The sequence below is a fragment of the Streptomyces globisporus C-1027 genome (genome assembly GCF_000261345.2).
Taxonomy (GTDB): domain Bacteria; phylum Actinomycetota; class Actinomycetes; order Streptomycetales; family Streptomycetaceae; genus Streptomyces; species Streptomyces pakalii.
Map to the genome: position 1 here is coordinate 7019191 of NZ_CP013738.1, position 57671 is coordinate 7076861.

Annotated in this window: 44 protein-coding genes, 1 tRNA gene and 1 pseudogene (2 of these 46 only partly in view); 22 read left to right on the top strand and 24 right to left on the bottom strand. The window is 71.8% G+C overall.

Going from position 1 to position 57671, the window contains the following annotated elements:
- Window positions 1–415 carry the 3' portion of a GNAT family N-acetyltransferase gene (locus WQO_RS30990; RefSeq protein ID WP_010057953.1) on the top strand. The gene continues 92 nt to the left of window position 1, outside the view, so 415 of the gene's 507 nt are visible here — the last part of the coding sequence; its start codon lies beyond the left edge, outside the window; the stop codon is at window positions 413–415.
- A gap of 147 nt (window positions 416–562) precedes the next feature.
- Complete coding sequence (locus tag WQO_RS30995; RefSeq protein WP_010057952.1) at window positions 563–2629, top strand: phosphocholine-specific phospholipase C; 2067 nt, start codon at window positions 563–565, stop codon at window positions 2627–2629.
- A gap of 81 nt (window positions 2630–2710) precedes the next feature.
- Here the strand turns inward: WQO_RS30995 and WQO_RS31000 are convergent, their stop codons facing one another.
- The 3 genes from WQO_RS31000 to WQO_RS31010 form a co-directional block, all read right to left on the bottom strand.
- Window positions 2711–3622, bottom strand: coding sequence for a DUF2510 domain-containing protein (locus tag WQO_RS31000; RefSeq protein ID WP_079055668.1), 912 nt, complete (start codon window positions 3620–3622; stop codon window positions 2711–2713).
- 121 nt (window positions 3623–3743) lie between these two features.
- A complete protein-coding gene (locus tag WQO_RS31005; protein ID WP_032747879.1) occupies window positions 3744–4436 on the bottom strand; it encodes a response regulator in 693 nt (230 codons plus the stop codon).
- 2 nt (window positions 4437–4438) lie between these two features.
- Complete coding sequence (locus WQO_RS31010) at window positions 4439–5401, bottom strand: HAMP domain-containing sensor histidine kinase (protein ID WP_010057949.1); 963 nt, start codon at window positions 5399–5401, stop codon at window positions 4439–4441.
- Window positions 5402–5734: 333 nt separating this feature from the next.
- On the opposite strand from WQO_RS31010, the gene WQO_RS31015 reads away from it, so the two are divergent.
- The 5 genes from WQO_RS31015 to WQO_RS31035 all read left to right on the top strand — a co-directional run bounded on the left by WQO_RS31015 (window position 5735) and on the right by WQO_RS31035 (window position 10038).
- Window positions 5735–6022, top strand: a complete 288-nt coding sequence (locus tag WQO_RS31015) for a DUF3040 domain-containing protein (protein ID WP_058954161.1) — start codon at window positions 5735–5737, stop codon at window positions 6020–6022.
- Between the two features lie 122 nt (window positions 6023–6144).
- Window positions 6145–6885 (top strand): FadR/GntR family transcriptional regulator, encoded by a 741-nt coding sequence (locus tag WQO_RS31020; RefSeq protein WP_010057946.1) that lies wholly within the window; start codon window positions 6145–6147, stop codon window positions 6883–6885.
- A 179-nt stretch (window positions 6886–7064) separates the two neighbouring features.
- Complete coding sequence (locus WQO_RS31025; protein WP_010057944.1) at window positions 7065–7832, top strand: (Fe-S)-binding protein; 768 nt, start codon at window positions 7065–7067, stop codon at window positions 7830–7832.
- Entirely contained in the window at window positions 7829–9409 is a 1581-nt protein-coding gene (locus WQO_RS31030; protein ID WP_010057943.1) for a lactate utilization protein B, read from the top strand. The genes WQO_RS31025 and WQO_RS31030 overlap by 4 nt, the downstream gene beginning before the upstream one ends.
- Window positions 9406–10038, top strand: a complete 633-nt coding sequence (locus tag WQO_RS31035) for a LutC/YkgG family protein (RefSeq protein WP_010057942.1) — start codon at window positions 9406–9408, stop codon at window positions 10036–10038. Before WQO_RS31030 ends, WQO_RS31035 begins: the two co-directional genes overlap by 4 nt.
- A gap of 14 nt (window positions 10039–10052) precedes the next feature.
- On the opposite strand, the gene WQO_RS31040 is transcribed toward WQO_RS31035, so the two are convergent.
- The 3 genes from WQO_RS31040 to WQO_RS31050 form a co-directional block, all read right to left on the bottom strand.
- Window positions 10053–12005, bottom strand: coding sequence for a DUF2264 domain-containing protein (locus WQO_RS31040; RefSeq protein WP_058954162.1), 1953 nt, complete (start codon window positions 12003–12005; stop codon window positions 10053–10055).
- A gap of 106 nt (window positions 12006–12111) precedes the next feature.
- Window positions 12112–12558 carry a hypothetical protein gene (locus WQO_RS31045; protein ID WP_010056868.1) on the bottom strand — a complete coding sequence of 149 codons (447 nt, stop codon included), beginning with the start codon at window positions 12556–12558 and terminating at the stop codon, window positions 12112–12114.
- 86 nt (window positions 12559–12644) lie between these two features.
- Window positions 12645–13124, bottom strand: a complete 480-nt coding sequence (locus WQO_RS31050; RefSeq protein WP_010056870.1) for a DUF309 domain-containing protein — start codon at window positions 13122–13124, stop codon at window positions 12645–12647.
- A gap of 110 nt (window positions 13125–13234) precedes the next feature.
- On the opposite strand from WQO_RS31050, the pseudogene WQO_RS31055 reads away from it, so the two are divergent.
- Window positions 13235–15885: pseudogene (locus WQO_RS31055) on the top strand (ATP-binding protein).
- 50 nt (window positions 15886–15935) lie between these two features.
- Window positions 15936–16009: transfer RNA gene (locus WQO_RS31060), tRNA-Pro, on the top strand.
- 176 nt (window positions 16010–16185) lie between these two features.
- Here WQO_RS31060 and WQO_RS31065 read toward each other — a convergent pair.
- Window positions 16186–16938: an SDR family NAD(P)-dependent oxidoreductase gene (locus WQO_RS31065; RefSeq protein WP_010056860.1), complete on the bottom strand. Its 753-nt coding sequence runs from the start codon at window positions 16936–16938 to the stop codon at window positions 16186–16188.
- A gap of 133 nt (window positions 16939–17071) precedes the next feature.
- Here WQO_RS31065 and WQO_RS31070 point away from each other — a divergent pair, with 133 nt between their 5' ends.
- Entirely contained in the window at window positions 17072–17701 is a 630-nt protein-coding gene (locus WQO_RS31070) for a TetR/AcrR family transcriptional regulator (protein ID WP_010056859.1), read from the top strand.
- An 88-nt stretch (window positions 17702–17789) separates the two neighbouring features.
- Here WQO_RS31070 and allB read toward each other — a convergent pair whose 3' ends face one another.
- From allB to WQO_RS31115, 9 genes are all read right to left on the bottom strand, one after another.
- Window positions 17790–19127 (bottom strand): allantoinase AllB, encoded by a 1338-nt coding sequence (allB, locus tag WQO_RS31075; RefSeq protein WP_058954163.1) that lies wholly within the window; start codon window positions 19125–19127, stop codon window positions 17790–17792.
- Window positions 19128–19189: 62 nt separating this feature from the next.
- The gene (locus WQO_RS31080) at window positions 19190–19915 is read right to left on the bottom strand and encodes an aspartate/glutamate racemase family protein (RefSeq protein ID WP_010064682.1); all 726 of its coding nucleotides are present in this window, start codon (window positions 19913–19915) and stop codon (window positions 19190–19192) included.
- 23 nt (window positions 19916–19938) lie between these two features.
- Window positions 19939–21420: an NCS1 family nucleobase:cation symporter-1 gene (locus WQO_RS31085; protein WP_029182766.1), complete on the bottom strand. Its 1482-nt coding sequence runs from the start codon at window positions 21418–21420 to the stop codon at window positions 19939–19941.
- A 347-nt stretch (window positions 21421–21767) separates the two neighbouring features.
- Entirely contained in the window at window positions 21768–22172 is a 405-nt protein-coding gene (locus WQO_RS31090; protein WP_010064680.1) for an SHOCT domain-containing protein, read from the bottom strand.
- Window positions 22173–22207: 35 nt separating this feature from the next.
- The gene (locus WQO_RS31095; protein WP_010064679.1) at window positions 22208–22717 is read right to left on the bottom strand and encodes a nucleotide triphosphate diphosphatase NUDT15; all 510 of its coding nucleotides are present in this window, start codon (window positions 22715–22717) and stop codon (window positions 22208–22210) included.
- Between the two features lie 103 nt (window positions 22718–22820).
- Entirely contained in the window at window positions 22821–23720 is a 900-nt protein-coding gene (locus WQO_RS31100) for an NAD(+)/NADH kinase (RefSeq protein ID WP_010064678.1), read from the bottom strand.
- Complete coding sequence (locus WQO_RS31105) at window positions 23717–24730, bottom strand: SPFH domain-containing protein (RefSeq protein ID WP_010064677.1); 1014 nt, start codon at window positions 24728–24730, stop codon at window positions 23717–23719. Before WQO_RS31105 ends, WQO_RS31100 begins: the two co-directional genes overlap by 4 nt.
- A gap of 68 nt (window positions 24731–24798) precedes the next feature.
- The gene (locus WQO_RS31110) at window positions 24799–25587 is read right to left on the bottom strand and encodes an SDR family oxidoreductase (RefSeq protein ID WP_010064676.1); all 789 of its coding nucleotides are present in this window, start codon (window positions 25585–25587) and stop codon (window positions 24799–24801) included.
- Window positions 25588–25777: 190 nt separating this feature from the next.
- Complete coding sequence (locus WQO_RS31115; RefSeq protein ID WP_010064675.1) at window positions 25778–26407, bottom strand: TetR/AcrR family transcriptional regulator; 630 nt, start codon at window positions 26405–26407, stop codon at window positions 25778–25780.
- Between the two features lie 162 nt (window positions 26408–26569).
- On the opposite strand from WQO_RS31115, the gene WQO_RS31120 reads away from it, so the two are divergent.
- Both WQO_RS31120 and WQO_RS31125 read left to right on the top strand, forming a co-directional pair.
- Window positions 26570–27466 (top strand): phosphatase PAP2 family protein, encoded by an 897-nt coding sequence (locus WQO_RS31120; protein WP_010064673.1) that lies wholly within the window; start codon window positions 26570–26572, stop codon window positions 27464–27466.
- Complete coding sequence (locus WQO_RS31125) at window positions 27463–28425, top strand: DMT family protein (RefSeq protein WP_010064672.1); 963 nt, start codon at window positions 27463–27465, stop codon at window positions 28423–28425. The genes WQO_RS31120 and WQO_RS31125 overlap by 4 nt, the downstream gene beginning before the upstream one ends.
- 113 nt (window positions 28426–28538) lie before the next feature.
- On the opposite strand, the gene WQO_RS31130 is transcribed toward WQO_RS31125, so the two are convergent.
- Window positions 28539–29072 carry a PadR family transcriptional regulator gene (locus WQO_RS31130; RefSeq protein ID WP_010064671.1) on the bottom strand — a complete coding sequence of 178 codons (534 nt, stop codon included), beginning with the start codon at window positions 29070–29072 and terminating at the stop codon, window positions 28539–28541.
- Between the two features lie 57 nt (window positions 29073–29129).
- On the bottom strand, window positions 29130–31145 hold the full coding sequence (locus tag WQO_RS31135) for an NADPH-dependent 2,4-dienoyl-CoA reductase (protein ID WP_010064670.1): 2016 nt from the start codon (window positions 31143–31145) through the stop codon (window positions 29130–29132).
- A gap of 214 nt (window positions 31146–31359) precedes the next feature.
- On the opposite strand from WQO_RS31135, the gene WQO_RS31140 reads away from it, so the two are divergent.
- Both WQO_RS31140 and WQO_RS37295 read left to right on the top strand, forming a co-directional pair.
- Window positions 31360–31890, top strand: coding sequence for a DoxX family protein (locus tag WQO_RS31140; RefSeq protein ID WP_010064669.1), 531 nt, complete (start codon window positions 31360–31362; stop codon window positions 31888–31890).
- Window positions 31887–32513, top strand: coding sequence for a DUF7144 family membrane protein (locus WQO_RS37295; RefSeq protein ID WP_193407247.1), 627 nt, complete (start codon window positions 31887–31889; stop codon window positions 32511–32513). Before WQO_RS31140 ends, WQO_RS37295 begins: the two co-directional genes overlap by 4 nt.
- Before the next feature lie 9 nt (window positions 32514–32522).
- Here the strand turns inward: WQO_RS37295 and WQO_RS31150 are convergent, their stop codons facing one another.
- From WQO_RS31150 to WQO_RS31160, 3 genes are all read right to left on the bottom strand, one after another.
- A complete protein-coding gene (locus WQO_RS31150) occupies window positions 32523–34610 on the bottom strand; it encodes an MMPL family transporter (protein ID WP_010064667.1) in 2088 nt (695 codons plus the stop codon).
- A 137-nt stretch (window positions 34611–34747) separates the two neighbouring features.
- A complete protein-coding gene (locus WQO_RS31155; protein WP_010064665.1) occupies window positions 34748–35248 on the bottom strand; it encodes a MarR family winged helix-turn-helix transcriptional regulator in 501 nt (166 codons plus the stop codon).
- 44 nt (window positions 35249–35292) lie between these two features.
- Window positions 35293–35871 (bottom strand): fasciclin domain-containing protein, encoded by a 579-nt coding sequence (locus WQO_RS31160; protein ID WP_010064664.1) that lies wholly within the window; start codon window positions 35869–35871, stop codon window positions 35293–35295.
- A gap of 321 nt (window positions 35872–36192) precedes the next feature.
- Between WQO_RS31160 and WQO_RS31165 the strand changes: the two genes are divergently transcribed.
- Entirely contained in the window at window positions 36193–36969 is a 777-nt protein-coding gene (locus tag WQO_RS31165; RefSeq protein WP_010064663.1) for a DUF1206 domain-containing protein, read from the top strand.
- On the opposite strand, the gene WQO_RS31170 is transcribed toward WQO_RS31165, so the two are convergent.
- Window positions 36954–37496, bottom strand: a complete 543-nt coding sequence (locus WQO_RS31170) for a DUF4383 domain-containing protein (protein WP_010064662.1) — start codon at window positions 37494–37496, stop codon at window positions 36954–36956. The two genes, WQO_RS31165 and WQO_RS31170, sit on opposite strands and share 16 nt — an antisense overlap.
- A gap of 112 nt (window positions 37497–37608) precedes the next feature.
- Between WQO_RS31170 and WQO_RS31175 the strand changes: the two genes are divergently transcribed.
- Window positions 37609–38622: a MerR family transcriptional regulator gene (locus tag WQO_RS31175; protein ID WP_010064661.1), complete on the top strand. Its 1014-nt coding sequence runs from the start codon at window positions 37609–37611 to the stop codon at window positions 38620–38622.
- Between the two features lie 21 nt (window positions 38623–38643).
- Here WQO_RS31175 and WQO_RS31180 read toward each other — a convergent pair whose 3' ends face one another.
- Window positions 38644–39855 (bottom strand): cysteine desulfurase-like protein, encoded by a 1212-nt coding sequence (locus tag WQO_RS31180; RefSeq protein ID WP_010064660.1) that lies wholly within the window; start codon window positions 39853–39855, stop codon window positions 38644–38646.
- Between the two features lie 564 nt (window positions 39856–40419).
- On the opposite strand from WQO_RS31180, the gene WQO_RS31185 reads away from it, so the two are divergent.
- The 6 genes from WQO_RS31185 to WQO_RS31210 are packed head-to-tail and all read left to right on the top strand — an operon-like array spanning window position 40420 to window position 56515.
- Window positions 40420–41361, top strand: coding sequence for a sterol desaturase family protein (locus WQO_RS31185; protein ID WP_029182765.1), 942 nt, complete (start codon window positions 40420–40422; stop codon window positions 41359–41361).
- 58 nt (window positions 41362–41419) lie between these two features.
- Entirely contained in the window at window positions 41420–50815 is a 9396-nt protein-coding gene (locus tag WQO_RS31190) for a non-ribosomal peptide synthetase/type I polyketide synthase (RefSeq protein ID WP_058954164.1), read from the top strand.
- Window positions 50805–52514 (top strand): phytoene desaturase family protein, encoded by a 1710-nt coding sequence (locus WQO_RS31195; protein ID WP_010064655.1) that lies wholly within the window; start codon window positions 50805–50807, stop codon window positions 52512–52514. The genes WQO_RS31190 and WQO_RS31195 overlap by 11 nt, the downstream gene beginning before the upstream one ends.
- Window positions 52511–54232 carry a phytoene desaturase family protein gene (locus tag WQO_RS31200; protein WP_010064654.1) on the top strand — a complete coding sequence of 574 codons (1722 nt, stop codon included), beginning with the start codon at window positions 52511–52513 and terminating at the stop codon, window positions 54230–54232. The genes WQO_RS31195 and WQO_RS31200 overlap by 4 nt, the downstream gene beginning before the upstream one ends.
- Entirely contained in the window at window positions 54229–55284 is a 1056-nt protein-coding gene (locus WQO_RS31205) for an MDR family NADP-dependent oxidoreductase (protein ID WP_058954165.1), read from the top strand. Before WQO_RS31200 ends, WQO_RS31205 begins: the two co-directional genes overlap by 4 nt.
- Window positions 55285–55324: 40 nt before the next feature.
- Complete coding sequence (locus WQO_RS31210) at window positions 55325–56515, top strand: cytochrome P450 (protein WP_010064652.1); 1191 nt, start codon at window positions 55325–55327, stop codon at window positions 56513–56515.
- A 58-nt stretch (window positions 56516–56573) separates the two neighbouring features.
- Here WQO_RS31210 and manD read toward each other — a convergent pair whose 3' ends face one another.
- Window positions 56574–57671 carry the 3' portion of a D-mannonate dehydratase ManD gene (gene manD, locus WQO_RS31215; RefSeq protein WP_010064651.1) on the bottom strand. 117 nt of this gene lie beyond the right edge of the window, so 1098 of the gene's 1215 nt are visible here — the last part of the coding sequence; its start codon lies beyond the right edge, outside the window — the gene reads right to left on this strand; the stop codon is at window positions 56574–56576.

The following is a 57671-nucleotide window of genomic DNA, read 5'->3' on the forward strand; positions in this document are numbered from 1 at the left end:
TGACCTCCTCGCCGAACGCGGCAACGGGAAGCCCCCGGTGGAGCGCATCCGGACGTCCATCGCGGAGTTCCTCGCCACGACGGAGACCACCGGGATCGCCCTGCTGCCCGTTCAGCGCCGCGAGGAGGGCGACTTCATCGGCTACTGCGGGCTGATCATCGGCCGCACCACCCTGGAGGAGCCCGAGATCGCGTACGAGCTGTTCCGGCATGCGCACGGGCGCGGTTACGCCACCGAGGCGGCCGGTGCCGTACTCCAAGCCGCCGCGGCGACCGGGCGCACACGGCTCTGGTCGACCGTCGGCACCTGGAACACCCCGTCGCTCCGGGTCCTGGAGAAGCTCGGATTCCAGCGGGATCACGTCTCCACGGAGGAGAACGGCGAAGTGGCCTGGCTCACACGCTCGTTGCCGTGAGGTGACGTCGCACGCGCTGGGCGTACCGCCGGCGTTAACCGATGCGTCACGGCCTCTTCCGTTCTGTTCGATTCTCTTGGAACATCCTGTTCGCTTCTGTTCCCCACGCTTCCATCCGTTCCCCACACTCCAAGAGGCCCCTCACTCATGGCAGATATGAATCGGCGCCGCTTCTTCCAGATAGCCGGTGCGACGGCGGGATTCGCCGCCCTGTCGGGCAGCATCGACCGCGCCGCCGCCATCCCCGCCCACCGTGCCTCCGGGACGATCAAGGATGTCGAGCACATCGTCGTCCTGATGCAGGAGAACCGTTCCTTCGACCACTACTTCGGCGCGCTGAAAGGCGTCCGGGGGTTCGGGGACCCGCGGCCCGTGACGCTGCCGAGCGGGAAGTCCGTCTGGCACCAGGCCGATGCGGCGGGCAAGGAGACCCTGCCGTTCCACCCCACCGCCGACGACCTGGGGATGCAGTTCCTCCAGGGCCTCAACCACGACTGGGCGGGCGGCCACCAGGCGTACAACGACGGGCGTTACGACCGGTGGATCCCGGCCAAGACACCCACGACGATGGCCTACCTGACCCGGGACGACATCCCCTTCCACTACGCGCTCGCCGACCGCTTCACCGTCTGCGACGCCTACCACTGCTCGTTCATCGGGGCCACCGACCCCAACCGCTACTACCTCTGGTCCGGTCACACCGGCAACGACGGCACCGGCGGCGGGCCCGTCCTCGGCAACGAGGAGAAGGGCTACGGCTGGACCACGTACCCCGAGCGGCTGGAGGAGGCCGGGATCTCCTGGAGGATCTACCAGGACATCGGCGACGGACTGGACGGCCCCGGCGGCTGGGGCTGGATCGACGACGCCTACCGCGGCAACTACGGCGACAACTCGCTGCTGTACTTCGACAAGTACCGCAACGCCCAGCCCGGCAACCCGCTCTACGACAAGGCGCGTACCGGTACGAACGTGGCCGCAGGTGACGACTACTTCGACGGGATCGCCGCCGACGTCAAGAACGGGAAGCTGCCCCAGATCTCCTGGGTCGCCGCCCCGGAGGCCTTCACCGAGCACTCCAACTTCCCGTCGAACTACGGCGCCTGGTACATCGCCCGCCTCCTGGACGCGCTGACGTCCGACCCCGAGGTGTGGAGCCGTACCGCCCTGTTCATCACCTACGACGAGAACGACGGCTTCTTCGACCACGTCGTACCACCCTACCCGCCGACCTCCGCGAACCAGGGCCTGTCCACGGCCGACACCTCCACCGAGGTGTACGCGGGCGGCTCCTCGTACGGCCCCGGCGTCTACGGGCTCGGGCCGCGCGTCCCGATGCTGGTCGTCTCGCCCTGGAGCACCGGCGGTTACGTCTGCTCCGAGACCTTCGACCACACCTCGGTGCTCCGCTTCATGGAGCAGCGCTTCGGGGTACGCGAGCCGAACATCTCACCGTGGCGGCGTGCTGTCTGCGGCGATCTGACCTCCGCCTTCGACTTCGCGTCCACGGAGCCCGCCCCCGGCGACCTGCCGGACACCGACGCCTATGAGCCGCCGGACCGCGAACGGCACCCGGACTACCGGCCCACCCCGCCCGCCGTCGGCTCGATGCCGAAGCAGGAGCCGGGCAGCCGCCCCACCCGGCCGCTTCCGTACGCCCCGTACGTCGACGGGGCCGTCGACACGGGCACCGGAAAGATCGCGCTCACCTTCAGCCCGGGGACGGCGGCCGGCGCGCAGTTCTACGTCACCTCCGGCAACCGCACCGACGCCCCGTGGACGTACACCGCCGAGGCGGGCAGGACGATCGCGGACGCCTGGAACTCCGCGTACTCCGGCGGCACCCACGACCTCACCGTCCACGGTCCGGGCGGCTTTCTGCGTACGTTCAGGAGCCCGGGTTCGACCGCCGGTCCCGAGGCCACCGCCCGGCACAACGACGGGAGCGGCAACCTCGACCTGACCCTCACCAACCCCGGCGACACCGAGGTCCGGCTCACGCTCGCCAACGCCGCCGCCTACGGGGGAGCGGAGCAGACGGTCACCGTCCGGCCAGGCGCCACGGTGTCGCGCACGATCGACCTGCGAGCCGGCAAGCGCTGGTACGACGTGTCCGTCACGGCCGAGGGCGACCCCGTCTTCCTGCGCCGCTTCGCCGGTCATGTCGAGACGGGGGCCGCCGGGGTCAGCGACCCCGCCACGGTCACCGGCTGAGGACGGGAACGGCGGGGCCCGGACCGCTCCCGGTCCGGGCCCCGCCGTTGTCCGTTCCGTGCGGGTGACGCGGTGTCCGGGTCAGACCTCGCCGCCGGTGCCGCCTTCGCCGACGGACGCGGCCTTGATCCCGCCCGTGATCTCGTCCAGGACGGACAGCTTCGGCGCGTCCTTGTTGATGTCGAACCCGGACCGGACCACGACGAGCATGTTCTTGGAGACGGGGGAGGGGAACACCAGCGATTCCACGTAACCGTCGTCGCCCTTCTCCGTCACCACCTTCCAGCGCACGACGTACCCCTTGCCGCCCGCCACGGTGACGGCCTCGGACTTCAGCTCCTCGTGCGAGGTGATCTTCCCGTAGCTCTTGCCGCCGTAGGACTCCGTGGCGTTGACGGTGATGTCCTTCTTCGCCGCCTCCTCCGGGTTCCCCTCGGTGAGCTTCATGGCGGCCGCCGGGGCGGAGAACACGCCGCCGCGCACGCAGGTCTCGGCGGTGTCGCCGGGGCACGCGTGCTCACCCGTCGTCAGTCCGGCACCGACCGCCCCGGATGTTCCCTTCCACCCCTTGGGCACGGGCATGCTGATCCCGGCGGCCAGGTCCGTGGCGAAGCCCGGCTCGGTCGGCGGGAGCTGTTCCTCCGGGCTCTGGCCTTCGCCGTTCCCTCCGTCGTCCCCCTCGCCGCCCTGGCCGCCGTCCTTGTCGCCGCCGTCCGGCGCGCCGGGCAGTTCGGGGGCGGCGGACGGCGAGGATGCGGCGGTGTCCGGCCGGCCGCCGCCACGGTCCTCGCCCAGCAGATACACGCCGCCCCCGATGGCGGCTAGCACCACCACGCCGACCGTCACGCCGACGCCGAGGCGGATCCCGCGGCGGCGTGCCGCACCGGGCGACGCGCGGACATGGCCGGTCCACTGTGCTCCGTCCCACCAGCGTTCCTGAGCGGGGCCTTTGCCTGAGTGCCCGGGGTCTGGATGCCAGCCGGGCGGGGTCATCTGGGTCACGGGGGCACCTTATGCGGATCGGGTGAGAATCACATGAACCGACCGCGCGTGCTCGCCCGGGGCCCCCTGTGCGCGCACCCGTACGAGTGCCGCACGCCCGCCCGGCGGCCCGTCAGGGCTCGATCAGTCCGGCCCTGATCGCGTAGCGGGTGAGCTCCAGACGGTCCCTGAGGCCGAGCTTCTGGAGCAGATTGGCGCGGTGCCGCTCCACCGTCTTGACGCTGATGACGAGCAGCTCGGCGATCTCCTTCGAGGAGTGGCCCTCGGCGACCAGCTTGAGGATCTCCTCCTCGCGCTCCGTGATGGCCCGCGCCGGCAGGTCCTCGCCGTCCTTCGCCCGGTCGAGGAAGTTGCGGATGAGCGCGGTGACCGCGCCCGGGTAGAGGAACGGCTCGTCGCGCATCGCCGCCCGGCAGGCCTCCACCAGGTCCCGGTCCGCGACCGACTTGAGGACGTACCCGGCGGCCCCCGCCTTCAACGCCTCGAAGAAATACTGCTCGTTGTCGTACATCGTGAGCATCAGGATGCGCAGGCCCGGCATGACCCGGGAGAGTTCGCGCGCCGCCTGGAGGCCGGTGAGGCGGGGCATCGCGATGTCCAGGATGACCAGGTCGGGCTGTTCGCTGCGGGCCATCTCGATGGCCTCGGCCCCGTCGCCGGCCTCGGCGACGACCGTCAGGTCCGGTTCGCCGTCGAGGATCAGCCGGACTCCGCGGCGTACGAGGGCGTGGTCGTCCGCCAGCAGGATGCGGGTCGGGGCTGCTGCGCCCCTGGTGGACGTGGCGATGGACGGAGAGGTGGGCATGGTCACTTGCTTCCGTTGCTTCCGTTCGGGACGGGCACGTCGAGACGTACTTCGGTGCCGCCCTGCGGCCCGGGACCGAGGGAGACCTCGGCGCCGATCAGCAGGGCGCGTTCGCGCATACCGCGCAGCCCGGCCCCCTCGGGGGCGTCCCCGAGACCGCGACCGTCGTCGCGGATGAGCAGCTCCACCCCGCCCGGGCTGCGCCGCAGCGAGAGTTCGAGGTGAGTGGCACAGGCGTGCCGGACCGTGTTGGTGAGGGCTTCCTGCGCGATCCGGTAGACGACCAGCTCGGCCTCCGCGCCCAACTCCGGCAGGTCCTTTCCCATCCGGCGGCGGATCGTCAGCCCGTCCGGCGTCGGGGTCTCGGTGATCAGCGCCGTCAACGCGCTCACCAGGCCCAGCTCCTCCAGCACTCCTGGCCGCAGCCGGCGCGCGATCCGGCGGATCTCGTCGAGCGACCCCCGGGTGATCTCCTGGACCTGCCGAAGCTCCCCGCGCAGCGGCTCCGGGGCGCTGTCCGCGACCCGCTTCAGCTCCAGCAGTACGGCGGTCAGCGTCTGCCCGACCTCGTCGTGCAGCTCCTGCGCCACGCGGCGGCGCTCGGCCTCCTGGGCGGAGAGAGCACGGGCACTGCTGGTGGCGCGCTCGGCCTCCAGCCGGTCCAGCATCGTGTTGAACGTCTCGATCAGCGCGGCGATCTCCCCGTGCCCCGCGACCTCGGGGCGCGGGCTCGGGCGCAGCAGATCGGTGGTCGTCATGGCACGGGTGACCCGTTGGAGCGGGAAGAGGCCGAGCCGGAGCAGTGCTGCGTTGGCCGCGAGCATGAAAGCGATGCCGCCGGTCAGGATCATGGCCTCGGTCAGCAGGACCGGGGTCGAGACGGTGATCGGCCCGAGCAGCAGCAGGGCGCCGGCCGCGACCAGCACGGCGGCGTTGAGCAGGAAGATCCGCCAGAACAGGGACAAGGGCGAACGGCTCCTTCGGAGGGTCGGGTCGTACGGTCGCGCTGACAGCCTCCACTATCGCCGCTGCGGCGGGGGCGCATGCCGTCGCCGGCCAGGGTGTGCACCGTAGTCCGGCGGTTCTGTCGGCCGGGCGTGCCGTTGGCCGCCTTCGCCCGGAGTCCGTTCCCGTCTGCATGGTGCGCACCCCCGGATATGGGTGCTGTCCCTGATGGCCCCCCAAGGGGCTCCCCGACGACCATGAGGTCCAGGGCCCCGGGGGCCCTGCCCCGTGCCGCACCGCGGGGGCCGGGTCTGTGAGGAGCCGACAGGTTTCCGTACCGGGAGGGAGACACCATGCCCACGTACGACGAGCGGCTGCGCGATCTGGAGGAGCAGCTGCGTCACGACGATCCCGGGTTCGCCGAGGCGATGTCCGACGGGACCCCGCGCTCCCCGCGCGAGTACCGCCGCCGCAACGCCTGGCTGTGGCTCGCCGTCGGTCTCGCCGCCCTGGGCATGGGCATCGCCCTGGGCCACGGTCTCCTGATCGCCGCGGGCCTGGTCGTGGCCGGAGCGGCGGCCCACCTCTTCGACCCGCAACGCGGGCGCCTGCACGGGCGGGACATCCCCGGTACGCGATAGCGCGCCCTCTGCCCTCGGCTCCCGCCGACGGGGCCTCGGCTCCCGTCGGCTCTGTGGTCCGACCACATGCTCCGTGTGACATAGGCTGCATGTCCGGATCCGGCCGAGGCAGGGAGTGACGGATGCCCGTCGAATGGCAGCCCGTGCAGCAGTCCCGCACCCATGAGCTCGTGCTCCGCAGCATCGAGGAACGGGTTTTCGCCGGAGAGCTCCGGGCCGGTGACCGGCTGCCGCCCGAACGGGAACTTGCCCCGGTGCTCGGCGTCAGCCGCTCCGCCCTGCGCGAGGCGCTGCGGGTGCTGGAGACCATCGGCGTCCTGGTGGCCCAGCCCGGCCGGGGACCCGATGCCGGGGCCCGGATCGTGCGCAACCCGGACGACGCCCTGGGCCGACTGCTCCGCCTGCACTTCGCCCTCGGCAGCTACAGCCTCCACGACGTGCTGGAGGCCCGGGTGGTTCTGGAGCGGTCGAGCTTCGAGGGCGCCGCGTGCCACGCGCCGGACGAGGACCTCGACGAGGCGGAGGAACTGGTGGCGGGCATGGCGGAACGGGGGATCGGCGTGAGCGCCTTCAACGATCTGGACACCCGCTTCCACGTGCTCATCGCCCGCAGTTCCGGCAACGCCCTGACGTCGACACTGACCTCCGCCGTACGCGAGTCCGTGCGGCCGCTGATCCTGCGTGCGCTGGAAGCCGCCGAGGACTGGCCGGCCACCGCACGTGCCCTCAACGCCGAACACCGGACGCTTCTCACCCTCGTCCGGGAGGGGAGCGGCCCGGAGGCCGCCGACCTGGTGGAGTGGCATATCCGCGGGCTGCACGGAACGTTGGTGGAAGGCCCCACCGGCCCCACCACCTCTTAGGGGTCCCGAGGCCGCCCGGCCCGCCCGGATGATTCCCGCCCGTGCCACGCGATGCCGGACGTTCCCTTCAGCGGCCTGCGCCTAGTATGGTCCGACCATAGAAACCTCATGGTGAAACGCGGCGGACACGCACACCCTCACCCCCCGACCGCCGCGGCGCACCCGACCGGGGAGGCCCCATGCGCATCGGACTCTTCGCCACCTGTCTGGGAGACACGCTCTTCCCCGACGCGGTTAAGGCAACCGCGATCCTGCTCACGCGCCTGGGCCACGACGTGGTGTTCCCGCCGGGACAGACCTGCTGCGGGCAGATGCACATCAACACCGGTTACCAGCGTGAACCCGTGCCCCTGGTACGCAACTTCGCGGACGGGTTCGGTGACGCCTCGATCGAGGCGGTCGTGATGCCGTCGGGCTCGTGCGCCGGCTCCGTCCGGCACCAGCACCGGATCGTCGCCGACCGTTACGGGGACGCCGCGCTCCGCGCCGGGGTGGACGCCGTCGCCGCGAAGACGTACGAGCTCTCCGAACTCCTCGTGGACGTCCTCGGCGTCACCCGGGTCGGCGCGTACTTCCCGCACCGGGTGACGTACCACCCCACCTGCCACTCCCTGCGCATGCTCCGGGTCGGAGACAAACCGCTCCGACTCCTGCGCGCGGTCGAGGGGATCGACCTCGTCGAGCTGCCCGGCGCCGACTCCTGCTGCGGCTTCGGCGGCACCTTCGCGCTCAAGAACGCCGAGACGTCCACCGCGATGCTCCACGACAAGACGGACAACATCACGGCCACCGGGGCGGAGGTGTGCACCGCCGGGGACTCCTCCTGCCTGATGCACATCGGCGGCGGGCTCTCCCGTATCCGGTCCGGCACCCGCGCCCTGCACCTCGCCCGGATCCTCGCCGCGACCCGCACCACGCCCGACGTCCTGACGGAGGCCTCCGTATGAGCACGTTCCTCGGCATGCCCGCCCCGCCGCCCCGCTCCCCGTACGGCACCGGCAACCTCCGCGGCGACCGTGCCTTCCCCCGAGCCGCCCACGACGAACTGGGCAACGAACAGCTCCGCCGCAACCTCGGACGGGCCACCGGCACGATCCGCGCCAAACGCCTGAACCTCACCGGCGAACTCCCCGACTGGGAAGCCCTGCGCGACGCCGGCTCCGCCATCAAGACCGACACCATGAACCGGCTCCCCGAACTGCTCGAACAACTGGAGCGCAAGGTCACCGAGCGCGGCGGCACCGTCCACTGGGCGCGCGATGCCGCCGAGGCCAACGCGATCGTCGCCCGCCTCGTGCGGGCCACAGGCAGCGACGAGGTCATCAAGGTCAAGTCGATGGCCACCCAGGAGACCGGACTCAACGAGCATCTGGAGTCCGTCGGGATCACCCCGCACGAGACCGATCTCGCCGAACTCATCGTCCAGCTCGCCGACGACAAGCCCTCGCACATCCTGGTGCCCGCCATCCACCGCAACCGGGACGAGATCCGGCAGATCTTCCTCGACCACATCCCCGGCGTCGACCCGGACCTGGACAACGTCCCCGCCCACCTCGCCGCCGCCGCGCGCGGCTACCTCCGCGAGAAGTTCCTGACCACGAAGGTCGCCGTCTCGGGCGCCAACTTCGGCATCGCCGAGACCGGCACCCTGGCCGTCGTCGAGTCCGAGGGCAACGGCCGCATGTGCCTGACCCTGCCCGACACCCTCATCACCGTCATGGGCATCGAGAAGGTCCTCCCGCGCTACCAGGACCTGGAGGTCTTCCTCCAGCTCCTGCCCCGCTCCTCGACGGGGGAGCGGATGAACCCCTACACCTCGCTGTGGACCGGAGTGACGCCCGGCGACGGACCACAGGACGTCCACCTGGTCCTCCTCGACAACGGGCGCACCGCCGCCCTCGCCGACGCCATCGGACGGGCGGCCCTCAACTGCATCCGCTGCTCCGCCTGCCTCAACGTCTGCCCGGTGTACGAGCGGACCGGCGGCCACGCGTACGGATCGACCTACCCCGGGCCCATCGGCGCCGTCCTCACCCCGCAACTGGCCGGCATGCACGCGGCGAAGGACGATCCCAACAGCTCCCTGCCGTACGCCTCCAGCCTCTGCGGAGCCTGTTTCGACGCCTGCCCGGTCAAGATCGACATCCCCTCGCTGCTGGTGGAACTGCGCCACCAGCACACCGAACAGACCGGCGTCACCCCGGAGAAGCTGGCGATGAAGGGGGCCGCCGCCGTGATGCGCCGCCCGGGCCTGTACACCGCCGCACAGAAGGCGTCCGCGCTCGGCCGGGTCGCCGCGGGGCGCGACGGGACCATCTCCCGGCTGCCGCCACCGCTGAGCGGCTGGAGCGACAGCCGCGACACCGCGGCCCCGCCCCGGGAGACCTTCCGCTCCTGGTTCGCCTCCGACGAGGGCAGGGCCACCCTGCGGGCAGCGGCGAGCGAGCAGGACGGCGACATCACCGAGGAGGGCGGCAAGCAGGCCGACCGGAACAGCGACCACAAAGAGGAGGACGCGACATGAGCAGCGCCCGCGACACCGTCCTGGGCCGGATCCGCGACGCCCTCGCACTGGCCCCGGCACCCGCCGTCGTCGTCCCGCGCGCCTACCGCACCGGCCGCACCCTGCCCGACGACGAACGCCTCGCCCTCTTCACCGACCGGCTCCTCGACTACAAGGCGCGCGTGCACCCCTGTACGGCGGACCGCACCGCCGAGGTCATCGGCGAGGCCCTCCGGGAGCACGGAGCGCGGCGCATCGGCGTTCCGGCCGGGCTGGACGCGCGCTGGCTTGCCGGGTACGACGGCGAGGTGCGGGAGGACCACCCCGACGTCTCGGCCGCCCAACTCGACACCCTGGACGCGGTGGTCACGGCATCGGCCGCCGGCTGCGCCGAGACCGGCACGATCTTTCTGGACGGTTCGCCCGGCCAGGGCCGCCGGGCGCTGTCCCTCGTCCCCGATCTGCACGTGTGCGTCGTCGACCTCTCCACCGTCGAGGCGGGCGTGCCCGAGGCGGTGGCCCGCCTCACGCCCGAACGGCCGACGACGCTCATCAGCGGGCCGTCCGCCACCTCCGACATCGAGCTGGAGCGGGTGGAGGGCGTCCACGGCCCCCGCACCCTGGTGGTGGTGATCCGCACGGACGTCTAGGGCCTGCGGAGCCCCTACCCGTGATCAACCGTCACCGTGCCCCGGCCGAACGCGATACGCGTGCGCGCCCCGTCCTCCGTCCAGCACACGGTGACCGTGTCACCGGCCACCTCCACCCGTTCCACCACTTCGCCCAACACCGCGACCACGTTCTCGTCCACGGCCTTGTCCACGGCCTCGTCCGGCACTGCGGCTTCCGGATCGGCGGTGAGGGAGGCGAGGGCCACCAGAACCGCCGTGCCGGTCACCTCGGCGCCGAGCCGGGGCACGGTCACCCAGCGCGCGAACGCCGTCCCCCGCGGGGCCCGTACGTCCTCGGGCGCTTCCCACCCGTGCAGTCCCCGCAGCATGGAACGCACCGGGCCGTCCGGGTCGGTCGCCCAGCCCGTCAGTTCGGCCCGCGCCCCGTCCGGCGCGCCCAGCACCCGGTGCACCCGCAGTTCGTGGCGGCCCCGCGCCACGGTCACGCTCTCCACCCGCAGCCCCGGGACGGTGGACGGGCCCGCCGGGAAGACCGGCAGATGCCAGGAGGCCGCCCAGCCCCAGCCGTCGCCGTGCCCGGACCCCAGCGGACGGATACGCCGCCGGGCACTGCGCGCCCCGCCGACCGTCACCGACAGATGGTTGTCCGCCGTGTTCTCCGCCGAGGTCGGACCGGTCACGGTGGAGTACGCGAGGCGGGCGTAGTGCGGGTCCTCGTCGGCCGCCGACTCGCCCTCGTCCGGGCGGACATGGTCGCTGCCGTGGTTGTGCAGCCGCACCACGCCGTCCGCCGCCGTCGACTGGACCAGAAAGCCCGCCGCCGGAACGGACAGCACCCGGTCGTGACCCTCGCTCGGAGCCGCCTCCTCCGGCGAGGCCCACAAAGGATGCCCGTCCGGGGCCAGGAGAGCCACGAAAGCCTTCGACGCCCAGTAGGGGGACGCGGGACCGGAATAGGTCTGCAGCGTCGCCGCGTGCGGACCGTGCCAGCCGAGGCTCAGCAACCCGTCGTTCCCGACCGCGCCGCGCTCCAGGAAGTACCGAAGAGACCCGCTGACCACGCGCCGGGAAGCTCCCGGGGTGAGCGGAGTATGCCCGGTCACCGCGCCCAGACCCACCCCCGCGCTCGCCGCGAAGCGGTAGGTCAGCGAGCGTCCGAAGTGCAGCGGGGCCCCGTCACCGCCGAACATCAGCGAGAAGCTCTCCAGATGCTCCCGCAACCGCGCCCCGTGGAGCGCCGACTCCTTGTCGTCGCCGGCCAGATGGGCGTCCAGCAGCGGGTACAGGTGCAGCGCCCAGCCGTTGTAGTGGTCGAAGGCGCGCCCGTCCCCGTCGGCGTACCAGCCGTCGCCCCGGTACCACTGCTCCAGCAGCTCCGACGCCCGCTCCCGGGCCCGGACCGTCTCCGCGTCGCCCCGGCCCACCGACTCGAGGAACCCGGCGACGGTGTACGGGAAGAGGTACCAGTTGTTGCCCGCCGGAACATGCCGCAGCGCGCCCCGCAGCCACTGCTCCGCCCGGTCCTGTACGTCGGATGTCAGCCGGTCCCACAGCCAGGGCCGGGCGAGCCGCAGACCGAGGGCCACCGACGCCGACTCCACCATGGGCTGTCCCTGCACATGGTGGTCGAGGATCAGCGGCCAGGACTCCGCGTCGTCCCGGCCCGGCGTCCGCGTCCCGGCGTCGAGCCCGTCCGCGTACCGCTCCAGCAGACCGTGCGGGTCCTTGCCGCCCGCCCCCGCGACCCGGAAACCCGCCGCCAGGAACGTCCGCGCGTATCCCTCCAGGCCGTCGGAGCGGACCCCCGAGTGCGACGGGGGCCCCGGCAGGTCGAGCCGGGCGCCGCCCGGCGTGGCCCACTTCCAGGCGGCCTGCAGCAGGCCGTCGGCGGCCGCCTCCCAGTGGGCGCGGGTGTATCCGGTGTACGGGCTCGACGTGCGGTCTTCCGGAGGGAGTCCGAAAAGGTCACCAGCTGAGGCGTTCATGCGTGAATCCTGATCGACCGATCAAGGAGGGTCAATGGATCGATCATGGGTGGCCTCAATCGATCAAACGATCAGGGCCGGGGTCAGGAGCGAACAGGAATCATGATCAGGGAAGCAGCAGCCAGTCCGTTCCCACGGCGGCCAGCAGTCCCGCTCCCAGCAGCCAGCTGGCCAGCCGGGTGCGGCCGTTCCTGCTCAGCTCGATCATCACGCCGCACAGGATGAGCGCGAGTCCGTAGACGCCGACGACGAGCACCGACGAACGGCTCGCGATGCGCAGCGCGAGCACGACGGCCATCGCGGCCATGCCCAGCGCGGACAGCACGATCCGCAGGCGCCGGGCCTGACGCGGGGTGAGTCTCTTCCCGTCCTGACCGTCCTGACCGTCCTGACCGTCCGGTGCGTCGAGCGCGTGGTCCTCCGCATCCGCCTTGCCGTCCGCCGCCTCCCCCTCGGGCTTGGCTTCGGCCTCCGAGGCGGTGTCGGTGTCCGTGTCGGCTATCGGAACGTCGGCGTCCCTGCGCTGGTCCTGATCCTGGTCAGAAGTGCTCATGGAGCCGGATCGTAGTAGCTGTACGGACCCCGGGTTCGCGGACCCGGATCTTCCGGTCGTACGCCCCACCCTTCGGGCTATCCGGGCTATCCCCGCAGACGGGGTGCCTCGGCCGCCGCGTCCACCGTCGGACCCGACTCCACCCTGGCCGCCAACTCCCGAGCCCAGTCGGACAGTCCGGCGACCTCGATCCTGTACGGCCCGGACCCGGCGAAGGGGGCGAGCGCCCCCGCGCCCCGGCGCAGCAGCCGCGCCCCGCCCGCGGTGTTGCCCCGTGCGGAATGGGTCAGTCCCACCGCGAGCTGGGCCAGCCCCCGCCAGAGTTCGCGTTCGTCCTCCGGACCCGACTTCCAGGCGTCCTCGAAGACCTCGTGCGCATGGAACGGCATCCCCGCGTCCAGCAGCCGCTGCGCCTCCGCGAGCGTCTGCGCAGGTGTGCGGACGACTCCCTCCGGCTGCCGTTCGACGCCCGGTGCTCCGTACGGCAGGGGACGGCCCAGTCCGTCACGGGGGCGCGCATTGCGCGCCCGGCCCTCGGCATCACGGTCTCTGCGCGTCTCGTTCACTACTCGATTGTGCCCCGCACCTGCAAGGAATCGTGCGAACCCTGTCGACGAGCACCCGCGCACGACTAGGCTCGACCGTCGAGAAGACTGCCTCTGTGGGAAGGGTGGGCATGAAGCCGTCCCGGCCGTTGTACGAGCGTGAACCGGAACTCGCCGCCGCTGCCGAGGCGGTGGACGCCCTGTGCGGGGCGCAGGCCGTCGGAGGGCTCCTGGTCTTCAGCGGAGAGGCGGGGCTCGGCAAGACGGCGCTGCTCGCCGAGATCCAGGCGATGGCCGCCGACCGCTGCACCGTGTGGTCCGCCCGGGGCGGCGAGACCGTCACCTCCGTACCGTTCCATGTCGTACGGCAGTTGCTGCAGCCCGCCCTCGACCGGTTCCCGCCCGACGAGACCCGGGCCCTGTTCGGTGACTGGTACGAGATCACCGCCCCGGCCCTGGGTCTCGCCGAGCCGAGCGGTCCGCAGCCCGATCCGCAGGGTGTGCGCGACGGCCTGGACTTCGTCGTCGGCCGGCTCGCATCCCGGCTCAGCCACCGGCCGTTGCTCCTCATCGTGGACGACGCCCACTGGGCGGACGGCGAATCCCTCGCCTGGCTGGCCTCGTTCACCGCCCGCCTCGGCGAACTGCCCGTCCTGGTGGTGCAGGCCCACCGCCCGCAGGAGCTGGCCGAACGCGACGCCAACTACATCGCCGACCGGGAGGCCGAACGAGGCGGCAGCCAGGGCACGGTGACCCGGGTCGCTCTGCGAGCTCTGACCCCGGACGCCACCGCCGTACTGGTCCGCGCGGGCCTCGGCGAGCACGCCGACGACCCGTTCTGCCGCGAGGTGTGGGCCGTCACCGGAGGCAATCCGTACGAGGCGGTCGAGCTGGTCGCCAAGGTCCAGGACCGCGAGCTGCCACCGGTGGAGGAATCCGCGGGCGAACTGCGCGAACTGGGCGCGTCCGCACGGGGCAGCGGGCTCGTCGCCCGGCTGGAGCGGCTCGGTACGAACGCGAACCGGTTCGCCTGGGCCGCCGCGGTCCTCGGCACCGACATCTCCCAGGAACTGGCCGCCACCCTCGCCGGAATGAGCTCGGCGGAGGCCGCCGACTGCACGGCCCGGCTGCGCGACGCCCGTATCGTCAGCGGCTTCGACCCGCTGGAGTTCGTCCACCGCTGATCGCGTCCGCCGTCTACCGCTCGATCCCGCCGGCCACCCGCACCGCCATGCACGGGCGCGCCGCCTGGGCGATCACCCGCGCCGGCCTCGGCGCCGCCGCGGCTTCCCGGCATCTGCTGGAGGTCCACCCGGACGACGACCAGGAACTGGTCGCGCAGCTACGGGAAGCCGCAGGCCAGCATCTTGCCGTCGGCGCGCCCGAAGCCGCTCGACGCTGCCTGGAGCGGGCCCTGGAGGAGCCGCCGCGCCCCAAGGACAGGGCGGTCCTCCTCTACGAACTGGGCTGTGCGACCCTGCTGAGCTCCCCGCCCAGGACGGTCCAGCACCTGCGCGCCGCCCTCGACATGCCGGGGCTCGACGACGGGCTGCGGGTCGACGCCACCTTCCGGCTCGCGGCCGCGCTCGCCCACAACAACCAGCTCAAGGACGCGGCGCTGTCGCTGGCCGCCGAGGCCGCCCGCACCGGCCCCGGCCCAGGGCTGATGCGCCTGCAGGCGGCGCACTTCATGTGGGAGGGCATGCAGGCCGCCGAGGACGACGGGCCGTCCCGCTCCCGGCGGCTCACCCGTAACGCCGACCACCTCAAGGGCCGCGACAACGGGGAGCGGGCGCTGCTCACCCTGCGGGCCTTCGACGCCATGCTGCGCGGCGAGAACGCCCAGCTCATCGTCGACCTCTGTGAACGCGCCCTGGTCGACGGCAGCCCTGCCCGGGGCCTCGGCTGGACCGACTCCGAGTGGGGTTTCGAACTGCCCACCATGGTCGGTATCACCTACACCTTCGTCGACCAGCTGGACCGCGCCGAGAGCCTCTTCGGCGAAGCGGTCCGGGCCTTCGAGATCTCCGGCTGGAGCGGCGCCCACCTGGCGTTCGCCCACACCCTGCTCGGCATGGTCCACCGGCGTCGCGGCCGTCTCGCCGAGGCCGAGGGCTTCCTGCGCGAAGGGCTCCGCCTCGCCGACCGTGTCGGCTCCGGACTGCCCGTGCACTGGGACGCGGCCTGCCTGCTCATCGACACCCTGCTGGCCCGCGGCCGCACCGACGAGGCCCGCAAGATCGCCGACCGGTACGACTTCGGCCCGCCCTACCCCAGCGCGATGGTGCTGCCCGACGGACCGTGCGTGCGGGGCCGTCTCCTGCTGGCCGAGGGCCGCAAAGAGGAGGCGATCGCCGAGCTCGAAGCGGCGGGCGCCGCCCTGGAGCCGCGCGAACGCTTCAACGGCATCTGGGCTCCCTGGGCGGGTGACCTGGCACGCGCCCAGGCCGAGGACAACCCGGCCCGCGCGGCGCACCTCGCCGCCCGCAACCGGGTCCACGCCGAACGCTTCGGCACGCCCACCGCCCTGGGCGAGGCCCTGCGCTGCGTAGCCCTCTTCGCACCCCCGGAGCGCTCCGCGCAACTGCTCGCCGAGGCCGTGGGCCACCTGGAGAAGTCCTCCTCCGCCTACGAGCACGCCCTCGCCCGGGTCGACTACGGCATCGCGATCGGATCGCACCGGGAGCTGGCCCGCGCCCAGAAGCAGGCCATGGCCTGCGGGGCCGAAGGGCTGGCTGCCCGCGCCCAACAGGCACGCGCGTCGATACGGTCCTCGGAGTGAGGTAATGTTTGTCCTGCGCGGCCACCCGGAGCAACCGGGAGGAAACGCAGCGGGACGTGGCGCAGCTTGGTAGCGCACTTGACTGGGGGTCAAGGGGTCGCAGGTTCAAATCCTGTCGTCCCGACTGGAGACAGTCGTGGATCAGGGCCGGTTTCGGAGCAATCCGAAACCGGCCCTGATCATTTGTGGGGACCGCTCGGGAACAGGCGGAGTGCGGGCGTCCGTGACGGGTCAGCTGAACGCCCACGGTTGACGGTCCGGTTGGCGATGACGGCGCCGGTGCGGCAGTGCCGGCTCGGGTCAGGCGGCCGTCGCAGGGGACTTCGGGGGTTCGACCGCGGTGAGGCCGCCGTCCACAGGGATGACGGCCCCGTTCACGTACGAGCCGCCGGGACCGGCGAGGAAAGCGATCACCTCGCTGACATCCTCCGGCCGGGCGACGCGGCGCAGCGGGATCAGGGGGATGTACAGGTCGAGATACTCGACCGGAGCGCTGGTGTAGACCGGGCCGGGCGCGACCGAGTTGACGCGCACCCCGGACGGTCCGTACTCGGCGGCCCAGGAACGGGTCAGGGCGTTCACCGCTCCCTTGGTGGCGGCGTAGACCGCGTTGTAAACGTCTCCCATCACGGCTGCCCCGCTGCTGACGTTGATCACGCTACCGCTGCCCCGCTCGGCCATCTTCGGAGCCAGGGCGGCGGTCAGCGCGTAGACCGCCCGCACGTTGCCGTCGAGCATGGCGTCGTACTGCTCGCCGGTGATGTCGGCGCTGAGGCCGAAGCTGGCTCCCGCGGCGTTGTTCACCAGTATGTCCACGTCGCCGGCTTCCCGGGCCAGCCGGGCCACGTCCTCCTGGTCGGTCAGGTCGGCGGCGATGAACCGGGCCGTGCCGCCGTCGGCCTCGATCCGGGCGACCACCTCGGCGCCGCGCGCGGCGTTGCGGCCCATCACCACGACGCTCGCACCCCGCGCGGCCAGGGACCGGGCCGTCGCGCGGCCGATGCCGGAGGTGGAACCGGTGATCAGGGCGGTCTTGCCGGTCAGCTCACTCATGTCACGCTCTCTTTCTTCGGAAAGGTGTCCTCACAACGGGCTCGACCAGCAGAAAATTCCGTACCGATCGATCGGTTCAGAACTGCCTCAGTAGTTGCGCACCGGTCGGTACGGAATTGATAGGCTCGATGGCATGAACACCCAACGGAGCGCGCCGGTCGGACGGCCCAGGGGCTTCGACGCCGACGAGGCTCTCGAGAACGCGATGCGGGTCTTCTGGCAGAACGGCTACGAGGGCGCGAGCCTGCCCGACCTCACCGAAGCCATGGGGATCAGCCGCACCAGCATGTACGCGGCCTTCGGCAACAAGGAGGAGCTGTTCCGCAAGGCTCTGGCGCGTTACGCCGATGGCCCGGCCTCGTACGGTGCCGAGTCGGTGGCCGAGCAGACTGCCCGCCGGGTGGCCACCGTCTTCCTCCATGGTGCGGTCCGGAGCAGCACCCTGCCGGGCTACCCGACGGGGTGCCTCAGCCTGCGGGCCTCGTTGATCGGGGGCGATGGCGGGCAGACGATCCGCGACCTGCTGGCGGCGTGGCGCGACGAGACCAGCACCCTGTTGAGCGAGCGCTTCCGACGTGCGGTCGACGAGGGCGACCTGGCCGCAGGAACCTCCCCGGACCTGCTGGCCAGGTATCTCATGACGATCGGCAACGGCGTCGCGATTCAGGCTGCCGGCGGTGCCGAGCGCGCCGACCTCGAACGGATCGTCGACGCCGTCCTGCAGAGCTGGCCGCCGGATCTCTCGGGGCCTGACGAGCCGTAGTTTCCTCACCGCCGGCACGGCCGGGCGAACAGCACGCCGCCCTCGACCTCTGCGCTACGCGCGGGGCGCGTCGGGCGCGCCCCACGCGTCATCCGTCGCGCTGAAGGAGCTGTCCGGTGGGTTCGCCTATGACGCCTTGGTCCGCGATGCGCTGACCACGCAGCCAGGTGGACGTCACGACTCCGTGCAGGGTCTTCCCGGCGTAGGCGGTGACCTGGTTGCGGTGGAAGAGCTCGGCGGGGTCGACGGTGAAGGTCGCCTCGGGGGCGAGGACGGCGAAGTCGGCGTCGCGGCCTGCCTCGATGGCTCCCTTGTGGGTGAGCCCGGCGAGTTCGGCGGGTGCCGTGGACATCCAGCGGGCGACGTCGTCGAGGGTGTGGCCACGCCGGCGGGCCTCGGTCCAGATGGCGGGCAGGCCGAGCTGGAGGGAGGAGATGCCGCCCCAGGCGGAGGCGAAGTCCGGGGTCTTGAGGTCTGTGGTGCACGGGGAGTGGTCGCTGACGATGCAGTCGATCGTGCCGTCGGCGAGCCCCGCCCACAGGGTGTCCTGGTTGGCGGCCTCGCGGATCGGCGGGCAGCACTTGAACTCGGTGGCCCCGTCCGGGACTTCCTCGGCGGTGAGGGTCAGGAAGTGCGGGCAGGACTCGACGGTGACCCGGACACCCTCGCGCTTCGCGGCGGCGATCAGCGGCAGCGCGTCGGAGGACGACAGGTGCAGGACGTGAACGCGGGCGTTCAGCCGCTTGGCGTGGGCGATGAGGTTCTCGATCGCGGTGTTCTCCGCGTCGCGGGGCCGGGAGGCCAGAAAGTCGGCGTACTTCCGCCCGTTCCTCTGCGGGGCCGCGGTCAGGTGGTGCGGGTCCTCGGCGTGGACGATGAGCAGTCCGCCGAATCCCGCGATCTCCGCCATGGAGCGGGCCAGTTGCTCCTGGTCCAGCTCCGGGAACTCCTCCACCCCGGAGGGCGACAGGAAGCACTTGAAGCCGAACACGCCGGCGTCGTGGAGGGGGCGCAGGTCCTTGACGTTGTCGGGCAGGGCGCCACCCCAGAAGCCGACGTCCACATGGGCTTTCGTTCGGGCGACCTCCTGCTTGACCAGCAGGTTCTCCACCGTCGTCGTCGGAGGGAGCGAGTTGAGGGGCATGTCGACGATCGTCGTGATCCCCCCGGCCGCCGCGGCCCGGGTGGCGGTCCAGAAGCCCTCCCACTCCGTGCGGCCGGGATCGTTCACATGGACGTGGGTGTCGACGAGACCGGGGAGGACGACCTGGTCGCCGACGTCCTCCCGCCGTGCCGAGGAGGGAACTTGGGCGTCGTAGGGCAGGACCGCGTCGATCGTCCCGCCCGCGACGGCGACCGCCGCCGGGCGGGTGCCCTCGGGGGTGACGACGCGCGTCGAACGCAGAACCAGTTGTATGTCGGGCACGGCGGCCCTCTCTTTCTCAGTCGTGACGTCTCGGCGCTGGTCCGGGGTGGGGACGGACGGTGTCAGCGTGCGGAGGGCGGCCAGTTGATGATCTTCTTGGGCCGGGGCGGAGCGTAGGTGCGCACCTTCGACGTGGACAGCCCGAGGCGCACGAGGGACTCGGCGATGGTGACCGCGGCGGTGACGCCGTCGACGACGGGCGCCCCGGTCCGTTCGGCGACGCGTTCGGCGAGCCCGGACATGCCTCCGCAGCCCAGACAGATCACTTCTGCCCGGTCCTCCTCGACGGCCCGGCCCGCTTCTTCGGCGATGGCCGCGACGGCGGCCTTCTCGTCCCGTTCGAGATCCAGTACGGCGAGACCGCTGGCGCGTACCGAGGCGCAGCGCTCGCTCAGCCCCGCCGCGTGGAGCCGCTCCTCGATCAGCGGGACGGTGCGGTCGAGGCTGGTGACGACGGAGTAGGTGCGGCCGAGGAACTGCGCCGTGCTCGCGGCGGCCTCGGTGATGTCGACGACCGGGACGTCGAGAAGCTCCTGGAGTCCCTCGCGGCCGTGCTCGCCGTAACCGGCCTGGATGACGGCGTCGAACGGTTCCCGGTGCGCGCGTACGGTCTCCATCACGGCGATGGCCGCGAGGTAGCTTTCGTAGTTCCCTTCGACGGACTCCGCCCCGAAGAGCGGGGTGAGGGGCACGATCTCGGTGCCGGGCGAGGCGGCGGACGCCGCCTGCTCACCGATCGACGCGGTGATCGACTCGGTGGTGTTGACGTTGACGACGAGGATGCGCATGATCCGGTCTCTCCGCTCGGGGTCTATTCGGCCGCGACGGCGATGGCCTCACCGTCGACATCGCTCATCGCGGACGTGCGGTCCGCGATCAGGGCGTACAGCACGGCGGCGAGGACGGCCCCGATGAACCAGGAGAATCCGGCGGCCGTGTGGAAGAACGGGACCAGCGCGATGACGACGGCGACGGTCGCACTGGGGACGAAGGCGGCGATCGCGCGGGGGTTGACTCCGCGGCGGTAGTGGTAATCGCCCGCCGGGTCCTCGGAGTAGAGCGCGGGCACGTTCACCCGGGACCTGCGCAGGAGCCAGTAGTCGGCCATGATCACGCCGAAGAGCGGGCCGAGGAGCGCCCCGAGTCCGCCGAGGAAGTAGTTCACGACGACCGGGCTGTTGTAGAGGTTCCACGGCAGGATGACCAGGCCCGCGACGGCGCTCACGACGCCCGCCCGGCGGAAGTTCAGCCGGCGCGGGAAGAGGTCGATGAGCGCGTAGATCGGCGCCACGAAGTTGGCGAGCAGGTTCACGGCGACCGTCAGGGCGATCAGCGCCAGGGAGGCCGTCGCCAGGAGGAACATGTTCGGGATGGTCCGGACGATGTCCGTGGGGCTGGTGATGACATGCCCGTCGAGTTTGAACTGCGCCCCGCTGAGGACGATCACGATCACCGCGAAGAAGATCATGTTGACCGGGATGCCGATCACGTTGCCCCAGATGATGGAGCCACGGCTCTTGGCGGAGCGGGTGAAGTCGCAGAAGTTCAGCACGAACGTCCCGTAGATCACCACCCACAGCGCGGCTGCCTGCAGGATCTGCAGCCACATCTCGCCGCCCACCAGCGGGGCGTCGACGGAGACGGAGATCGACCAGTCCGCCCGTACGAACATCCAGACGGCGAGGGCGCACATGGTGATGAGGGTGGTGGGGGCGGCGAACGCCATGTACCGCCGGATCATCTGCATGCCGTAGCTCACGATGAGCAGTTGGAGGGCCCACAGGGCGAGGAAGGTGATCCAGCCGAGCGTCGACTGCCCGAGCACGGAGTTCGTGTCGAGATCGCGCAGTCCGGGGAACATCGCGATGAGCAGGGCACTCAGCACCGCGGAGGCCAGGTAGGTCTGGATGCCGAACCAGGCGATGGCGACGACGCCGCGGACCGCGGCCGGTATCTTCGCGCCCCTGATCCCGAAGGCGATCCGGCTCATGACCGGGAACGGCACGCCTGTCTTGTGGCCCATGAAGCCGGAGAGCGTCAGCAGGAGGAAGAGCAGCACCGACGCCAGCAGGAACGCCGCGAGGATGCCCCACACATTCAGCCCGAGCGCGAAGAGGCCGATCGCGAACGCGTAGTTCCCCAGGCTGTGCACGTCGTTGGCCCAGAGCGTGAAGACGTTGTACGCGCCCCAGCGGCGCCCCTCACGTTTCGTCGGGGCGAGATCGTAGGTGTAGAGCGTCGAACTGGTCGCACCGTCGCTCTGCTCGGACGGACGTTCCTCCACTGCTGTCATCGATCGGCCCCTCTGCATCCTCGTCAGGGTCCCGACGGAGCCCGTCGTACTGCGCCGGGGGAGGCGGTCGACGGGGATCCGGGCGACCGGACGTTTGGCTGATTCCACAAAGTGGAAGTTGATTTCCGCGAGAGGAAACGTAGTTTTCGCCAAAGAGCAACGTCAAGGGTTCGGAGGGATCTGCTCGCTCTGCGGACCGAATGATTCCGCTCGGCACCCGCGCCGATGGCCGGACGGATCGTCGTGCCACTCGACGCGGCGCACAACGCAGACGGCCGGGGTGTCAGCGATGTGCGCTGACACCCCGGCCTTGTATCTCGGGGGAGGGGGAGGGCTGGAGCCCGGTCTCAGGCGAGCAGCTTCGCCTTCGCCTGTTCGTACTCCTCGGCGTTGATCGCGCCCTTGTCCTTGAGTTCGGCGAGCTTCGCCAGGTCGTTCACGTGGCCGCTGCCGCCCGAGCCGCCCTCCGTCCCGGCGGCCCGGCGTACGTAGTCACGGAACGCGGCCTCGGAGTCCTTGGCCAGCTTCTCGTCGCGCTCGTGCATGCTGCGTCCGCGGACGATGAGGTAGATCAGCACGCCCACGTAGGGCAGCAGGATGACGAGAACCAGCCAGCCCGCCTTGGCCCAGCCGTTCAGGGAGTGGTCCCGGAAGAGGTCCGTGACCACCTTGAACAGCAGGAAGAACCACATGACCCACAGGAACAGGTACAGCATGGTCAGGAAGAGGTTCAGCAGCGGGTAATCGTCCATGGGGGCCTACTCCGATCGTACGGATGGTCCCTTATTCATACAGCTGGTCCGATTGGTCCGCATCCGGCGATCCGCAGAACGTGCGCGGGCGGATGGCTGATGCCCAGCTCCGGTCGCCAGGCCGCCAGGATCTGTGCCGACGGGTCGAAGAGCGGGGCCGGCGGCTCCTCGGGCGCGGTCCACCGCCAGGTGCTGATCAGGTGCGGCTCGGTCACCTCGGGGTCGCCGGTGGTGAGCCGTACGACGGCCGCCATGCTGATGCGGTTGATCCCGCCGATCACGTCGTGGACCATCGCGATGACGTCCACGGACGCCTCGTCGACCACCAGGCCCGTCTCCTCGCGCAGCTCCCGCACGGCCGCCGCGGCGATCGACTCGTGCGTCGCGTCGACCTTCCCGCCCGGCAGCTCCCACGTACCGCTGTGATGCCGGCCCAGCAGCACGCGCCCCCGGCCGTCCTCGACGATCACCCCGACTCCGAGGGCCGCCTGGGCCACGGGCGGGCGGGTGTTGCGGGCGGGCGCGGTGACGGGGTCGGCCGACATGCTGCTGGTTCTCCGCTCTCCGGTGCGTGTGCGTGTGCCTGTGCGGTACGCGTACGGGGGACGCGTGCGGACCACCGTAGCGAAACCGCGGAGCCGGGCACGCTCAGATCACCAGGCGCAGCGATCTCTCCGCGATACCGAGCCGGACGCTCTGACCCCAGGTCAGCTCCAGCGCGTCGGACTCCATCCCGTCGCCGAAGACCACGATCCGGTCCGACTCGACGGTCAGCCGCAGCGCCTGCCCGCGCGCCAGTTCGCCCGCCACCCTCGACGTGCCGGTCGCCGGCGACGGCCAGGCCTCGCGTACGAACCACAGGAGGCGCGCGTCGCACGGCGCGGGCAGCGGCAGCGCGCTGCCGCGCTCCAGCCACAGCGAGCGGAGCCAGCCGGTCGCGCCCGTGCCGGTGCCGACCAGCACCCCGGAGGACGCCTGGGCCTCGCCGGGGGCGTTCTCGCCGTCGTCGCCCAGCCGGTAGCGGGCCGTCTGGTGTCCGGGTGGCCCGAGGTAGATCTCGTTGAGGGCGATGAGGCGCTGCGTGTCGTCGGCGACGGCCTCGACCATGGTCAGCTCCTCGGCCTCCCCGCCGGTCGCCGTCGCGGCGCGCAGCAGGGCCGCCGCGTCGGCGTGCCGGTGGCGTACCAGGACGCCTGGGTTGCGCCCCGGGGCGGTGTCGATGCCCACCACCGGCTGTCCGGCCAGGTACTTCGCGGTGTTGGCGACCAGACCGTCCTGGCCGACCACGACCACCACGTCCTCCGGCGCGAACAGGAAGCGGTCCAGGTCCGCCCGTTCCACCCGGGTGGAACGCCAGGTGAGCGGCACCGCCGCCGCCACCTCGCGCAGCGCCTGCCGGGTGTCCTCGTGGCGGCGGGCCACCTCGTCGATCGAGCGGCCCCGGCTGGACAGGAAGAACGCGGCCTGCCCGTGGGTCCCGTGCCGGGCGAGCAGCTCCTCGTACTCCGTCCGCCGGTGGACGAGCACCGCCCGGGGCGCCAGGCTCACGCTCCCGCCCCGCCTTCCGGACGGCCGAGCTTGGCGAGCAGCCCGGTGAGGACGTCGGGGGAGAGAGTGAGGCTCTCGATGCGCGGCAGGTTCTCCGCGAGCCGGGTCGCCGCCAGGGCGTGCAGCGTGGCCGGATCGACCTCGCCGTGCACCCGCAGCCACGCGGCCTGCGCCTCGGCCCGGGCCCCGCCCGTCTCCCGGGCCGCCTCGGCCTCCGCCCGGGCCAGCCGCACCTTGCGGGTGGCCTCCGCCTCGGTCCGTACGCCGTCGGCGGCGGCCTTCTCCTCAGCCTCGCGGCGGGCGTTCGTGCCGCGCTGCTCGACCAACTGCTCCTCTCGCCGGGCCAGTTCGATCTGGCTGGCCAACTCGTTCTCGGCGATGGCGCGTTCGCGCTCGACCGCCACGGCCCGCCGCTCGTAGGTGGCCCGGTCCGCCTCCTGCTGGATCTGCTCGCGGGCCGGGGTGCGCAGGGCGCGCTCGACCTCGGCCTCGGGGCGGATCGCGACGACGCGCACGGCCACCACGTCGATGCCGGTGGCCGGGAGCCGGGGTTCGGCGGCGAGGCCGGTGGCGACCCGTTCGCGTACGGAGGCGACGCCGTCGACGAGGGCGGCGGCCAGCGGCGTGCGGGCCAGGACGTCCAGCGTGTGCTGCTGCGCTGTCTCGGTGAGGAGGGTGGCGATCTGCTCCAGCGGTGCGCCGCGCCAGCTGCCGGTGTCCGGGTCGACGGAGAAGTCGAGCCGGTTCGCCGCCTCGGCCGGGTCGCTGATCCGGTAGGTGACGGTGGCCTGCACGGTGACGTCCTGGAAGTCGGCCGTTCGGGCGTGGAACGCCATCGCCAGCTCCCGGTCGTCCACCGGCACCTCGGAGAGGGCCGCCGACAGCGACCGGTACCAGAAGCTGAGCCCCTGCCCGTCGTGGGCGAGCTTGCCGCGCTTGTGGTGGCGGATGTGAGCGGTGGGCGCGGAGCGCAGGTGGCGCCAGCCGAAGCGCCGGGTGATGTCGGCCATGATGAGAACCCCCTTGATGTCGTCATAGCGACGATAAGGGGTGGATGTTATTAGAGTCAAGGTGACTATTAAGGGGGTCCGGGATGGCGGCCGACCGTGTACCTGGCCGGGATCTCGCCGCCCCCGTGCACGGCGAGGTCGGCGCCGTTGACGTACGAGGAGAGGTCGCAGGCCAGCCAGAGGCAGGCCCGTGCCACATCGTCCGGCTCCGCCAGTCGCCCCATCGGAACGACGCCCGCCACCGCGTCCCCGCCGTCCTCCCCGTACAGCGCGGCGGCGTTCTCGGTCCGGATGAGGCCCGCCGTGATGTGGTTGACCCTCACCCGTGGTGCCCATTCGAGGGCCAGCGCCCGGGTCAGCCCGAGCAGGCCCGCCTTGGCGGCGGAGTAGGCGGCGGTGCCCGGCTGCGGGGCATGGGCGGAGACGCTGCCGATATTGATCACGCTTCCGCCGCCCGGCTGCTCCCGCATCACCAGGTTCGCCGCCTGGGCCGTGTAGAAGGGGGCGAGGAGGTTGAGCGCTACCACCTTCTCCACGAAGCGCGGCGAGACCGTCGCCGCGTCGGCGTCCGGGGAGCCGCCGGCGTTGTTCACCAGGACGTCGAGCCGCCCGAACCGCTCGGCGGTAGCGGCGACGACATCCGCCGCCGCCATCGGATCCCGCAGGTCCGCCACCTGGAACGCCGCCTCGCGCCCGCCCGCCGACGGCAGGACGGCCGGAGTCGAGCGTCCGCAGACCAGGACGTCCGCGCCGCTCGCCAGGAAGGCCCTCGCGATCGCGGCGCCCAGGCCCCTGGTGCCGCCGGTGACGAGCGCGGCCCGTCCGGTGAAGTCCATCGCGTGGGACTGGTCGTCCATGGCCGGCCTCCTGCACCGGAATCTACCAAGCGCTTGTTAGGTACGGTAGAGGGAGGCGCGGGTGCGGATACCCGGGCGGCCGGTGACCTCTGAGGAGGTCACCGGCCGCCCGGGCGGTGCGCCGCCCCCGTCCCCACGGTGCGGCGCGGGTGGACCGTCCCCATCCGCCGGGACGGGCGGTCCGCGTCTGTCAGGACTCCGGCGCCCCCGCCGTGAGCCCGAGGCCCGGGAGGATCGCCAGCTCCACGAACCGCGTCAGATACGCGGCGTCCGCGTAACGCCCCTCCAGCAACGGCCGGGCGCGCAGCACGCCGAGCAGCTGGGCCGCCACGAACTCGGCCGCCGGGAGGTCGGCCGCGATCTCGCCGCGCTCCTGGCCCCGCCGGACCATCGCGTCGATCGCCGCGACCTCCGGCAGGATCAGTGCCTCACGCAGGGCGCACAGCAGCTCCGGGCTCTGCAGCGCGGCATGACTGAGGGCGTGCATCAGCGGGGTGTCGCTCCCCGAGGCCTCGCCGATCGTCCGCGCGGCCTCCAGCAGATCCCCCGCCAGCGTCCCGGTGTCGATCTTCGGGAGCCGCATCCGCCGGGTGCCGTGCAGTGCGGCCACCACCAGCTCCGGCTTGGAGCCCCACTGCCGGTAGAGCGTCGACTTCCCGCACCGGGTGCGGGAGGCGACGCCCTCCATCGTCAGCGACTCGTAACCGCTCTCCCGCAGCAGCTCCAGCACCGCCGCGTACAGCTCCTGCGCCCGCTCCGGTGTGATCTTCGACCGGGGGGACGAGAGGGCTGACTCCGGTACGGAATCGGGCGACGGCATGGGCTGTACCTCCAGCGGCGGTGCGGTGAGGTTCTCGATACGCCAGTGTACCGATACGCGCGTGTACCGATACGCCGACGTATCGGTACACTGGCGTATCGATACGGCGTGGATCGATAGAACCGGGCCGTCCGCTACCGCTTCGCATCCAAGGGGGCACGGGTGAGACTCGCCCGCACCGAGCCCGCGGACCAGGAGCCGGACATACGTGCCCGACCGCCCCTCGTCCGCGAGTTCCTTCTCGTGGCCGGACTCTTTCTGGCCTACAAGTTCGGCCGCCGGGCCGCCAACGGCCATGTCGAGGAGGCGTTCCGCAACGCGGGGAGCGCCTGGGACCTCGAACGCGCCCTGCACCTTCCCGGCGAGGGCGCGGTCCAGGGGTTGCTGCTGCACAGTCAGCCCCTGATCCACGCGGCGAACACCTACTACGCCGTCGTGCACTTCCCGGCCACGGCCGTCTTCCTGATCTGGCTCTACTGGCGCCGTCCCGCCCACTACGTCCGGTCGCGCCGCGTACTCGCCGCGCTCACCGGCGCCGCTCTGGTGCTGCATCTGCTGTTCCCGCTGGCCCCGCCCCGGATGCTCCCGGCCGCCGGTCTGGTCGACACCGGTCAGGTCTACGGGCCGACGGTGTACGGGCAGACGCCCGCGACCGACACGATGGCCAACCAGTTCGCCGCGATGCCCTCGCTGCACGTCGGCTGGGCCGTGATGGTCGCCCTCGGGCTGATCGCCGCCACCCGCTCCCGCTGGCGCCTGCTGTGGCTGCTGCACCCGGCGATCACCCTGGTCGTCGTGGTGGGCACGGCGAACCACTACTGGCTCGACGCGATCGTCGTCGTGGCGCTGCTCGCCGTCGCCCTCGCCGCGTTCCGGCCGCCGCTGTCCGCCCGGACGGTCCCGGCGCGGCTGCCGGGGCCGGGCGTGTGGGGGAGCGGCGCGGGGGCTCCGGTGCCCGTGTACGCGGGTGGGGGCTCCGGTAGGTACGAGGGCGGCGGGCGGCCTGCGATCTCCGAGGCGCCTGTGGCCTCCGGGACGTACGCGGGTGGCGCCCGATGAACGCCACCCTGCTCGCCGTCGCGCTCTCCCTCGTCTCCGCCGGCGCCTACGCGGCCGCCGCCGTCGCCCAGTCCCGGCTCGCCGGGCGTACCGAACCCGGTACCGGAGTCCTGCGGATGCTGGGCCGGGGCGCCTGGTGGTCGGCGGTCGGCCTCAACGCGGCGGGCGCGCTGCTGCACGTCGCCGCGCTCAACTACGGCCCGCTCACCCTGGTCCAGCCCCTCGGGGCGCTCACCCTCGTCGGCGCCGTCCCGCTCGGGGCGCGCGCCGCCGGACGCCGGGTCGGCCGTACCGAGTGGCGGGGCACCGCACTGACCCTGCTCGGCCTCGGCGCGCTGCTGCTGACCGCGGGCGGCTCCGCGCCGCACGACACCCTCACCCTTCCCGAGGCCCTCGGCGTGGGGGCGGCCACCATGGCGGTCGTCGCCGGGCTCAGCCGGCCCGGGGCCCGGCCGGGCCTGCGGCACGCGGCGGCGTCCGGGATCACCTCCGGGGTCGCCTCCGCGCTCACCCAGACCCTCACGGTCGCCGTCACCGACCACCCCGGCGGCCCGCTGTTCAGCTGGCGGCTGCTGACGGTGGCGCTGCTCGTCTCCGCCTTCGCGATGGGCGGCCTGCTGCTGTCCCAGACCGCCTACCGGGGCGGGCTCGGCGCGCCGCTCGCCGTGGTCACCCTCGCGAACCCGGTCGCCGCCGCCGCGATCGGCCTGGCCCTGCTCGGTGAGCGGCTCCAGGGCGGGCCGGTCAGCCTGGTGCTCGCTCTTCTCGGTACGGCGGCGGCCGTGCGCGGGGTGTTCCTCCTCAGCCGGGCCCAGGCGAGGAACGCGGACCCGGGCGAGGTGCCCGAGGGGCCCGCGCCCGTGGATCCGGTGCCCTCGCGGGTCGTCATCGGCAGCCCTCGTCCCGCGGCCGTCCCGGAACCTGTGGCCGTACGGGCGGGCGGCCTACCGCACCCGTAACGCCGAGTCCTCACGCGGGACGTCCGGGCCGCAGCGGGAACGCCGGGGCCGCACCCGTACCACCGCGCCGCACGCGTGACGCGGCGCGCCGCACCCGTAAGCGGTCCGTGCGGTCAGGCGGTGTCCAGGTCCGCGATCGCCCGGGTCAGCCAGCCGATCCAGAACGTCTCCAGGTCGATGCCGCCCCTCAGCACCAGATGCCGCAGCCGCCCCTCGTCGGTCGTCGGCGGCGGGGTGAAGTCCCGCTCCTCGATCTCCTGGTACTCCGCCAACTGCCGCTCGTGGAGCGCGAGGTGGCGGCGCAGCTCCGGGCCCATGCCGTGCGCCCCGACGACTGCGGCCGCCCGCATCCGCAGCAGCAGCGGATCGCGGACCGGCCGGGGGTCCTCGGGGACCGCCACCCAGGCCGCCAGTTCCTCGCGGCCCGCGGGCAGCACCTCGTACTCCTTCTTCTGCCCCCGGGCCGGCGCCGCCGTGGGCAGCGCCCTGATCCGTCCGGCCTGCTCCAGTTTGCCCAGCTCGCGATAGATCTGCTGGTGGGTCGACGACCAGAAGTAGCCGATCGACCGGTCGAACCTGCGGGTCAGTTCCAGACCCGAGGACGGCTTCTCCAGCAGGGCGGTGAGAATCGCGTGCGGCAGTGACATGACCTGCATCCTAAGGACGGGGGTGCGCGGTGGTACGGGCCCCCGGGCGGGGCGGGTTCAGAGCGCGGCGGCCAGCTCCGTGCCCTGGCGGATGGCCCGCTTCGCGTCCAGCTCGGCCGCCACGTCCGCGCCGCCGATCAGATGCACCGGGACAGCGCCCGCGCTCAGCTCCTCGTACAGCTCGCGGCGCGGCTCCTGGCCCGCGCACAGCACGACCGTGTCGACCGGCAGCACCCGCCGCTCACCGTCGACGGTGAGGTGCAGGCCCTCGTCGTCGATGAGATCGTAGGAGGCTCCGGCGATCATCTCGACGCCCCGGTGGCGCAGTTCGGTGCGGTGGATCCAGCCGGTCGTCTTGCCGAGCCCCGCGCCGACCTTGGTCGTCCTGCGCTGGACCAGGTGGACCGTGCGCGGCGACTTGGGGCGCTCGGGGGCGCGCAGCCCGCCCCGGTCCTCGTACGCCGTGTCCACGCCCCACTGCCGGAAGAACGTGTCCGCGTCCAGGCTCGCCGCGTCGCCGCCGTCGGTCAGGAACTCCGCGACGTCGAAGCCGATGCCGCCCGCGCCGACGATCGCGACCCGGTCGCCCACCGGCGCCCCGTCGCGCAGCACGTCCAGGTAGCTCAAGACGTTCGGGTGGTCCGTGCCGGGGATCGCGGGCGTACGCGGCTCGACGCCGGTGGCCAGCACGATCTCGTCGAAACCGTCCAGGGTGCCGGTGTCGGCACGGGTGGAGAGCCGCACCTCGACGTCCAGCTCCGCCAGCCGCGTACGGAAGTAGCGCAGCGTCTCGTCGAACTCCTCCTTGCCCGGGACCCGACGGGCCACGTTCAGCTGCCCGCCGATCTCGTCCGCCGTGTCGAACAGGGTCACCGCGTGGCCCCGCTCGGCCGCCGTCACCGAGCACGCGAGGCCCGCCGGACCCGCCCCGACCACGGCGACGCGCTTACGGGTCCGGGTCGGGCTGAGCACCAGCTCGGTCTCGTGGCAGGCGCGCGGATTGACCAGGCAGGAGGTGATCTTGAGACTGAAGATGTGGTCCAGGCAGGCCTGGTTGCAGCCGATGCACGTGTTGATCGCGTCCGCCCGGCCCGCCGCCGCCTTCGCGACGAACTCCGGGTCGGCCAGGAACGGCCGGGCCATCGAGACCATGTCCGCCCGGCCGGAGGCGAGGATCTCCTCGGCGACCTCGGGGGTGTTGATGCGGTTGCTCGTCACCAGCGGTACGGAGACCGCGCCGCGCACCTTCTCGGTCACCCAGCTGAACGCGCCGCGCGGCACGGAGGTGGCGATCGTGGGGATCCGCGCCTCGTGCCAGCCGATGCCGGTGTTGATGATCGTCGCGCCCGCCGCCTCGATCTCCCGCGCGAGCGTCACGACCTCGTCCAGCGTCGAGCCGCCCGGCACCAGGTCCAGCATGGAGAGCCGGTAGATCAGGATGAAGTCGTCGCCGACCCGCTCCCGGACCCGGCGCACGATCTCGATGGGGAGCCGGATGCGGTTCTCGTAACTGCCGCCCCAGCGGTCGGTGCGGTGGTTGGTCGCCGAGACGATGAACTCGTTGATCAGATAGCCCTCGGAGCCCATGATCTCGACGCCGTCGTACCCGGCGAACCGCGCCAGCTCCGCCGCCCTGACGAACTCCTCGATGGTCTCCTCGAGCTGCTCGTCGGTGAGCGCGTTCGGGACGAACCCGCTGATCGGGGCCTGGATCGCACTCGGGGCCACCAGATCCGGGTGGTGCGCGTACCGGCCGAAGTGCAGGATCTGCATCGCGATCCGGCCGCCCGCCGCGTGCACCGCCGAGGTGATCTCCCGGTGCTGTTCCGCCTCCGCCTCGGTCGTCATCTTGGCCCCGCCGGGGAAGGAGCAGGCCCGCTCGCTGGGGGCGATGCCGCCGGTGACCATCAGGCCGACGCCGCCCCGGGCGCGCTCGGCGTAGAAGGCGGCCATGCGCTCGAAACCGCGCTCGGCCTCCTCCAGACCGATGTGCATCGATCCCATGAGCACCCGGTTGGGCAGGGTGGTGAACCCGAGGTCCAGCGGGCTCAGCAGGGTCGGGTAGGGGCTCATCCGGGATCTCCTCCGCAGGGGTCGTCGCGTCAGTTGTAGACCACCCCGAACCGCTTATGCAACAAGTTGCACAATGATCTGTGTCGCACGACGGGCCGTGCGGCGTCCGGCCCGTTCCCCGTACGGCGTAATCGGCCGCGCCCGCCGGCCACCCGCCGACGAGAGTGGGATCCGTATCCGGAATCCTCGCCAACCCCTCGCCCCGGGAGTCCTCATGGTCTGCTTCAACCGGCGTGATCTCGGTCTGCTCGCCCTGCGCGTCGGCACCGGCGCGGTGCTCGTCGCCCACGGCAGCCAGAAGCTGGCCGGATGGTTCGGCGGCGGTGGCATCCAGGGCACCACGGCGGCGATGGAGGCGATGGGGTTCCATCCGCCCAAGCACAGCGCCGTGGCCGCCGGACTCGGCGAGGCGGGCGGCGGTGCGCTGCTGGCGCTGGGGCTCGCCACTCCGGCGGCGGGCGCGGCGGCGGCAGGGGCGATGGCCGGTGCGGTGGCCGTCCACGCCCCCGCGGGCTTCTTCGCCCAGGGCGGCGGCTACGAGTACCCGGCGTTCCTCGGCTTCACCGCTGCGGCCATCGGTCTGGCAGGCCCCGGGCGCTACTCCGTGGACCATGTCACCTGCCATGTCTTCGACCGGCCCTGGATGGTCGCTCTGGCCTTCGCGGGCAGCGCCTTCGCGGCCGCCGCGGTGGTGGGCCGGCGGGCGAAGGGACAGGCGGCGCAGAAGGAGGAGGCGTCCGGATGAGCGAGGACCCGTCCCGCGCCGCCGATCCGTCGTCGGCGGCCGATCCCTCCCGCGCTGCCGGCCCCTCCGGAGTCGCCGATCCGTCCGGCGCTGCTGACTCCTCCCCAGGGGCTGATCCGTCCGCCGCCGGGCAGGGGCCCCGCCCGGGTCCCGGTCAGGGCGATACGCCGTGGCAGCGCGGCGACGGTCCGGCCGGGCGCGCTCCCGCGCCCGACCCGGACAGCCTCTGGGTGACCGGCGGCGTGCTCTTCGCCGGGGTGCTGATGCTCTGCCAGGGCGTCGTCGCCGCCCTGGAGGGCATCGCGGCCCTGGCCGACGGGGACGTGTACGGCGATGTCGGCGCATACGTCTACCGCATCAGCCTCACCGGCTGGGGCTGGATCCACCTGGTGCTCGGCGTCTGCGTCGCCGTCACCGGGGCGGGGCTGCTCAAGGGGGCGCGATGGGCCCGGGTGACCGGCATCGTCTTCGCCTCCCTGAACCTCTTCGCGCACTTCCTCTTCCTGCCGTACGCGCCCCTCTGGTCGGTGATCGTCATCGCCCTGGACATCTTCGTGATCTGGGCGCTCGCCGCCTACCGGGACCCGGGCTGGGCGCCCGGGGACGCGCTGCGGCGGCCTTGAGGCCTTCGCTCAGGACCTCTCGCGGCTCAGCGCCCCCGGCCACCACGCCTTCGGCCCGATGTCCCGGACCAGCGCCGGAACCAGGAGTGACCGGACGACCAGCGTGTCCAGCAGGACACCGAAGGCCACGATGAACGCGATCTGGACCAGGAACGCCAGCGGGATCACGCCCAGCGCCGCGAAGGTGGCCGCCAGGACGACGCCCGCCGAGGTGATGACCCCGCCGGTCGTGGTCAGCCCGCGCAGGATGCCCTCCCGCGTGCCGTGGCGCAGCGACTCCTCCCGGACCCGGGACATCAGGAAGATGTTGTAGTCGACGCCCAGCGCGACCAGGAAGACGAACCCGTACAGCGGAACCGATGAATCCGTGCCGCTGAAGCCGAACACGTGGGTGAAGACCAGCGAGGAAATGCCCAGCGTGGCCAGGAAGTTCAGCGCCACGGTCGCCACGAGCAGCACCGGCATCAGCAGCGACCGCAGCAGGAAGACCAGGATCACCAGAATGATCGCCAGCACCACCGGCACGATCAGCATGCGGTCGTCCTCGGCCGTGCGCTGGGTGTCGTACTGCTGCGCGGTGTAGCCGCCGACCAGGGCGTCCGATCCCGGTACCGCGTGGACCGCGGTGCGCAGCGCGGCCACCGCCTCCTTCGCCCCGTCGCTGTCCGCCGCCTCGTCGAGGGTCGCGTCGATACGGACCTTGCCGTCGACGACGAGGGGTTCGCCGCCCGGCCGCCCGCTCGCGCTCACCGGCACGGCCGAGTCCACCCCGTCGGTGCGCTCGGCGGCCTCGGTCACCTGGGGCAGCCGGTCCGCCGCGGCGATGATCACCGCCGGATTGCCCGAACCACCGGGGAAGTGCTCGCTCAGCGTCTCCTGGGCGGCCACGGACGGAGCGTCGTTGACGAAGATCTCGTCGAGCGGCACACCCTTGGAGGTGAGCGTCGGAGCGAACGCGGCACAGGCGATCAGGGCCGCCAGGGTGATCGCCCAGACCCTGCGGGGCGACCGGTCGACGAGGGCTGCGACCTTGTGCCAGATGCCGTGGCCACCGGACACCTTGTCGTCGGCGGGCCTGGGCTTCGCCGGCCAGTACGCGGCCCGGCCCAGCAGGACCAGCGCGGCGGGCAGGAAGGTGAGCGCGCTCAGGACCGAGCAGACGATACCGATCGCGCCCACGGGGCCGAGGGCCCGGTTGTTGGTGAGGTCGCTCAGCAGCAGCGCGAGCAGACCGGCCGCGACGGTCGCGGCGCTCGCCGTGATCGGACCGAAGGACTCGCGCAGCGCGACGCGCATCGCGGCGAACCGGTCGCCGTGGACGGCGAGTTCCTCCCGGAACCGGGCGGTGAGCAGCAGCGCGTAGTCCGTCGCCGCGCCGATCACCAGGATCGACAGGATGCCCTGCACCTGACCGTCCACCCGCACGATGTCGTGGTCGGCGAGGACGTAGACGATCGCACAGGACAGACCGAGGGCGAAGACCGCGCCGAGGATGATGACGAACGGCAGCAGCACACTGCGGTAGACCAGCAGCAGGATGACCAGCACCGTGATCAGGGCGACCCCGAGCAGCAGCCCGTCGATGCCCGCGAAGGCGTCGGACAGATCCGCCTGGCTGGCGGCCGGCCCCGCGAGCTGGACCGTCGTACCGGACACCGACGCTCCGGCCTTGTCGACTTCCTCCAGCACCGTCGGCAGCTCGTCCCCGAGGTCCGGGCTCAGCTGCACGATGCCCTGGAGCGCGAGGCCGTCCTTCGAGGGCAGCGCGGGGGAAGGGGTTCCGACGATGCCCTCGTTCCCGGCGAGCGAGGCGAGGGCGCCGGTGGCGGCCTCGCGCTGCTCGTCGTTCACGGGGGCGTCCTCCTCCGCGGAGGTCCAGACGAGGATGACCGGCAGGGTCTCGTTCTGCTGGAACGCCTTCTGGGCGTCGATGACTTGCGTGGACTCGGCGTTCTGGGGCAGGAAAGCGGCCTGGTCGTTGGTGGCGACCTCGCCGAGCTTTCCGGCGTACGGTCCGAGCCCGCCGCCGATGCCGAGCCAGGCGATCAGCAGGACGACGGGGACCAGCCAGCGGACCGACCGTGCAGGGGTGGGCATGTCTCTCCCGAGGGGTGGAGATGTCTCATCGGTGAACAATCTCAATCGTTGAAATATATTACGCGACGGGTCCCCGGGGAGTGTGTACGGGGGTGGAAGGTGGCGTGAGGAGGGTGGCTCAAAAGGGGCGGAGATGTTCAGTGACGCGCCGGGGGGACCTCGGCCAGTTCCTCGTTCATCGCGGCGAGGAAGCGCAGCGCGGTCGTCAGTTCGCCTTCGCTGAAGCGCGCCCTCGCCCGTGCCGTGGCCTCGGCGAGCGGCATGAAGTAGTCGCGGGCGACGGACCGGGCGCTCGGCTCGTAGTACACGTGCACCACGCGGCGGTCGGCGCTCTCCCGGGCCCGGCGGATGTGCCCGGCCCGCTCCAGCCGGTCCAGGCAGGCGGTCACCGCACCGGAGGTGAGTCCCAGATGCTCCCGCAGAGCCCCCGGCGTCAGGGGAGACGGGGCGTCGAGGATGGCCCCGAGCGCGCTCACGTCCGTGGGATGCAGTTGCTGGTTCACCGCGAAACCGTGGGTCATCCGGTTGATCTCGCCGTTCATCCGGCGCAGCTCGACCGCGAAGGCCTGGAGGTCTGCGAGCGGCGCCTCGGAATCCGAGGCGCCGCTCCGGGTCGGTCGGTCGTCGGCGTGTCTCACGCCTTCAGCGTATAGAACCCCCGCTCAGGGGCCACGCGGTGTCCCTAGGACGGCGGCATGAGGACCGTGTCGACGAGGTTCACCGTGGCGTTGGCCGTCGGCACGCCGCCACAGACGATCTTCGAGGAGTCGTTCACCGTGAACGCGGTGCCCGAGCCCTTCGTGGTGAGGTCGCTGCCCTCCAGCGTCTTGAAGGTGCCGTCCTCCATCTGCTGCGTCGTGACCTTCTCGCCCACCACGTGGTACGTCAGCACCTTGGTGAGCTGGGCCTTGTCGTTGAGGAGGGCCTCCAGATCAGCCTGCGGGATCTTCTCGAACGCGGCGTTGGTCGGCGCGAACACCGTGATGTTCTCCGCGTTGTTGAGGGTGTCGACCAGACCGGCCTTCGTCACCGCGTCGACGAGGGTGGAGAGTTCGGGGTTGTTGGACGCGGCGGTGGCGACCGGGTCCTTCGCCATGCCTTCCAGGCTGCCCGCGCCCTCCTTCGGTACGGAGGCGCAGGCGGGGCCGTACGGGTCGGCGGGAGCCTCGGCCTGTGCCTGCGGGGCGAAGAACGCCAGAGAGGCGGGAAAGGCGAGGGCCGCGGCGGCCGCCGCGGTGCGCTGCAGACGGGTGATCGTCATGATGTCTCCTCCGGCGATCGAGGGGGGTGCGTCGTAGCCCCCCCACGGGTCTTCTCCGTCATCCCCACGCTGACGCGCCTCCGTCCGCTCCGCCTGACGCGTCGATTCTGCGTCGAAACGGACGTTGAATCCGGCGTCGAAACGGACTCCCTGATCTCACCGGATCGGCCCGGGATCGTCACGTCGTCTATCCAGGACCTTCACTGTGTCGAACCTTCACTGCATTGATCCGCCGCACGGGGGCAACCGGGTGACATGAATAGCCGTTCAGTAACAGCGCAGGGACATGGCCAGGCACGGCGTGCCGCGAACAGCAACGCCATGGAAGCGGCGGGCCGCGCCGGGTTCGTCGCCCGCGGAGTGATCTACGTTCTCGTGGGCTTCCTCGCCCTGCGGATCGCGTTCCCCGGAGGCGACAAGAAGCAGGCCGACCGGGGCGGCGCGGTCGCGGAGATAGCCGAGAAGCCCTTCGGGACGGTTCTGCTGTGGGTGCTGGGCATAGCCGTGGCGGGCATGGCGCTGTGGCGCCTGTCCGAAGCGCTGATCGGCGGCGCCGGACCCGACGAGCACAAGCCGGGCAAGCGGGCCATGGCGGCGGGCCGTGCGGTCTTCTACGCCTTCGTCGCCTACTCCGTACTGTCCTTCGCCGCCGGGGACTCCGGCAGCGGCGGCGGTTCCTCCGACCAGCAGTCGCAGGACATCACCGCGAAGGCCCTCGGCTGGCCGGGCGGTCAGTGGATCGTCGGGATCGGCGGCGCCGTGGTGGCCGGTGCGGGCCTCTGGATCGCGGTCCGGGCCCTCATGCGCAAGTACCACAAGCACCTGAAGCTGTCGCAGATGTCCCGCCGGGTCCGCCAGGCCGTGGACTTCACGGGGGTGTTCGGCGGAGCGGCGCGTGGCAGCGTCTTCGCCGCGGCGGGCGCGTTCGCCATTGCCGCCGCCATCGAGCACGAGCCCGACAAGTCCAAGGGGATGGACGACACTCTGCGCTCCTTCGCCGACACCCCGGTCGGCCCGTGGCTGCTGGTACTCATCGCCCTCGGACTGGTCGCCTTCGGCGTGTTCTCCTGGTTCAACGCCCGCTACCGCAAGGTCTGAGCGGATCCTTCCCGCAGCGGGCCGCCGGCCGTCGCCCTCCTGCGGGCGGCGGCTTCGGCCGCTGCCTGCTCGGGGTGGCGGCGACGCCAGTACGGGTTGTCGTGCGGCAGGCCGCCGGTCACCCGGCCGTACATCCCGAACGTGAGGATCAGCAGCCCCGTCACGAAGCTGAAGATGACGTTGGCCATGCTGAAGTCCAGGATGTTGGCGGACCGGTCCAGGATGAACAGGTGAGCGAAGCCGCTGAGCACGAAGAGCGTTCCGACGGTCATGTTCACCGTGGAGGCGACGTTGCCGCCCACCGCCGCCCCGGCGATCAGGACCGCTCCGACGAGCAGCGAGATCAGACTGAGGAGCCCGTTGGACGTGAGTCCGGCGATCTGGCTGCCATCGGTGTTGAAGAAGCTCAGCTGATTCGCGAAGCCGAGAGAGCCGAACACCATCAGGATCGCTCCGCAGAGCCCCGCGCCGATCCGGTAGACCGTCGCCAGCCGGTGGTCGGTGGGCAACTCGTCGCTCAGTTTCATGTCCGTCTCCTGTCCCTTGGCGCCTTTCATGACGCTCTGTCCCGGTGTCTCAGCGAACCGTGCGGGGACGCACCGGACAACATGCGTCGCTTATGCGTCGTATGGTGGATTTATGGACCCGACAGGTGACCTGCTCCTGGAAACCCCGGTCGACGGGGGTCTGACCACCGGCGCGGTGGCCCGCCTCCTGGGTGTCGCCCCGACGACGCTGCGCTCGTGGGACCGCCGCTACGGCATCGGCCCGGCCGCACGGCAGGACGGCCGGCACCGCCGCTGGACCGGGGCGGACATCGCGGCTCTGCGGAACATGTGCGCCCTGACGAGCGCGGGCCTGCCCCCGGCCGAGGCCGCTCGCACGGTCCTGGCCGGAACATCCGGCGCGGGAACGGCGAGCACGGGACCGTCGCGCGCAGAAGAGCCGGGCGCCGGGGCGTCCGGCGTCCCGGCCGAGCCCCGCTCGGCGCGCGCTTCCCGGGCTCCCGGGCCGCTTCCGGTCGGCCGGGCCCGCCAGGAGTGCCGCGGACTGGCCCGGGCAGCGGTCCGGCTGGACGCGCCGGCCCTGGACGAGCTGCTCACGGCGGTGCTCGACCGCTACGGACTCCCGGCCGCCTGGGACGAGGTGATGATGCCGGTGCTGCACGCGGTGGGCCGGAAGTGGGAGACGGCGGGGGAGCGGTACATCGAGGTCGAGCACCTGTTGTCGTGGCACGTCTCCGGCGCACTGCGCGGGGTCACGGCCGGGCGGACGCCCACCCCCGGCGCGGGCCTCGCCCTGCTGGCCTGTGTACCCGGCGAGACCCATACGCTCGCCCTGGAGGCGCTCGCCGCGACCCTCGCCCAGCAGGGCCTGCCGGTACGGATGTTCGGCGCCGCCGTGCCCGCCGGGGCGCTGGAGGACGCCGTCCGGCGCACCGGCCCCGCTGCCGTGGTGCTCTGGGCGCAGTCCCGGAGGACGGCGAGCCCCGAGCTCGTGGCCCGGCTGGACGCGCTCGAGTGGGGCGTACGGGGCGCGCGCGGGCGTCCTGTCGTCTGTGTGGCCGGACCCGGCTGGGCGGGGCGGCAGCCGCCGGGGGCCCGGCACCTGTCCGGTCTTTCCGACGCGGTGGACACCCTGGCCACGCTCTAGGGGTGTCCGCCCGGCCTGCCCTCAGCCCAGGAAGTCCGACAGCCCCGTCAGGAGCCGCTCCACATCGTCCGCGTCGTTGTAAGCGGACAGCCCCACCCGCAGGCCGCCGCTCTCGCCGAGCCCCAGGTGCCGGGAGGCCTCCAGGGCGTAGAACGACCCGGCGGGCGCGTGCACCCCGGAGCGGGCGAGGGCACGGTAGGCGTCCGTCGCGTCCCGGCCCTCGAAGGTGAGCAGCAGGGTGGGGGTGCGCTCGGCGGCCCGCGAGTGCACCGTCACCCCGCGCAGATCGCGTACCCCCTTCTCGATGCTCTCCCGCAGCGCCCTCTCGTGGGACTCGATCGCCGCGTACGCCGACAGCAGCCGCTCACGACGCCCTGCGAGCCCACCGGCCGCTACGGCCCCCAGCGCCGCGACGAAGTCCACCGCCGCTCGGGTTCCCGCCATCAACTCGTACGGAAGCGTACCGAGTTCGAAGCGCTCGGGCACGGCGTCGGTGGACGGCGCCAGCTTGTCCGGGCGGAGGGTGTCGAGCAGTTCCGGCCGGGCGGCCAGCACCCCGTGGTGGGGGCCGAAGAACTTGTACGGGGAACAGACGAGGAAGTCCGCCCCGAGCCGCTCCAGGTCCACCGCGCGGTGCGCCGTGAGATGGACCGCGTCCACGTACAGCAACGCCCCCGCTCCGTGGGCGAATCGGGCGACGGCCGGGATATCGGGCCGGGTGCCGATCAGATTGGAAGCGCCGGTCACCGCGACCAGCCTGGTCCGCCCGGTGAGCTGCGCGCCGACGGCCTCCGGAGGCAGTTCGCCGGTCGCCGGGTCGAAGTCGGCCCACCGCACCACCGCCCCGACCCGCTCGGCCGCCTGCACCCATGGGCGGATGTTGGCATCGTGGTCCAGCCGGCTGACCACCACCTCGTCCCCCGGCTGCCACGTCCGGGCCAGGGTGCGCGAGAAGTCGTAGGTGAGCTGGGTGGCACTCCGGCCGAACACGATCCCGCCCGGATCCGCGCCCAGCAGATCCGCCATCGCCTGCCGGAACTCCCGGACGATTCCGTCCGCGTTGACCTCTCCGGGCAGCGTGGAGCCCCGGTTGGACAGCGGACGGCTCATCGCCTCACCGATCGCTGCGACGACGGAGGCGGGCGTCTGGGTGCCGCCGGGGCCGTCGAAGTGCGCCGTGCCGGAGCGCAGGGCGGGAAACTGTGCGCGCACCGCGCTGACGTCGTACGACAAGGAGGCTCCTCGGTTCGCTGATGGCTGCCGGATCTCGCCGCGATCATCGCAGGGCGGTGTCCTCCGGCGAAAGGAGCCGGGGACCGCCCATCGCGCACGCGCCGGCGAGGAGCACGCGTCGACACCGTTTGCGCGCGGGCGCGCAGCTCCCCGTACCGATGCACGCCCGAGCGTGGGAATTCGCCTCCCGGCGCACCGGAATGCGCCGTCCCCCAGCATCGCGATGATCCTACGAATCAATTTCTCCGAAACGCGCCCTCGCTCGGTTGTGCGATCCTTTCCGCAGGGCTTTCCGTGCGGCTTCCGTCAGTAAAGCGCCGGTCGATTTCTCCGCGTCGGGCGTGATTAAAGCCGTGGGATCGGGAAATAGATGATCTGGGCTGATGGGGTCGGGGGCATCAGTTCACGCCACGGCCGAATTTCATCGGAGCCGGGTGTCTGAAAGGCGTCAGCGCGGGGTGACGATCGCCCCGGAGCCCACCGAGACTCTCAGGTCCGGTACGACCTGTGCTGATGCGGAAAAGTTGGTCTCTTCCGGTTGCGTTCCCTTGTAGGGGGTCACGTATGGACGAGCGCGAGCGCGCCGCCGATGGCGAAATTCATTCGGCCGACTATTCGGTTCCCGAGAAGGGGGTGGTAAGGAATTCGCCTTCCCGTATTCTCCGTGCCGTCGCCTACCCCGTTCTCCTCCTCGCGGTCGTGGGCGTTGCGGCGTTCGCATTGCTTCTGCGATGGGATCCGGCGTGGGTCAGCCCGCTTTTCCTGATCGGGGTGATCGGCTATCTGGCGCTTCTTGAGCGGCTGATTCCTTACGACCGGAACTGGCACCCCGGAAAGGACGAATGGCGCTGGTACGGCATCTACTTCCTGCTCACCATGGCCGGAAGCGGACTGGCGCAGCTGCTGGTCGCCCTGGCCGTCGGCCTGATCGCGCCGGAGGAGCCGGCCCGCCACCTCTGGGCCGAGATCCCGGGCGCCCTCCTCACCGGATCGCTGGTGAGCTACGCGGTGCACCGGCTGGGCCATCGCAACGCCCTGCTCTGGCGCCTGCACGGGGTGCACCACGTGCCGGAGAAGGTCAACGTCGCCAACAACGGGGTCAACCACGTGCTGGACATCGTCCTGGCGCAGAGCCTCGTCCAACTGGCCCTGGCCCTCGTCGGCTTCTCCCGCCCCGCCGTGCTGGTGGCCGGACTCTTCGTCGCCGCGCAGGGCTACTTCGTCCACGCCAACATCGACGTCCGGATCGGCCCGCTCAACCATCTGCTGGCCAGCCCCGAGCAGCACCGTCTGCACCACAGCATTGATCTGTCCGAAGCCGGCCACTACGGCTCCGACCTGTCGTGCTGGGACCACCTCTTCGGCAGCTTCACCTGGCGCCCCGGCCGCGAACCCACCGCCGTCGGACTCCAGGATCCCGCCTCCTTCCCCGGCACCGGCGAGATCCTCGCCGCCCTTCTGCACCCCTGGCGGCGCAGACCGGCCCCGCGTCCCGGCACGGAGTGACCGCCGCCCCACCACGCGCTTCATCACGACGTCACGCACCACGACCTGAGGAGTTCGAATGGCCGACGCGAACAGCCGGGCGTTACGGAACAAGGTGGCGATCATCGGGATGGGCTGCCGCCTGCCCGGCGGCGCCTCGGACCACCGCACGTTCTGGCGGAACCTGGTGGCGGGCAAGGACTGCATCACCCCCACCCCGCCCGACCGGTACGACGTCCGCACCCTCGGCAGCCGGTTCCGCGACAAACCCGGGCGCCTCGTCGGCGGCCGCGGCGGATACATCGACGGCTTCGACGAGTTCGACCCCGCGTTCTTCGGTATCAGCCCCCGCGAGGCCGACCACATGGACCCGCAGCAGCGCAAGCTGCTCGAAGTGGCCTGGGAGGCGCTGGAGGACGGCGGCCAGCGTCCCGCGGACCTCGCCGGGGGCAACGTCGCCGTCTACGTCGGCGCGTTCACCCTGGACTACAAGATCCTGCAATTCGCCGACCTGGGCTTCACCTCGCTGGCAGCCCACACCGCGACCGGGACCATGATGACGATGGTCTCGAACCGCATCTCGTACTGCTTCGACTTCCGCGGCCCGAGCCTGTCCGTCGATACCGCGTGCAGTTCCTCCCTGGTCGCCGTCCACCTCGCGTGCCAGGCGCTGCACAACGGGGAGACCGACCTCGCGCTGGCCGGCGGCACCCTGCTGCACATGGCCCCGCAGTACACCGTCGCCGAGACGAAGGGCGGTTTCCTGTCACCCGAGGGCCGCTCCCGTACGTTCGACGCCGCCGCCGACGGTTACGTACGGGCCGAAGGCGTCGGCCTGGTCGCGCTGAAGCGGCTGGACGACGCGGTACGGGACGGGGACCGGATCCACGCGGTGATCCTGGCCAGCGGCGTCAACCAGGACGGCCACACCAACGGCATCACCGTGCCCAACCCCGACGCCCAGGTCGACCTCATCCGCCGGGTCTGCGCCGAGGCGGGCATCACCCCCGGCGACCTCCAGTACATGGAGGCGCACGGCACCTCGACCCCGGTCGGCGACCCGATCGAGGCGAACGCCCTGGCCCGAGCGCTCGCCGTCGGACGGGCCCCGGGCGCCCGCGCCTACGTGGGCTCGGTCAAGACGAACATCGGCCACACCGAATCCGCCGCCGGGATCGCCGGGCTGATCAAGACTGTGCTGAGCATCGAGCACCGCACGATCCCGCCCCACATCAACCTGGAGAACCTCAACCCCGCGATCGACCCGGCGGCCCTGCCGTACGAGATCCCCACCCGGCCCACCGACTGGCCCGCCCACGAAGGGCCCGCCCGCGCCGGGGTGAACTCCTTCGGGTTCGGCGGCACCAACGCCCATGTCGTCCTGGAGGAGTCCCCACCGCAGGTGCCACCGGCCCCCGGGAACGCCGCGTCCACCGGGCGGCACTGGAGCATCCTGCCGCTCAGCGCCCGCCGCCCGGACGCCCTGCCGGAGATGGCGGCCGGGATCCGGTCCGAGCTGGCGGGCGACAACGGCCCGGCCGTGGCCCTCGACGACCTCGGCCACACCCTGGCCCACCGCCGCCAGCACCTGCCCGAACGGCTGGCCGTCGTCCACACCTCCCGCGCCTCCCTCGACGAGGCCCTGGCCGCCCACGAGCGCGGCGAGCCGCACCCCCGGGTCGTCCACGGCCGGGCGCGGGACGCCGCCGACCGGGGGCTGGTCTGGGTCTTCACCGGCATGGGCCCGCAGTGGTGGGGCATGGGCCGCCAACTACTCGAAGAGGAACCGGTCTTCCGCGACGCCGTGACCGCCTGCGACCGCGCGCTGCGGGAGTTCGCCGACTGGTCCCTCGTCGAAGAGCTGACCGCCGAGGAATCCGTCTCCCGGATGAGCGAGACCTGGCTCGCCCAGCCCGCGAACTTCGCCGTACAGGTCGGCCTGGCCGCCCTGTGGCAGTCCCACGGGGTGCGCCCCGACGCCGTGGTCGGCCACAGCACCGGCGAGATCGCCGCGTTCCACGCTGCGGGTGTCTACTCCCTGCGGGACGCGGCCAGGATCGTGGTGCACCGCAGCCGTCTCCAGCAGACCCTGGCCGGCACGGGCACCATGCTCGCCGTCAGCCTGTCCGAGGACGAGGCGGAGCGCCGGGTGCGGCCCTACCGCGACCGGGTCTCCATCGCCGCCGTGAACAGTCCCACCGCGATCACCCTGGCCGGGGACACAGCGGCGCTGACCCTGCTGGCCGAAGAGCTGCGGGCCGAGCAGCAGTTCGCGAAGTTCCTCACCGTCGAAGTGCCCTACCACAGCGTCGGCATGGAACACATCAAGGAAGAACTGCTGGCAGAACTGGCCCCCTTGGAGCCACAGCCCGCCCAGGTGCCGCTGTATCTCACCGGGGCCGAAGGGACCGCCCGGGGCGAGGAACTCGACGCCGCCTACTGGTGGAAGAACGTCCGCGACCGGGTCCGCTTCCGGGCGGCCGTCGACCGCATCGCCGACGACGGCCACCGCGTCTTCCTGGAGATCGGCCCGCACCCGGTCCTCGGCCACGCGATCCGCGAATGCCTCGACGCGGGCGGGAGGTCCGCGCTCACCCTGCCCTCGATCCGCCGCCGGGAGGACGAGACCGAGCGCTTCGCCGCCTCCCTCGGCACGCTCCACACCCTCGGCGTCCCCATCGACTGGGACCTGCTCCAGCCCACCGGCCGGCCCGTCACCCTGCCCCGCCACCCCTTCCGGCGCGACCGCCACTGGACCGAGCCCCGCCCGGTCGCCCAGGTCCGGCTCGGCCACCACGACCACCCGCTCCTCGGCCGCCGCACGGATGCCACCGAACCCACCTGGCAGGCCCGCCCGGACACCGAGGCCCTGCCCTACCTCGCCGACCACCGCATCCAGGACACCGTGGTCTTCCCCGCCGCCGGCTACCTGGAGATGGCGGCCCAGGCCGTCCTGCGCCTCACCGGCTCCACCACCGCCGTCCTCGCCGACATCGACCTGCGCAAGGCGCTCTTCCTGCCCGACGGCGAGGACCGCACCGTGGAGGTGTCGCTCTCCCTGGAGAACGCCGCCTTCACCATCGCCTCCCCGACCGGGGAGGACGGCGAACGGGCCGTCCACGCGAGCGGCATCGTCCGCACCGGCCAGCGCCGCCGCACCGCTCCGCCGCTCGACGCCTCCGCGATCCGGGCCAGATCCCACCGCCACCTCGAAGGGCCCGACTGCTACACCGCGCTGGCCGCCCTCGGCTACCACTACGGCCCCGCCTTCCAGGCCATGGAGGAAGTCTGGATCGGCGCCGACGAGGTCCTCGCCCGGATCCGCCCGCCCCGGGCGGTCGGCGGCGACGCCGCCGGCCACCACCTCCACCCCGTCCTGCTCGACGCCTGCTTCCAGACGCTCCTGACACCGCTGATCCCGGTGACCCCGGAGGGCCCTGATCCGGCCACCGGGATCAGGCTGCCGCTCTCCCTGGACGAGGTCGCCCTCGAACCCATCGGCGACCAGCCGTTCTGGGCCCACGCCACCCTGCTGCCCGCCGACGCGGACACCACCCTCGGCAACATCGCCCTGTACGCCGACGACGGCACACCCCTCGGCCGCATCGAGGGCTTCCGCGCCGCCGACGTCGAGAAGGCCGCCACCGCCGTCGCCCGCACCACGATCGACTCCTGGCTCGCCGAACCCGTCTGGGCCGACTGCCCGCCACTGCCGGCCGAGGCCGCCGGAGCCCCGCCCCGGGACGTGAGCTGGCTGCTCCTCGTCGACCCCGGAGGCCTCGCGGACGCCTTCGCCTCCCTGGCCGAGGCCCGGGGCGAACGCTGCCGCCTGGTGCGCCGGGGCGCGGCGTACACGGCCTCCGCCGACGGCCGCACCTACACCGTCGACCCCGTGTCCGACGCCGACCTGCGGCGCCTCTTCGCCGACCTCGACCGCGACGGCGGGCCCTTCCGGGGAACCGTCCTGCACCTGTGGAACCTCGACGCCCCCGCCCTCGCCGCCTGCGACGGGACGACCCTCCGTGATCACACCGGCGCGGGCGCCTACTCCCTGGTCGCACTGGCCCGGTTGCTGTCCGCCCGGGGCGAAGCAGGTCGCCTGCACATCGTCACCCGCGGGGCCCAGCCCGCCCGGCCCGGCGAAGCCCCCGAACCCCTCGGAGCACCCGCCTGGGGCATCGGCCGCGTCCTGCGCCACCAGGAACTGACCGAGCACCCCGGCAAACTCATCGACCTCGACCCCCGGCGACAGCCCGGCCCCGACGGCGACCGGGCCGAGGCCGCGGCACTCCTGGCCGAAGCGCTCAGCGACGACGAAGCGGAGATCGCTCTGCGCGACGGCGCCCGCCGCACCGGCCGCCTCCGCCCCGCCGAAAGCCTGACCCGGCCCCTGCCACTGCGCCTGCGCGCCGACGGAAGCTACCTGGTCACCGGGGCGTTCGGCGCGCTCGGCCGGCTGCTGTGCCGCACGCTCGTACGCCGGGGCGCCCGCCGGATCGTGCTGGTCGGGCGCACCCCCGTACCGCCCCGGGAGAAGTGGGCCGGAACCGACCCCGGCACCCCCGAGGGCCGGGCTGTCGCCCTGCTCCGCGAACTTGAAGCGCTCGGCGCGCACCCGGTCCCGGCGACCTTCGACATCACCGACGAGGACGCCCTGACCGGCTGGCTCGACGCCCACCGGCGCAGCGGCGCGCCGCCCGTACGCGGCGTGTTCCATCTCGCCGGCCAGGTCCGCGACACGCTCGTCGCCGACCTCGACCGGGCCGCCTTCGACGCCGTCCACGACCCCAAGACCGTCGGCGCCCACCTCCTGCACCGGCACCTGCGGGACGAACCCCTCGACCACTTCGTGCTGTTCGCCTCGATCGCCTCTCTGCTGACCACGGCGGGCCAGACCAACTACGCCGCCGGGAACGCCTTCCTGGACGCCCTCGCCCACCACCGCCGCGCCCAGGGGCTGCCCGCGCTCAGCCTGGACTGGGGCCCCTGGGCCACCGGCATGATCGAGGAACTCGGCCTGGTCGGGCATTACTTGCAGAGCCGGGGCATGAGCTCGCTCTCCCCGGACACGGGCATGGCCGTCCTGGAACGCGTCATCGGCCAGGACCACGCCCAGCTCGTCGTCGCCACCGTCGTCGACTGGCCGGTCTTCCTCGCCTGGTACCCCTCCCCGCCGCCGCTGGTCGCCGACCTCGCGGCAGCCGCCGCCCCGCCCACGGACACCACCTCGGGCCACGGGTTCCTCGACACCTTCCGCACCGCCGGTGAGGAAGCCCGACACGCCCTCGTCGCCGAGCGGTTCGCCGCCCTGGCCGCCGCCGTGCTGCGTACCGGCGCCGACCGCATCGATCCCGCCGCCGGCCTCGGCGAACTCGGCCTCGACTCGCTCCTCGCCATGGAGCTACGGGCCCGGATCCACGCCGAGCTCGGCGTCGCCCTCCCCGTGGTCGCCCTGCTCAGCGGAACCCCGGCCGGGGAACTCGCCGGCCGGCTCCACGACGGCCTCACCGCCCTGGCCTCGGCGGAAGATCCCACAGGAGCGGCGGACACGGTCCCACTCCACAGCGACGAGCGGCAGTACCCCCTGACCCAGAACCAGAAGGCGCTCTGGTTCCTCAAGCACCTCAACCCCGACGGGTACGCGTACAACATCGGCGGGGCCGTCGAGGTGAACGTCGCCCTCGAACCGGACCTGATGTTCGAGGCCGTCCGCCGGCTCATCGCCCGCCACCCCGCCCTGCGCACCAACTTCCTCCTGACGGACGGGCAGGCCGTGCAGCGGGTCTCCGAGGACGCCAGGACCGACCTCGCCCTCTTCGACGTCCGGGGCGAGGACTGGGAGTCCATCCACGCCACGATCGTCGAGGAGTACCGCAAGCCCTACGACCTCGCCCACGACCCGCTGATCCGCTTCCGCCTCTTCCAACGTGGGCCGGACCGCTGGATCATCATGAAGGCCGTCCACCACATCGTCTCCGACGCCATCTCCACCTTCACCTTCATCGAGGAACTCCTCGCCATCTACGAGGCGTTGCGCCGCAACCAGGAGCACCGGCTCCCGCCGGTCGAGGCCCGCTACCTCGACTTCCTCAACCAGCAGAACGCCTTCCTGGCCGGCCCCGAGGCCGCGGGCATGCTCGACTACTGGCGGTCCCATCTGCCGGCCGAGGTCCCGCTCCTGGACCTCCCCGTCGACAGGCCGCGCCCGGCGGTCCAGACCCACAACGGGGCCTCGGAGTTCTTCGTCCTCGACGACGCGCTGAGCGCCCGCGTCCACGCCCTGGCCCGGACGCACGGTGTCACCCCGTTCATGGTGCTGCTCAGCGCCTACTACCTCCTGCTGCACCGCTACTCCGGGCAGGACCACATCGTCGTCGGCAGCCCGGTGACCGGCCGTACCCGGCAGGACTTCGCCTCCGTCTACGGCTACTTCGTCAACCCGCTGCCCCTGCACGCCGACCTGTCCGACGACCCGACCGTCGCCGAACTGCTGCAACAGGTCCGCCGGACCGTGCTCGGCGGCCTGGACAACCAGGAGTACCCCTTCGTCCTCCTCGTCGAGGAACTGGGCCTCCAGCACGACCCCAGCCGCTCCGCCGTCTTCCAGGCGATGTTCATCCTCCTCACCCACAAGGTGGCCACGGAGCAGTACGGCTACCGCCTGGAGTACATCGAACTGCCGGAGGAGGAAGGGCAGTTCGACATAACCCTGTCGGCCTACGAGGACGAGACGGAGGGCCGGTTCCACTGCGTGTTCAAGTACAACACCGACCTCTTCCTCCCCGAGACCGTGCGCCGCATGGCCACCCACTACACCCGGCTCCTCGACCGGATGACCCGCGCCCCGGGCGAACAGCCCGCCTCCCGGCTGGCGATGCTCGGCGACCGGGAGCGGGAGAGGCTCGTGGGGGAGTGGAGCCGCCCGGCCCTGCCGTCCACCGGCCACCGGGACGACGAGCCGTTCACCCCGGTCCACGCGCTGATCGCCCGCGCCGCCGCCGAACACCCCACGGCCGTCGCCGTCACCACCCCCACCCCGCACGGCGAGGCACACCGGCTGACCTACGCGGAACTGGAACGGCGGGCCGCCGACACCGCAGCGCGCCTGCGGAAGCTCGGGATCGGCGAAGGCTCCGTGGTCGTGCTCCGCCTGGAGAAGTCGCCCGAGCTGATCGTCGCCCTGCTCGCCGTACTCAAGGCCGGTGCCGCCTACCTCCCGCTCCGGCCCGATCAGCCCGCGGACCGGCTCGCGAACCTCGTATCCGCCACGGGAGCGGAGCTCGTCCTCGTCGCCGACGACGCCGGCCCCGGGGCGCCGGGGGAGACCGACGCGCTGACCGTCCCGACACTCACCCTCGCCGCGCTCGCCCGCACCGAACCGCACCCGGACGGGCCGGCCGCCCAGGTCGCCCCGGACTCACCCGCCTACGTCATCACCACCTCCGGCTCCACCGGACGCCCCAAGGCCGTCCGCGTCAGCCACCGCAACCTCGCCTCCGCCCAGGCCGCATGGCGGCAGGCGTACCGGCTGGACACCGACGTGACGACCCACCTCCAGATGGCCGAACCCTCCTTCGACGTGTTCACCGGCGACCTGGTGCGCGCCCTGTGCTCGGGTGGCAGACTCGTCCTGGCCGACCGCGACCTCCTCTTCGACACCACCCGGCTTTACCGCACGATGCGTCAGGAACGCGTTGACTGCGCGGAGTTCGTCCCCGCCGTGGTACGCGGACTGATGGACCACTGCGCACGGGAAGGACTGCGGCTGGACTTCCTGCGGCTGCTGGTCGTCGGCTCGGACGCCTGGAGCGTGGGGGAGTACCGCAGGCTGGCCGAGCTGTGCGGACCCGGAACCCGCCTCGTCAACTCCTACGGCCTCACCGAAGCCACCGTCGACAGCGCGTACTTCGAGGGACCTGTCGACGACCTGGAACCCGGCGCGATGGTCCCGATCGGCCGTCCCCTCCCCAACAGCACCCTTCACGTGCTCGACGCCCACGGCGAACCCGTCCCGCCCGGTGTCCCCGGCGAACTCTGGATCGGCGGCGACGGCGTCGCCCTCGGCTACGCCGGGGACCCCGAGCAGACCGGCGAGCGCTTCGTCACCCGTACGCTCTCCAGGGCCGCCGACGCCCGCGCCGAACGGCTCTACCGCACCGGCGACCTCGCGCGCTGGGACGCGCACGGCCGGGTCCATCTGCTCGGCCGGAGCGACGGACAGATCAAACTGCGCGGCCACCGCATCGAGATCGGCGAGATCGAGGCGCACCTCGCCCAGTGGCCCCCGCTCGCCCGGGCCGTCGTCACCGTACGCACCGACACCGGGGGAGACCCGGCACTCTGCGCCTACTGCGTACCGGAGGCCGGCGCGGCCCTCGACGTCCGGGCGCTGCGCCGCCATCTGGCCCGCTCACTGCCCTCGTACATGATCCCGTCCCACTTCACCGAGCTGCCCGCCCTGCCGCTCACCGCCAACGGCAAGGTCGACACGGCCGCACTGCCCGCCCCGCGGGCCGAGGCGGGCGACCGGCCGCACGAGGAGCCCGTGACGCTGTACGAGGTGAGCGTCGCCCGGCACTGGAAGAAGCTCCTGGGGCGAGAACAGGTCGGCCTGGAGGACGACTTCTTCGAACTCGGCGGCAGCTCGATCAAGCTCATCGAGCTTCTCCACCACCTGCGCACCGAGTTCGGCATCGGCGTCCCCGTCAGCAGGCTCTACCAGGTCACCACCCTGCACGGCATGGCCGCCACGGTGCAGGACGTCCTGCTCGGGGCGAGCGCCGAGGAGCTGCCCAGCCTGACCTTCAACGCCGGACAGCACCCCGTTCTCTTCTGCTTCCCGCCCGCCGGCGGCCATGGGCTCGTCTACCGGGGCCTCGCCGCCCAGCTCCCCGACCACCGCGTCATCGGCTTCAACTACCTCCCCGGCGACGACAAGATCGCCCGGTACGCCGACCTGATCGAGGCCGACCAGCCCGAAGGGCCCTGCCTGCTCCTCGGCTACTCCCTCGGCGGCAACCTCGCCTTCGAGACGGCCAAGGCGCTGGAGCGGCGCGGTCGCCGCGTCGCCCACGTCGTCATCCTCGACTCCCGCCGCATCCTCACCGCCTACGAACCGGACGCCTCCGGCATCGCCGCCTTCGAGGCCGAACTCACCGACCACGTACGCAAACACACCGGCTCCGACGCCGTCACCCACGAAACCCTCGCCCACGCCGCCGAGTACCTCGCGTTCTGCGGGCGCACCCCCAACACCGGCACGGTCGCCGCGACGGTCACCGTCATCACCGACGAGGAGAAGGCCGCCCTCTATGCCGCCGGGGAGCACGGCACCTGGCATGGCAGCTCCACCGGCGCCACCGCGGTCCTGCGCGGCTCCGGCGTCCACGCCGACATGCTCGACGCCAAACACCTGCCCCGCAACGCCCAGTTGGTGCGCTCGGTCATCGCGGGGGAGGTGCCTCGTGGCGGATGACAGCAGTGCCGATCCCACGCAGTCCCGCGACTCCTCCGACTGGACGACCAGGGAACGCACGCCCGGCACCCCGCCCCGTGTCATCGTCGTCGGCGCGGGTGTGGCCGGCCTCTCCACCGGCTGCTACGCGCAGATGAGCGGCGCCAGGACCCGCGTCTTCGAGAAGCACGTCCTTCCGGGCGGCTGCTGCACCGCCTGGTCGCGGGACGGCTACCTCTTCGACTACTGCATCGAATGGCTCATCGGTACCGCCCCGGGCAACGACGCCCACCAGGTCTGGGCCGAACTCGGGGCGCTGGACGGCAAGTCCGTCACCAACTTCGAGCTGTTCAACAAGGTCGAGGACGAACACGGCCGGTCGGTCACGTTCTACAACGACCCCGACCGCCTGGAGGCCCACCTCCTGGACCTCTCACCCGCCGACGCCCCGCTCATCCGGGCCTTCACCCGGGATCTGCGGCGCTTCATCGACATCGAGCTGTACCCGTTCCTGACCGCGCCCGCCCTGCGGACCGTACGGGAACGGGCCGAGACCCTGCGCACCGTACTCCCCGCCTTCCGGCTGTTCTGGCGGACCGCGGCGACGCCGATGCACGCCTTCGCCGACCGGTTCCAGGACCCCTTGCTCCGCAAGGCGTTCCGCAACATCTTCTTCCAGGACCCGGGAGGCTTCCCGCTGCTGCCCTACCTCTTCAACATGGCCGCTGCCCACCACGGCAACGCGGGCTTCCCGCAAGGCGGTTCGCTCGGCCTCGCCCGCTCGATCGAGGAGCGCTACAGGAACCTGGGCGGTACGATCACCTACCGGGCCCGCACCGAACGGATCCTGGTCGAGAACGACCGGGCGATCGGTATCGAACTACGCGGCGGAAGGCGGTACTTCGCCGAACACGTGGTCTCCGCCTGCGACGGGCACACCACCGTCTACGGACTCCTGGGCGGCCGCTACACCGGCCCCCGCATCGACAGGCTCTACACCGACCTCCTCCACCGGCCCGGCACCCTCTTCCCCGCCGTCGTCTCCGCCTTCGTCGGCCTGCGCGGCGACCTCGGCCCCGATGAGGCGCACAGCACCACCCACCTCCTCGGCCCGGACGACGCGGACCACCTCCCCGGCGCACTGCAGGACAGCCTCGTCGTCCAGGCCCGCTCCCGCTACTCGGGAGGGTTCGCACCACCCGGCTGCTCCGTCCTGCACTGCACCTACTTCAGCGACTACGCCCACTGGAAGGATCTGCGCACCGGAAACCGCAAGGACTACCGCCGCCGCAAACGCGAAGTCGCCGACTTCGTCCGGGACTTCCTGGAGCGCCGCACCCCCGGTATCGCCGACCGCATCGAGATGGTCGAGGTCGCCACACCCGCGACGACCCACCGCTACACCGGCAACCTGGGTGGCTCCATCCTCGCCTGGAAGGCCTTCTCCGACGCCGACGACGTCGCCGCGCGCCTGGTCGGCAAGGACCGCATGCGGCTGCCCGGACTGAGCGGCTTCTCCATGGCCGGCCAGTGGGTCGGCATGGGCGGCCTGATCCGCGCCGCCTCCACCGGCCGCTTCGCCGTCCAGTACCTCTGCCGCGAACTCGGCCTGGAATTCCGGGCCTGGGAGAGCAAGGGCGACGAACCGTGGCACCCCGGGAAGCTGGGGCACCTGCCGCAGCTCGACCGGTGGTCGGCGCGGGAGAGCGAGGGCTCATGAGCGGAATCCGCAGGAACACCCGGCCGGCCACCGCGCGCCACCGCGAGACGATGATCATCATCGGGGCCGGGCTGGGCGGCCTCTCCACCGGCTGCTACGCCCGGATGAACGGCTACCGCACCCGCATCCTGGAGATGCACGAGATCCCCGGCGGCTGCTGCACCGCCTGGGAGCGCGGCGGCTTCACCCTGGACGCCTGCGTCAGCTGGCTCCTCGGCAGCGGCCCCGGCAACGAGATGCACCGGATCTGGCTGGAGCTCGGCGCCCTCCAGGGCAAGGAGATCCGCCACTTCGACGTCTTCAACATCGTGCGCGGCACCGACGGCCGGGCCGTCCACTTCTACTCCGACCCGGACCGTCTCGAAGCCCACCTCATCGCCATCTCACCGGCCGACGCCCGCCTCGTACGGAAGTTCTGCGGGCAACTGCGCAGCTTCCGCAAGGCGTTGGCGGTCTACCCCTTCCTCAAGCCCGTCGGCCTGATGGGGCGCCGGGAGCGCTGGCGGATGCTCGCCTCGTTCCTTCCGTACTTCAACGCCGTACGGACCACGATCACCGTCCTGATGACCGACTTCTCCGCCAAGTTCAAGGACCCCCTCCTGCGGGAGGCCTTCAACTTCATCCTGTACGAGAAGCACCCGGCCTTCCCCGTCCTCCCGTTCCACTTCCAGCTCGCCTCGCACGCCAACCTCTCCGCCGGCGTCCCCGAGGGCGGCTCCCTCGGTCTCGCCGAATCGATCGAGGCCCGCTACCGGCGGCTCGGCGGCGAGATCTCGTACAACACGAAGGTCGAGTCGGTGATCGTCGAGGACGACCGGGCGGTCGGCGTCCGGCTCAGTGACGGCGGCGAACTCCGCGCCGACATCGTCGTCTCGGCCTGCGACGGCTACACCACCACGATGAAGTTCCTGAAGGGCGCCTACCTGGGCGAGGACTACCGCAAGCTCTACACCGAGACCATCCACGAACCCGGCATGGTCTTCCCCGGCTACTTCACCCTCTTCCTCGGCCTCTCCCGGCCCTTCCCCGAGGGCGACCCCTGCACGACGCACCTCATCGACGAGACCCTGGCGGCCGAGCTGACCGGGATCCGGCATCCCAGCATCAACGTCCAGTTCCGCAGCCGCCATTACCCCGAGCTGTCCCCGGACGGCACCACCGTCGTCTACGCCACCTACTTCTGCGACATCGCCCCCTGGCGCGCCCTGGACGAGGGGCCCGAACAGGTCACCCGCACCCGCGGTGGCCAGGAGCTGCACACGTTGCCCGTACGCCACGGGCGCGGTTACTACGCGGCGAAACGGCGGGCACGCGAGGCGCTCGTCGGCTTCCTGGAACAGCGCCACCCCGGACTGCGGGACGCGATCGTCGTCCGGGACGTCTCCAGCCCCCTCACCCAGGTCCGGTACACCGGCAACTACGACGGGACCGTGCTCGGCTGGCAGCCCTTCGTGGAGAGCGGCGAGAAGCTCGAAGAGCTGATCAAGAAGCACGGCCCCGGCCTCCCCGGACTGCGCGACTTCTACCAGTCCGGCGTCTGGGCCACCACCGGCGGCCTCATCCGGGCCGCCGCCGCAGGACGCCACGTCATGCAGTTCGTCTGCCGCGACGACAACAAGCCCTTCACCGCGTCGATCGACCTCACCGAACCCCCACCGACCCACCGGGTGATCCCCGTGCCCGTCCGCCCCACCGCACCGAAGGAGACGAAACCATGAAGATCGCGAAATGGGTGGTCCGGGAGCACATGGAGGGCGTGCCCGACGTGGACCGTGTCTACGAGAAGGTCGTCGAGCACGTAGACGTCTCGCTGGCCCCCGACGAGATGCTGCTGCGCACCCTGTACGTCTCCGTCGACCCCTACCTCCAGGGCATCGCCCTCGACACCCCCATCGGCCGGCACATGGGCGCCGACTCGATCATGGAGGTGGTGGAGGCCGGACCGCGCGCCGCCCACCGCGTCGGCGACCTCGTCCAGGGCTTCGGCGGCTGGCGTACGCATGTGATCTCGACCGGCGTCCCCGAGCTCTGGCAGACCGGCACGTTCCCCATGGTCTTCCCGGCGTACCGCAGACTCGACCCCCGGTGGTACGACGACGCCCTGCCGCTGTCGACCGCCCTCAGTGTGATGGGTGGCCCGGGCATGACCGCGTGGGGGACCCTCTCCAAGTACATGACGATCAGTCCCGGCGAGACGCTCGTGGTCAGCGGGGCCTCCGGTGCGGTGGGCGCCCTCGTCGGCCAGCTCGCGTCGCTCGCCGGCGCCCGGGTGATCGGCACCACCTCGTCCCCGGAGAAGGCGGACTACCTCACCGGGCTCGGGTTCGACGCGGTGATCGTCTACCGCCACGGGGACGGCGCGGACACCGTGCGCGAGGCGCTGGCCCGGGCGGCACCCGACGGGGTCGACCGGTACTTCGACAACCTCGGCGGCACGGTCACCGACGCGGTGTTCTCCCTGCTCAACATCGGCAGCCAGGTGGCGGTGTGCTGGCAGTGGGCGACCCAGGTCGGCAACGAGGACACCGGCCCCCGGCTCCTGCCCTATCTGATGTTCCCGCGCGCCACGGTCCGCGGCATCTTCTCCCTGGAATGGTTCACCGAACGCAACTGGCAGGACCTCCACACCGAGCTGGGCGGCCGGGTCCGGCGCGGCGAGGTCGTCTGCGACCACACCCTGCACCACGGCTTCGACACCATCCCCGCCGCCTACGGCAGCCTCTACGGCGACCGGGCGGCCAACCGCGGCAAGGTGCTCGTCGAACTCTGAGCCCGGCTCACTCTCTCCCCTCGCTGCAACGGGAGGCACGTTGAACCCCACCGATCCCACGGAACCGGCCCCGGAGCCGATGCACCGCCTGCATTTCGATCCACCCGGGCCGCCCTGCCGCACCGAACTCCCGGGCGGCACGCCCGCCTGGCTGGTCAACCGGTACGCCGAAGTCCGCCAGGTGCTCTCCGACCCGCGCTTCGGCCGGGCACAGCTGTACGCCCCCGACGCCCCGGCCCTCTCCGACGTACCGGACCTCGTGAACGACCCCGACCTGATGTTCAACCAGGACGGCCCCGGCCATCTGCGCCTGCGCCGCACCCTGCGACGTGCGTTCACCCCGAGGGCCGTCGCCCGCTGGCGGCCGTGGATCGCCGCGATCGTCGAGGAGATCCTCGACCGGCTGGAGGAACGCCCGCAACCGGCGGACGCGGTCGCGGAGTTCGCCCTCCCCCTGCCGGTCGCGGTGATCAGCTGCCTGATGGGACTCGACGAGTCGGCGTGGGGCCGGCTGCGGCACTGGAGCGAACACGCCTTCTCCGACGGCACCCACGAGAGCGAACAAGTTGCCTCGGCACTAGCGGAGTTCAGTGCGTTCGGCGCGGACCTCCTCGCGGAGCGGCGGCGCGCTCCGGGCGAGGACCTGGTCAGCGGGATCGTCGCGGCGGCCGACGAGGAAGGGGGCGTGCCCGAGGCGCAGCTGGTCAGCCTGGTGTGCGGTCTTGTCGTCGGCGGCCACGACAGCACGATGACCATGCTCGGCAACGCGCTGCTCTACCTCCTGGGCGAACGCCGTGAGACCTGGCCCCGCCTCGGGGCCGACGAGGAGGCCGCGGGACGCGTCGCGGACCGGCTCGTCCACCTCGTACCGCTGGGCGACGACCGGGGCAGTACCCGGCACGCCGCCACGGACGTCGAGGTCGGCGGGGTGACGATCCCGGCCGGGGCGATCGTGCTCGCCGACTGCGGCAGGGCCAACCGCGACCCGGAGGTCTTCCCGCATGCCACACTCCACGACCTGTTCGCCCCGCTGGAGGCCCCCACGCTCTCCTTCGGCGCGGGACCCCACTACTGCCTCGGTGCCTGGCTGGCCCGTACGGAACTCCAGCTCGCCCTGCACCGTCTGGCCGCCCGCTTCCCGGGCCTGCGCCTGGCCGACCCGACGGACGCGGTCGTGTGGCGGACCGGGACGACCTCGCGCAGCCCCCGGTCCCTCCCCGTCAGGTGGTAGGCCCGCTCCCGGGGCCGTGGTGCGCCGGGAGGGACGCCGGTACGCGCCGCACCGGGCGTCACCAGTCGTGCACGGTCCCGTCGTGGAGCCGGTTGACCGGCAGGTACGCGGCCGCGTACGGGTGGGCGGCGGCCAGCTCCTCGTCCAGCTCCACCCCGATGCCGGGAGCCTCGCCCGGATGCAGGTGGCCGTCGGAGAAGGTGTAGGCGTGCCGGAACACCTCGTCGGTCAGCGGGGTGTGGCCGGAGTACTCCTGGATGCCGAAGTTGTGCACGGCCAGGTCGAGATGGACCGCTGCGGCCATCCCGACCGGGGAGATGTCCTCGGGGCCGTGGATCGCGCTCTTGATCTGGTACAGCGCGGCGAAGTCGAAGAGCTTCCGCAGCGGGGTGACGCCGCCGAAGTGGGTCACCGCCGATCGGACGTAGTCGATCAACTGCTCGGTGATCAGGGCCTGGTAGTCGTACACCGTGTTGAAGACCTCGCCCACGGCCAGCGGCGTCGTCGTGGACCGGCGGACCAGGCGCAGCGCCTCCTGGTTCTCGGCCGGGGTGCAGTCCTCCAGCCAGAACGGCCGGTAGGGCTCCAGGTCCTTGCCGAGCCGGGCTGCCTGGACCGGGGTGAGCCGGTGGTGGGAGTCGTGCAGCAGCGGCAGCTCGGCCCCGAACTCCGATCGCACCGCCTCGAACACGGTCGGCACATGGCGCAGGTACGCCGCCGTGTCCCAGTCCTCCACCAGGGGGCGGGCCTGCTGGTGGAGGACCGGCGCACCGGTGTCGTCGGTGTCGGAGACCCCGTACACCGCCTTGAGCCCGGGGATGCCGGACTGGATGCGGACGGCCGGATAGCCCTCGGCGAGCCGGGCCCGTACGGAGTCGAGCAGCTCGGGTATGTCCCGCCCGTTGGCATGACCGTACGTCCCGACCCGCTCCCGGCTCGCGCCGCCCAGCAGTTGGTACAGCGGCAGCCCGGCGGCCTTCGCCTTGATGTCCCACAGCGCCACGTCGACGGCGGCGATGGCGGCCATGGTCACCGGGCCGCGCCGCCAGTACGCGCCCCGGTACAGCGCCTGCCAGGTGTCCTCGATGCGATGCGGGTCGAGCCCGGTCAGCAGCGGGACGACATGGTCGGTGAGATAGCTGACGACGGCCAGCTC

What these genes read in the sequence shown, in the direction of transcription:
- WQO_RS31020 (WP_010057946.1), top strand. Translation starts at nt 6,145, where the DNA reads ATGCCCGTCGAATGGCAGCCCGTGCAGCAGTCCCGCACCCATGAGCTC.
- WQO_RS31095 (WP_010064679.1), bottom strand. Translation starts at nt 22,717, where the DNA reads ATGTCGGCCGACCCCGTCACCGCGCCCGCCCGCAACACCCGCCCGCCC.
- WQO_RS31185 (WP_029182765.1), top strand. Translation starts at nt 40,420, where the DNA reads ATGGACGAGCGCGAGCGCGCCGCCGATGGCGAAATTCATTCGGCCGAC.
- WQO_RS31065 (WP_010056860.1), bottom strand. Translation starts at nt 16,938, where the DNA reads ATGAGTGAGCTGACCGGCAAGACCGCCCTGATCACCGGTTCCACCTCC.
- WQO_RS31160 (WP_010064664.1), bottom strand. Translation starts at nt 35,871, where the DNA reads ATGACGATCACCCGTCTGCAGCGCACCGCGGCGGCCGCCGCGGCCCTC.
- WQO_RS31085 (WP_029182766.1), bottom strand. Translation starts at nt 21,420, where the DNA reads ATGACAGCAGTGGAGGAACGTCCGTCCGAGCAGAGCGACGGTGCGACC.
- WQO_RS31150 (WP_010064667.1), bottom strand. Translation starts at nt 34,610, where the DNA reads ATGCCCACCCCTGCACGGTCGGTCCGCTGGCTGGTCCCCGTCGTCCTG.
- WQO_RS31110 (WP_010064676.1), bottom strand. Translation starts at nt 25,587, where the DNA reads ATGGACGACCAGTCCCACGCGATGGACTTCACCGGACGGGCCGCGCTC.
- WQO_RS31045 (WP_010056868.1), bottom strand. Translation starts at nt 12,558, where the DNA reads ATGAGCACTTCTGACCAGGATCAGGACCAGCGCAGGGACGCCGACGTT.
- WQO_RS30995 (WP_010057952.1), top strand. Translation starts at nt 563, where the DNA reads ATGGCAGATATGAATCGGCGCCGCTTCTTCCAGATAGCCGGTGCGACG.
- WQO_RS31040 (WP_058954162.1), bottom strand. Translation starts at nt 12,005, where the DNA reads ATGAACGCCTCAGCTGGTGACCTTTTCGGACTCCCTCCGGAAGACCGC.
- WQO_RS31140 (WP_010064669.1), top strand. Translation starts at nt 31,360, where the DNA reads ATGGTCTGCTTCAACCGGCGTGATCTCGGTCTGCTCGCCCTGCGCGTC.
- WQO_RS31080 (WP_010064682.1), bottom strand. Translation starts at nt 19,915, where the DNA reads ATGCGCATCCTCGTCGTCAACGTCAACACCACCGAGTCGATCACCGCG.
- WQO_RS31025 (WP_010057944.1), top strand. Translation starts at nt 7,065, where the DNA reads ATGCGCATCGGACTCTTCGCCACCTGTCTGGGAGACACGCTCTTCCCC.
- WQO_RS31035 (WP_010057942.1), top strand. Translation starts at nt 9,406, where the DNA reads ATGAGCAGCGCCCGCGACACCGTCCTGGGCCGGATCCGCGACGCCCTC.
- WQO_RS31170 (WP_010064662.1), bottom strand. Translation starts at nt 37,496, where the DNA reads ATGAAACTGAGCGACGAGTTGCCCACCGACCACCGGCTGGCGACGGTC.
- WQO_RS31130 (WP_010064671.1), bottom strand. Translation starts at nt 29,072, where the DNA reads ATGTCACTGCCGCACGCGATTCTCACCGCCCTGCTGGAGAAGCCGTCC.
- WQO_RS31015 (WP_058954161.1), top strand. Translation starts at nt 5,735, where the DNA reads ATGCCCACGTACGACGAGCGGCTGCGCGATCTGGAGGAGCAGCTGCGT.
- WQO_RS31165 (WP_010064663.1), top strand. Translation starts at nt 36,193, where the DNA reads ATGGAAGCGGCGGGCCGCGCCGGGTTCGTCGCCCGCGGAGTGATCTAC.
- WQO_RS31175 (WP_010064661.1), top strand. Translation starts at nt 37,609, where the DNA reads ATGGACCCGACAGGTGACCTGCTCCTGGAAACCCCGGTCGACGGGGGT.
- WQO_RS31190 (WP_058954164.1), top strand. Translation starts at nt 41,420, where the DNA reads ATGGCCGACGCGAACAGCCGGGCGTTACGGAACAAGGTGGCGATCATC.
- WQO_RS31090 (WP_010064680.1), bottom strand. Translation starts at nt 22,172, where the DNA reads ATGGACGATTACCCGCTGCTGAACCTCTTCCTGACCATGCTGTACCTG.
- WQO_RS31070 (WP_010056859.1), top strand. Translation starts at nt 17,072, where the DNA reads ATGAACACCCAACGGAGCGCGCCGGTCGGACGGCCCAGGGGCTTCGAC.
- WQO_RS37295 (WP_193407247.1), top strand. Translation starts at nt 31,887, where the DNA reads ATGAGCGAGGACCCGTCCCGCGCCGCCGATCCGTCGTCGGCGGCCGAT.
- WQO_RS31200 (WP_010064654.1), top strand. Translation starts at nt 52,511, where the DNA reads ATGAGCGGAATCCGCAGGAACACCCGGCCGGCCACCGCGCGCCACCGC.
- WQO_RS31115 (WP_010064675.1), bottom strand. Translation starts at nt 26,407, where the DNA reads ATGCCGTCGCCCGATTCCGTACCGGAGTCAGCCCTCTCGTCCCCCCGG.
- WQO_RS31005 (WP_032747879.1), bottom strand. Translation starts at nt 4,436, where the DNA reads ATGCCCACCTCTCCGTCCATCGCCACGTCCACCAGGGGCGCAGCAGCC.
- WQO_RS31125 (WP_010064672.1), top strand. Translation starts at nt 27,463, where the DNA reads ATGAACGCCACCCTGCTCGCCGTCGCGCTCTCCCTCGTCTCCGCCGGC.
- WQO_RS31030 (WP_010057943.1), top strand. Translation starts at nt 7,829, where the DNA reads ATGAGCACGTTCCTCGGCATGCCCGCCCCGCCGCCCCGCTCCCCGTAC.
- WQO_RS31205 (WP_058954165.1), top strand. Translation starts at nt 54,229, where the DNA reads ATGAAGATCGCGAAATGGGTGGTCCGGGAGCACATGGAGGGCGTGCCC.
- WQO_RS31135 (WP_010064670.1), bottom strand. Translation starts at nt 31,145, where the DNA reads ATGAGCCCCTACCCGACCCTGCTGAGCCCGCTGGACCTCGGGTTCACC.
- WQO_RS31105 (WP_010064677.1), bottom strand. Translation starts at nt 24,730, where the DNA reads ATGGCCGACATCACCCGGCGCTTCGGCTGGCGCCACCTGCGCTCCGCG.
- WQO_RS31000 (WP_079055668.1), bottom strand. Translation starts at nt 3,622, where the DNA reads ATGACCCCGCCCGGCTGGCATCCAGACCCCGGGCACTCAGGCAAAGGC.